At 59.7% G+C, this 53,633-nt stretch carries 62 protein-coding genes, 1 tRNA gene and 1 riboswitch (1 of these 64 only partly in view); of the genes, 46 read left to right on the top strand and 17 right to left on the bottom strand.

Annotated features, from left to right (window positions below; all coding sequences use genetic code 11):
• Positions 1-62 precede the first annotated feature (62 nt).
• Together ACIQY3_RS05405 and ACIQY3_RS05400 are read right to left on the bottom strand one after the other, a co-directional pair.
• A complete protein-coding gene (locus ACIQY3_RS05405) occupies positions 63-1,133 on the bottom strand; it encodes an AI-2E family transporter (RefSeq protein WP_163908934.1) in 1,071 nt (356 codons plus the stop codon).
• 31 nt (positions 1,134-1,164) lie between these two features.
• The gene (locus tag ACIQY3_RS05400; protein WP_403017880.1) at positions 1,165-1,404 is read right to left on the bottom strand and encodes a sulfurtransferase TusA family protein; all 240 of its coding nucleotides are present in this window, start codon (positions 1,402-1,404) and stop codon (positions 1,165-1,167) included.
• Between the two features lie 98 nt (positions 1,405-1,502).
• On the opposite strand from ACIQY3_RS05400, the gene ACIQY3_RS05395 reads away from it, so the two are divergent.
• Positions 1,503-2,936, top strand: coding sequence for a M48 family metalloprotease (locus tag ACIQY3_RS05395; RefSeq protein WP_403017879.1), 1,434 nt, complete (start codon positions 1,503-1,505; stop codon positions 2,934-2,936).
• Between the two features lie 72 nt (positions 2,937-3,008).
• On the opposite strand, the gene ACIQY3_RS05390 is transcribed toward ACIQY3_RS05395, so the two are convergent.
• The 4 genes from ACIQY3_RS05390 to rpoE all read right to left on the bottom strand — a co-directional run bounded on the left by ACIQY3_RS05390 (position 3,009) and on the right by rpoE (position 6,847).
• Positions 3,009-4,433 (bottom strand): DegQ family serine endoprotease, encoded by a 1,425-nt coding sequence (locus ACIQY3_RS05390; protein WP_403017878.1) that lies wholly within the window; start codon positions 4,431-4,433, stop codon positions 3,009-3,011.
• A gap of 246 nt (positions 4,434-4,679) precedes the next feature.
• Positions 4,680-5,639, bottom strand: coding sequence for a MucB/RseB C-terminal domain-containing protein (locus tag ACIQY3_RS05385; RefSeq protein WP_403017877.1), 960 nt, complete (start codon positions 5,637-5,639; stop codon positions 4,680-4,682).
• Between the two features lie 8 nt (positions 5,640-5,647).
• Positions 5,648-6,235, bottom strand: coding sequence for a sigma-E factor negative regulatory protein (locus tag ACIQY3_RS05380; protein ID WP_123507596.1), 588 nt, complete (start codon positions 6,233-6,235; stop codon positions 5,648-5,650).
• A gap of 30 nt (positions 6,236-6,265) precedes the next feature.
• The gene (rpoE, locus tag ACIQY3_RS05375; protein ID WP_007944079.1) at positions 6,266-6,847 is read right to left on the bottom strand and encodes an RNA polymerase sigma factor RpoE; all 582 of its coding nucleotides are present in this window, start codon (positions 6,845-6,847) and stop codon (positions 6,266-6,268) included.
• 559 nt (positions 6,848-7,406) lie between these two features.
• Between rpoE and nadB the strand changes: the two genes are divergently transcribed.
• Complete coding sequence (gene nadB / locus ACIQY3_RS05370) at positions 7,407-9,023, top strand: L-aspartate oxidase (protein ID WP_403017876.1); 1,617 nt, start codon at positions 7,407-7,409, stop codon at positions 9,021-9,023.
• On the opposite strand, the gene ACIQY3_RS05365 is transcribed toward nadB, so the two are convergent.
• Together ACIQY3_RS05365 and ACIQY3_RS05360 are read right to left on the bottom strand one after the other, a co-directional pair.
• Complete coding sequence (locus ACIQY3_RS05365) at positions 8,992-9,444, bottom strand: protein YgfX (RefSeq protein ID WP_403017875.1); 453 nt, start codon at positions 9,442-9,444, stop codon at positions 8,992-8,994. The genes nadB and ACIQY3_RS05365 overlap by 32 nt on opposite strands.
• Positions 9,428-9,682 (bottom strand): succinate dehydrogenase assembly factor 2, encoded by a 255-nt coding sequence (locus tag ACIQY3_RS05360; protein WP_007944081.1) that lies wholly within the window; start codon positions 9,680-9,682, stop codon positions 9,428-9,430. Before ACIQY3_RS05360 ends, ACIQY3_RS05365 begins: the two co-directional genes overlap by 17 nt.
• A gap of 148 nt (positions 9,683-9,830) precedes the next feature.
• Between ACIQY3_RS05360 and ACIQY3_RS05355 the strand changes: the two genes are divergently transcribed.
• Both ACIQY3_RS05355 and ACIQY3_RS05350 read left to right on the top strand, forming a co-directional pair.
• Positions 9,831-10,772 (top strand): YgfZ/GcvT domain-containing protein, encoded by a 942-nt coding sequence (locus ACIQY3_RS05355; protein ID WP_403017874.1) that lies wholly within the window; start codon positions 9,831-9,833, stop codon positions 10,770-10,772.
• A 36-nt stretch (positions 10,773-10,808) separates the two neighbouring features.
• The gene (locus ACIQY3_RS05350) at positions 10,809-11,630 is read left to right on the top strand and encodes an HDOD domain-containing protein (RefSeq protein ID WP_403017873.1); all 822 of its coding nucleotides are present in this window, start codon (positions 10,809-10,811) and stop codon (positions 11,628-11,630) included.
• A 131-nt stretch (positions 11,631-11,761) separates the two neighbouring features.
• On the opposite strand, the gene ACIQY3_RS05345 is transcribed toward ACIQY3_RS05350, so the two are convergent.
• On the bottom strand, positions 11,762-13,150 hold the full coding sequence (locus ACIQY3_RS05345) for a sensor histidine kinase (RefSeq protein ID WP_403017872.1): 1,389 nt from the start codon (positions 13,148-13,150) through the stop codon (positions 11,762-11,764).
• Entirely contained in the window at positions 13,143-13,814 is a 672-nt protein-coding gene (locus ACIQY3_RS05340) for a response regulator (protein ID WP_123406211.1), read from the bottom strand. Before ACIQY3_RS05340 ends, ACIQY3_RS05345 begins: the two co-directional genes overlap by 8 nt.
• Before the next feature lie 235 nt (positions 13,815-14,049).
• Between ACIQY3_RS05340 and ACIQY3_RS05335 the strand changes: the two genes are divergently transcribed.
• From ACIQY3_RS05335 to ACIQY3_RS05315, 5 genes are all read left to right on the top strand, one after another.
• Positions 14,050-15,342 carry an OprD family porin gene (locus ACIQY3_RS05335; protein WP_403017871.1) on the top strand — a complete coding sequence of 431 codons (1,293 nt, stop codon included), beginning with the start codon at positions 14,050-14,052 and terminating at the stop codon, positions 15,340-15,342.
• Between the two features lie 76 nt (positions 15,343-15,418).
• The gene (locus ACIQY3_RS05330; protein ID WP_403017870.1) at positions 15,419-16,396 is read left to right on the top strand and encodes a Bug family tripartite tricarboxylate transporter substrate binding protein; all 978 of its coding nucleotides are present in this window, start codon (positions 15,419-15,421) and stop codon (positions 16,394-16,396) included.
• A gap of 59 nt (positions 16,397-16,455) precedes the next feature.
• Positions 16,456-16,914: a tripartite tricarboxylate transporter TctB family protein gene (locus ACIQY3_RS05325; protein WP_403017869.1), complete on the top strand. Its 459-nt coding sequence runs from the start codon at positions 16,456-16,458 to the stop codon at positions 16,912-16,914.
• Between the two features lies 1 nt (position 16,915).
• Complete coding sequence (locus ACIQY3_RS05320) at positions 16,916-18,430, top strand: tripartite tricarboxylate transporter permease (protein WP_403017868.1); 1,515 nt, start codon at positions 16,916-16,918, stop codon at positions 18,428-18,430.
• The gene (locus ACIQY3_RS05315) at positions 18,423-19,454 is read left to right on the top strand and encodes an AbrB family transcriptional regulator (RefSeq protein ID WP_403017867.1); all 1,032 of its coding nucleotides are present in this window, start codon (positions 18,423-18,425) and stop codon (positions 19,452-19,454) included. Before ACIQY3_RS05320 ends, ACIQY3_RS05315 begins: the two co-directional genes overlap by 8 nt.
• Before the next feature lie 111 nt (positions 19,455-19,565).
• Here the strand turns inward: ACIQY3_RS05315 and ung are convergent, their stop codons facing one another.
• Positions 19,566-20,258 (bottom strand): uracil-DNA glycosylase, encoded by a 693-nt coding sequence (ung, locus tag ACIQY3_RS05310; protein ID WP_403017866.1) that lies wholly within the window; start codon positions 20,256-20,258, stop codon positions 19,566-19,568.
• 132 nt (positions 20,259-20,390) lie between these two features.
• On the opposite strand from ung, the gene ACIQY3_RS05305 reads away from it, so the two are divergent.
• Positions 20,391-21,503, top strand: coding sequence for an enoyl-CoA hydratase/isomerase family protein (locus tag ACIQY3_RS05305; RefSeq protein ID WP_403017865.1), 1,113 nt, complete (start codon positions 20,391-20,393; stop codon positions 21,501-21,503).
• A gap of 63 nt (positions 21,504-21,566) precedes the next feature.
• Here ACIQY3_RS05305 and ACIQY3_RS05300 read toward each other — a convergent pair whose 3' ends face one another.
• Positions 21,567-21,983 (bottom strand): hypothetical protein, encoded by a 417-nt coding sequence (locus tag ACIQY3_RS05300; RefSeq protein ID WP_403017864.1) that lies wholly within the window; start codon positions 21,981-21,983, stop codon positions 21,567-21,569.
• A 200-nt stretch (positions 21,984-22,183) separates the two neighbouring features.
• The gene (locus ACIQY3_RS05295; RefSeq protein ID WP_403017863.1) at positions 22,184-22,450 is read right to left on the bottom strand and encodes a hypothetical protein; all 267 of its coding nucleotides are present in this window, start codon (positions 22,448-22,450) and stop codon (positions 22,184-22,186) included.
• Positions 22,451-22,723: 273 nt separating this feature from the next.
• A riboswitch (guanidine-I (ykkC/yxkD leader) is annotated at positions 22,724-22,824 on the top strand.
• 63 nt (positions 22,825-22,887) lie between these two features.
• On the opposite strand from ACIQY3_RS05295, the gene ACIQY3_RS05290 reads away from it, so the two are divergent.
• From ACIQY3_RS05290 to ACIQY3_RS05205, 18 genes are all read left to right on the top strand, one after another.
• The gene (locus ACIQY3_RS05290) at positions 22,888-23,955 is read left to right on the top strand and encodes a putative urea ABC transporter substrate-binding protein (RefSeq protein WP_403017862.1); all 1,068 of its coding nucleotides are present in this window, start codon (positions 22,888-22,890) and stop codon (positions 23,953-23,955) included.
• A 16-nt stretch (positions 23,956-23,971) separates the two neighbouring features.
• On the top strand, positions 23,972-24,787 hold the full coding sequence (locus ACIQY3_RS05285) for an ABC transporter permease (protein WP_403017861.1): 816 nt from the start codon (positions 23,972-23,974) through the stop codon (positions 24,785-24,787).
• Positions 24,784-25,572, top strand: coding sequence for an ABC transporter ATP-binding protein (locus tag ACIQY3_RS05280; protein WP_403017860.1), 789 nt, complete (start codon positions 24,784-24,786; stop codon positions 25,570-25,572). Before ACIQY3_RS05285 ends, ACIQY3_RS05280 begins: the two co-directional genes overlap by 4 nt.
• 13 nt (positions 25,573-25,585) lie before the next feature.
• Positions 25,586-26,311, top strand: a complete 726-nt coding sequence (locus ACIQY3_RS05275) for an urea amidolyase associated protein UAAP1 (protein ID WP_403017859.1) — start codon at positions 25,586-25,588, stop codon at positions 26,309-26,311.
• An 11-nt stretch (positions 26,312-26,322) separates the two neighbouring features.
• Positions 26,323-26,964, top strand: coding sequence for an urea amidolyase associated protein UAAP2 (locus tag ACIQY3_RS05270; RefSeq protein ID WP_054046753.1), 642 nt, complete (start codon positions 26,323-26,325; stop codon positions 26,962-26,964).
• Between the two features lie 307 nt (positions 26,965-27,271).
• Positions 27,272-30,913 carry an urea carboxylase gene (gene uca / locus ACIQY3_RS05265; RefSeq protein ID WP_403017858.1) on the top strand — a complete coding sequence of 1,214 codons (3,642 nt, stop codon included), beginning with the start codon at positions 27,272-27,274 and terminating at the stop codon, positions 30,911-30,913.
• Positions 30,914-30,937: 24 nt separating this feature from the next.
• The gene (gene atzF, locus ACIQY3_RS05260; protein WP_403017856.1) at positions 30,938-32,716 is read left to right on the top strand and encodes an allophanate hydrolase; all 1,779 of its coding nucleotides are present in this window, start codon (positions 30,938-30,940) and stop codon (positions 32,714-32,716) included.
• 187 nt (positions 32,717-32,903) lie between these two features.
• On the top strand, positions 32,904-34,391 hold the full coding sequence (locus ACIQY3_RS05255) for a diguanylate cyclase domain-containing protein (protein ID WP_403017855.1): 1,488 nt from the start codon (positions 32,904-32,906) through the stop codon (positions 34,389-34,391).
• Complete coding sequence (locus ACIQY3_RS05250) at positions 34,384-34,602, top strand: cysteine-rich CWC family protein (protein WP_169371209.1); 219 nt, start codon at positions 34,384-34,386, stop codon at positions 34,600-34,602. The genes ACIQY3_RS05255 and ACIQY3_RS05250 overlap by 8 nt, the downstream gene beginning before the upstream one ends.
• A 34-nt stretch (positions 34,603-34,636) precedes the next feature.
• Positions 34,637-35,329: a pseudouridine synthase gene (locus ACIQY3_RS05245; protein ID WP_403017854.1), complete on the top strand. Its 693-nt coding sequence runs from the start codon at positions 34,637-34,639 to the stop codon at positions 35,327-35,329.
• A gap of 312 nt (positions 35,330-35,641) precedes the next feature.
• Positions 35,642-36,526, top strand: coding sequence for an alpha/beta fold hydrolase (locus tag ACIQY3_RS05240; RefSeq protein ID WP_403017853.1), 885 nt, complete (start codon positions 35,642-35,644; stop codon positions 36,524-36,526).
• A 180-nt stretch (positions 36,527-36,706) separates the two neighbouring features.
• Positions 36,707-36,780, top strand: a tRNA-Gly gene (locus ACIQY3_RS05235).
• A gap of 1,110 nt (positions 36,781-37,890) precedes the next feature.
• Positions 37,891-38,049, top strand: a complete 159-nt coding sequence (locus tag ACIQY3_RS05230; protein ID WP_403017852.1) for a hypothetical protein — start codon at positions 37,891-37,893, stop codon at positions 38,047-38,049.
• Positions 38,046-38,252: a hypothetical protein gene (locus ACIQY3_RS05225; RefSeq protein ID WP_403017851.1), complete on the top strand. Its 207-nt coding sequence runs from the start codon at positions 38,046-38,048 to the stop codon at positions 38,250-38,252. The genes ACIQY3_RS05230 and ACIQY3_RS05225 overlap by 4 nt, the downstream gene beginning before the upstream one ends.
• A 104-nt stretch (positions 38,253-38,356) precedes the next feature.
• The gene (locus ACIQY3_RS05220) at positions 38,357-39,190 is read left to right on the top strand and encodes a phage antirepressor N-terminal domain-containing protein (RefSeq protein ID WP_403017850.1); all 834 of its coding nucleotides are present in this window, start codon (positions 38,357-38,359) and stop codon (positions 39,188-39,190) included.
• 126 nt (positions 39,191-39,316) lie between these two features.
• Complete coding sequence (locus ACIQY3_RS05215) at positions 39,317-39,514, top strand: hypothetical protein (protein ID WP_403017849.1); 198 nt, start codon at positions 39,317-39,319, stop codon at positions 39,512-39,514.
• Between the two features lie 173 nt (positions 39,515-39,687).
• Positions 39,688-39,966, top strand: a complete 279-nt coding sequence (locus ACIQY3_RS05210) for a hypothetical protein (protein WP_403017848.1) — start codon at positions 39,688-39,690, stop codon at positions 39,964-39,966.
• A 183-nt stretch (positions 39,967-40,149) separates the two neighbouring features.
• The gene (locus ACIQY3_RS05205; RefSeq protein WP_403017847.1) at positions 40,150-40,389 is read left to right on the top strand and encodes a hypothetical protein; all 240 of its coding nucleotides are present in this window, start codon (positions 40,150-40,152) and stop codon (positions 40,387-40,389) included.
• A 60-nt stretch (positions 40,390-40,449) separates the two neighbouring features.
• Here ACIQY3_RS05205 and ACIQY3_RS05200 read toward each other — a convergent pair whose 3' ends face one another.
• On the bottom strand, positions 40,450-40,713 hold the full coding sequence (locus ACIQY3_RS05200; RefSeq protein WP_403017846.1) for a hypothetical protein: 264 nt from the start codon (positions 40,711-40,713) through the stop codon (positions 40,450-40,452).
• Between the two features lie 478 nt (positions 40,714-41,191).
• Between ACIQY3_RS05200 and ACIQY3_RS05195 the strand changes: the two genes are divergently transcribed.
• From ACIQY3_RS05195 to ACIQY3_RS05185, 3 genes are read left to right on the top strand one after another with little or no spacing between them, the layout of a single operon-like run.
• A complete protein-coding gene (locus tag ACIQY3_RS05195; protein ID WP_403017845.1) occupies positions 41,192-41,368 on the top strand; it encodes a hypothetical protein in 177 nt (58 codons plus the stop codon).
• A 14-nt stretch (positions 41,369-41,382) separates the two neighbouring features.
• Positions 41,383-42,006 (top strand): GNAT family N-acetyltransferase, encoded by a 624-nt coding sequence (locus tag ACIQY3_RS05190; RefSeq protein ID WP_403017844.1) that lies wholly within the window; start codon positions 41,383-41,385, stop codon positions 42,004-42,006.
• A 13-nt stretch (positions 42,007-42,019) separates the two neighbouring features.
• On the top strand, positions 42,020-42,475 hold the full coding sequence (locus ACIQY3_RS05185) for a hypothetical protein (protein WP_403017843.1): 456 nt from the start codon (positions 42,020-42,022) through the stop codon (positions 42,473-42,475).
• A 44-nt stretch (positions 42,476-42,519) separates the two neighbouring features.
• Here ACIQY3_RS05185 and ACIQY3_RS05180 read toward each other — a convergent pair whose 3' ends face one another.
• The 3 genes from ACIQY3_RS05180 to ACIQY3_RS05170 form a co-directional block, all read right to left on the bottom strand.
• Positions 42,520-43,281 carry a DNA adenine methylase gene (locus ACIQY3_RS05180; RefSeq protein ID WP_403017842.1) on the bottom strand — a complete coding sequence of 254 codons (762 nt, stop codon included), beginning with the start codon at positions 43,279-43,281 and terminating at the stop codon, positions 42,520-42,522.
• A gap of 62 nt (positions 43,282-43,343) precedes the next feature.
• On the bottom strand, positions 43,344-44,399 hold the full coding sequence (locus tag ACIQY3_RS05175; protein WP_403017841.1) for a phage portal protein: 1,056 nt from the start codon (positions 44,397-44,399) through the stop codon (positions 43,344-43,346).
• On the bottom strand, positions 44,399-46,159 hold the full coding sequence (locus ACIQY3_RS05170; protein ID WP_403017840.1) for a terminase ATPase subunit family protein: 1,761 nt from the start codon (positions 46,157-46,159) through the stop codon (positions 44,399-44,401). Before ACIQY3_RS05170 ends, ACIQY3_RS05175 begins: the two co-directional genes overlap by 1 nt.
• 157 nt (positions 46,160-46,316) lie before the next feature.
• Here ACIQY3_RS05170 and ACIQY3_RS05165 point away from each other — a divergent pair, with 157 nt between their 5' ends.
• The 15 genes from ACIQY3_RS05165 to ACIQY3_RS05095 all read left to right on the top strand — a co-directional run.
• On the top strand, positions 46,317-47,147 hold the full coding sequence (locus ACIQY3_RS05165; RefSeq protein ID WP_403017839.1) for a GPO family capsid scaffolding protein: 831 nt from the start codon (positions 46,317-46,319) through the stop codon (positions 47,145-47,147).
• 37 nt (positions 47,148-47,184) lie between these two features.
• Positions 47,185-48,189, top strand: a complete 1,005-nt coding sequence (locus tag ACIQY3_RS05160; RefSeq protein ID WP_403017838.1) for a phage major capsid protein, P2 family — start codon at positions 47,185-47,187, stop codon at positions 48,187-48,189.
• 2 nt (positions 48,190-48,191) lie between these two features.
• Positions 48,192-48,896 (top strand): terminase endonuclease subunit, encoded by a 705-nt coding sequence (locus ACIQY3_RS05155; protein WP_403017837.1) that lies wholly within the window; start codon positions 48,192-48,194, stop codon positions 48,894-48,896.
• A 100-nt stretch (positions 48,897-48,996) separates the two neighbouring features.
• Positions 48,997-49,461, top strand: a complete 465-nt coding sequence (locus ACIQY3_RS05150) for a head completion/stabilization protein (protein ID WP_403017835.1) — start codon at positions 48,997-48,999, stop codon at positions 49,459-49,461.
• Complete coding sequence (locus tag ACIQY3_RS05145) at positions 49,461-49,673, top strand: tail protein X (protein WP_403017834.1); 213 nt, start codon at positions 49,461-49,463, stop codon at positions 49,671-49,673. Before ACIQY3_RS05150 ends, ACIQY3_RS05145 begins: the two co-directional genes overlap by 1 nt.
• Before the next feature lie 62 nt (positions 49,674-49,735).
• The gene (locus ACIQY3_RS05140) at positions 49,736-50,050 is read left to right on the top strand and encodes a phage holin, lambda family (protein ID WP_282481162.1); all 315 of its coding nucleotides are present in this window, start codon (positions 49,736-49,738) and stop codon (positions 50,048-50,050) included.
• Complete coding sequence (locus ACIQY3_RS05135) at positions 50,047-50,886, top strand: N-acetylmuramidase domain-containing protein (RefSeq protein ID WP_403017833.1); 840 nt, start codon at positions 50,047-50,049, stop codon at positions 50,884-50,886. The genes ACIQY3_RS05140 and ACIQY3_RS05135 overlap by 4 nt, the downstream gene beginning before the upstream one ends.
• A complete protein-coding gene (locus tag ACIQY3_RS05130) occupies positions 50,883-51,089 on the top strand; it encodes a hypothetical protein (RefSeq protein ID WP_403017832.1) in 207 nt (68 codons plus the stop codon). The genes ACIQY3_RS05135 and ACIQY3_RS05130 overlap by 4 nt, the downstream gene beginning before the upstream one ends.
• Complete coding sequence (lysB, locus tag ACIQY3_RS05125; protein WP_403017831.1) at positions 51,086-51,517, top strand: Rz-like lysis system protein LysB; 432 nt, start codon at positions 51,086-51,088, stop codon at positions 51,515-51,517. Before ACIQY3_RS05130 ends, lysB begins: the two co-directional genes overlap by 4 nt.
• A complete protein-coding gene (lysC, locus tag ACIQY3_RS05120) occupies positions 51,402-51,638 on the top strand; it encodes an Rz1-like lysis system protein LysC (protein ID WP_403018133.1) in 237 nt (78 codons plus the stop codon). Before lysB ends, lysC begins: the two co-directional genes overlap by 116 nt.
• The gene (locus ACIQY3_RS05115) at positions 51,635-52,117 is read left to right on the top strand and encodes a phage tail protein (RefSeq protein WP_403017830.1); all 483 of its coding nucleotides are present in this window, start codon (positions 51,635-51,637) and stop codon (positions 52,115-52,117) included. The genes lysC and ACIQY3_RS05115 overlap by 4 nt, the downstream gene beginning before the upstream one ends.
• Positions 52,114-52,566, top strand: a complete 453-nt coding sequence (locus ACIQY3_RS05110; RefSeq protein WP_403017829.1) for a phage virion morphogenesis protein — start codon at positions 52,114-52,116, stop codon at positions 52,564-52,566. The genes ACIQY3_RS05115 and ACIQY3_RS05110 overlap by 4 nt, the downstream gene beginning before the upstream one ends.
• A gap of 74 nt (positions 52,567-52,640) precedes the next feature.
• Positions 52,641-53,186 carry a phage baseplate assembly protein V gene (locus ACIQY3_RS05105; protein WP_403017828.1) on the top strand — a complete coding sequence of 182 codons (546 nt, stop codon included), beginning with the start codon at positions 52,641-52,643 and terminating at the stop codon, positions 53,184-53,186.
• Positions 53,183-53,536 carry a GPW/gp25 family protein gene (locus ACIQY3_RS05100; protein WP_403017827.1) on the top strand — a complete coding sequence of 118 codons (354 nt, stop codon included), beginning with the start codon at positions 53,183-53,185 and terminating at the stop codon, positions 53,534-53,536. The genes ACIQY3_RS05105 and ACIQY3_RS05100 overlap by 4 nt, the downstream gene beginning before the upstream one ends.
• Positions 53,533-53,633 carry the 5' portion of a baseplate J/gp47 family protein gene (locus ACIQY3_RS05095; protein WP_403017826.1) on the top strand. It continues 814 nt past the right edge of the window, so 101 of the gene's 915 nt are visible here — the first part of the coding sequence; its start codon is at positions 53,533-53,535; the stop codon falls past the right edge of the window. The genes ACIQY3_RS05100 and ACIQY3_RS05095 overlap by 4 nt, the downstream gene beginning before the upstream one ends.

Raw genomic sequence — 53,633 nt, 5'->3', positions numbered from 1 at the left:
ATGTGGGAGCGGGCTTGTTCGCGCAGAGGCCCTTGAGCTCACTGAAAAACCAGAGCTGACAGTTAAAGCAGCGGCGCCACCACCGGCTCCTTGCGCGGCCACGCATCCAGCACAGCCTTGAACAGCGTCGCCAGGGGAATCGCAAAGAACACCCCCCAGAAGCCCCACAACCCGCCAAACAACAACACCGCACAGATGATCGCCACCGGGTGCAGGTTGACCGCTTCCGAGAACAGCAGCGGCACCAGCACGTTGCCGTCCAGTGTTTGAATGATCCCGTAGACCGCCATCAGGTAGATGAACTGATCACTCCAGCCCCACTGGAACAATGCAATCAGCATCACCGGTACGGTCACCACCACGGCGCCGACGTAAGGCACCACCACCGACACGCCCACCAGCAACGCCAACAGTGCCGCGTAGTTGAGCCCCAGCACCACGAAACCGATGTAGGTCACGCCACCGCAGATGAAAATCTCGATGACCTTGCCGCGAATGTAGTTGGCGATCTGCCGGTTCATTTCATGGGCGACGCGAGTAATCAGCGCCCGTTCACGGGGCAGATAGCCGCGCACCCACTGCCCGATCATTTCCCGGTCCTTCAGGAAGAAGAACACCAGGATCGGCACCAATACCAGGTAGATCATGATGTTGACCAGCAGCGGCAGGCTCGACAACGAGAACGTCAGCGCCCACTGACCGAACTTGCCGATCTCGCCCCGGGCCACTTCGATGGCTTGCAGCACCTGCTCGTCGGACACCAGATGCGGGTAGCGCTCGGGCAACAGCAAGAGCAGCGACTGCCATTTAGCGAGCATGCCGGGCAACTCGTTGAACAACGTGATCAATTGATGCCAGAGCAACGGCACCACGACCACGATGAACACTAGCAACACGCCCATGAACAGCGCAAACACCAGCCCCACGGCCACGCCACCGGGCACGCGCAGGCGTTCGAGGGTGACGACCAGCCCCTGCATCAGATACGCCAGCACCATCCCAGCCAGCACCGGCGCGAGCATGCCGCCCAAGGTGAGCACCGCGGTAAACCCCAGGAACAGCAGCACCGCCAGCACCACGGCTTCTTCATCGGAGAAGTAGCGCTGAATCCAGTCGCGTAACACTTTGAACATCAATAATCCTTAGTAACGAACGCAGCCGGTTTCAGGCTTTTTTCAACCAATAGCGGTAGACACCCGCCTCGTCTTCTTCAAGCAGCAGCGTATGACCGGCCAATCGGGCAAAGGTGCGAAAGTCGCGCTGGGAGCCCGCATCCGTGGCGATCACCTTGAGCACCGCGCCGCTGGTCATCCGGTTGAGCTCCAGCTTGGCCTTGAGCAATGGCAACGGACAATTCAGGCCACTGGCGTCCAGTTCAACGTCATGGGCTACAGCATCGGTCATTGCATCACTCCGGATCAGGTGGTTGAGCGGCCTAGAATATCTGGTCCGAAGCCCACTGTCCGGCTACAGTAAGGTCTTTGTCGACTAAGGCTTTGTGCATGACTTTTTTGCGCCCTACCCTGCTGACGCTCGCTTGCCTGCTCGCCTCACCAGGCTTCGCCGACGACCTGCCGTCACTCGGTGATGCCAGTTCTGCCATCGTCTCCCCGCAACAGGAATACCAGTTGGGCCGCGCGTGGCTGGCGATGTTGCGCAGCCAGGTCCAGCAGTTGAGCGACCCTCAGCTCAAGGATTATGTCGAATCCAGCGTCTACAAACTGGTCGAGACCAGCCAGGTGACGGACCGGCGCCTGGAATTCATCCTGATCAACAGCCCCGAGCTGAACGCCTTTGCCGCGCCGGGCGGGATCGTCGGGGTCAACGGCGGTTTGTTCCTCAATGCGCAGACCGAGGGCGAATACGCTTCGGTACTCGCTCACGAATTGGCTCACTTGTCGCAACGCCACTTCGCCCGTGGCGTTGAAGCCTCGCAACGCATGCAGGTGCCGATGATGGCAGCCCTGCTCGCCGGGATCGTGATTGCCGCCGCCGGTGCCGGCGATGCCGGGATCGCCACCATTGCCGGTACGCAGGCCGCCGCGATTCAGGAACAACGGCGCTTCTCGCGCCAGAACGAACAGGAAGCCGACCGGATCGGCATCATCAATCTGGAAAAGGCCGGTTACGATCCGCGCTCGATGCCGAACATGTTCGAGCGCCTGATGCGCCAGTACCGCTTCGACGCCAAGCCGCCGGAATTCCTGCTGACTCACCCGGTCACCGAATCGCGGATCGCCGACACCCGCAACCGCGCCGAACAAGCCAAACAGGGTGGCATCGAAGACAGCATGCGTTATCAGCTGATTCGTGCGCGGGTGCAGCTGATTTATGAAGAAACCCCAGGACTGGGCGCCAAACGCTTCCGTGCCCAGCTCGATGAAAACCCGAAAAACGATGTCGCCCGTTACGGCTTGGCCATCGCCCAGATCAAGGGTGGTCAACTGAACGAAGCCCGGGAAAATCTCAAGCAACTGCTGGCCACGGCGCCGAACGAGATTATCTACAACCTGGCCCAGGTCGATCTGGACATCACCAATAATCGCTTGCCGGATGCCCAGACTCGGGTCGATCGACTGCTTACCCAGTATCCGGGCAACTACCCCCTGAACCAGGTGCGCGTCGATTTATTGCTGAAGCAGAACCGCACGGCCGACGCGGAAAAAGCCCTGGAAAACCTGCTCAAGTCGCGTCCAGACGATCCGGACGTCTGGTACATGGTGGCGGAAACTCGCGGGCTGTCGGGCAACATCATCGGTTTGCATCAGGCGCGCGCCGAATACTTCGCGCTGGTGGGCGACTACCGCCAGGCCATCCAGCAGCTGGACTTCGCCAAGCGCAAGGCTGGCGGCAACTTCCCATTGTCTTCGCGGATCGATGCGCGGCAACGGGAGCTGATGGAACAGGAACGGATGATCAAAGACATGATGGGCTGATTCTTCTTACAAAATCCGGACATAAAAAAACCGCCTCTTTCGAGGCGGTTTTTTATTCAGCCAACAACCGGTTTATTCAGCCAGTTTGAAGGTGATGAAGCTGGCGCGATTTTGACGCAGAACCCGCATCGACACCGAACGATTCTTCGGCAGCGCCTTGGCGATTTCGGTGAACTCCTTGGTGGAGCCGATCGCCTGGTTGTTCAAGTGCGTAATCACATCGCCGGGCTGCAAGCCTATCAACGAAGCAGGACCGTCCTGAACATCCTTGATCACCACACCGCCCTTGAGGTCGTAGGTTTTTTTCTGTTCATCGGTCAACTCGGTGACAGAAACGCCCAAGCGGTTGCTGCTGCCCTCGACACCGGCTTTCGGCGCGGCGTCCAGCTCCTTGCCTTCTTCCGGGATAGCGCCGACGGTCAGCTCGACATTCTTGCGCTTGCCCTCGCGGATCACTTCAAGATTGGCCTTGGAGCCTGCCTTGAGCGCGCCGACCAGATGCGGCAGATCAGCAGACATGACGATCGGTTGACCATTCATGCTCAGGATCACGTCACCCACCTGCAGGCCACCCTTGGCTGCCGGGCCGTCATCCTGGATCTGAGCCACCAGCGCACCGGCCGGTTTCTCTAGGCCGAACGATTCGGCCAGATCCTTGTTCACTTCCTGGATCACCACGCCCAACCAGCCACGGCTGACTTTGCCACCGCTTTTCAGCTGATTGGATACGTCCATCGCGACATCGATAGGGATCGCGAACGACACGCCCATGAAGCCGCCGGAACGGGTGTAGATCTGCGAGTTGATCCCGACCACTTCACCGTTCAGGTTGAACAGCGGACCACCGGAGTTACCCGGGTTGATCGGCACGTCGGTCTGGATGAAGGGAACATAGTTTTCGTTCGGCAGGCTGCGACCAATGGCGCTGACAATGCCTTGGGTCACGGTGTGGTCAAAGCCGAACGGCGAACCGATGGCAACGACCCATTGGCCGGCCTTCAGGTCCTGGGATTTGCCGAGTTTCAGAACCGGCAGGTCCTTGCCTTCGATTTTCAGCAGCGCCACGTCAGAACGCGGGTCGGTGCCGATCAGCTTGGCTTTCAACTCACTGCGGTCGGCCAGGCGGACGAGAATTTCGTCGGCGTCGGCAATGACGTGGTTGTTGGTCAGGATGTAGCCATCAGGCGAGATGATGAAGCCCGACCCCAGGGACTGGGCTTCGCGCTGACGATCGCCACGGGGCGAACGCGGTTGCGGCATGCCGCGCTCGAAGAACTCGCGCAGCGCTGGCGGCAAGCCTTCAAGATCCGGCATTTGGCCCGATACTTTGCGATCCGGCAGTTTTTGCGTGGTACTGATGTTCACCACCGCTGGCGAGGCCTGTTCGACCAATTGCGTGAAGTCAGGCAATTCGGCCGCTTGAGCAGGGACCGCCTGACCAAGCACTAGCACGGTGGCAAAAATGGAAAGATAAGTCTTCAAGCGTGGTATCGACATACGGCTCCCGTTACGACGAGCATGGTTAAGCGATATGGAGCAAGGAACACCGGGAACGATACGCCGGTATTTTTGTTCCGGGAACAACAAACAAGGCCAGAGCCGAGAGGCTCTGACCTATAGAAAAATTCAGGGGTATTTGCAAATGAAAATGCTCACCAAACATTTCGACATCTCAATGGCGGGATAGGCATTGCTGACCTCTCGCACAATCAAATCGCCGATCCATGAGCATCACGTTTCAGCTCACTGTTTGGCCGTAGCAGCATTGGTGCGCATGGACAGCGCAATCCGTTCAGCGGTACCGATCGGGATTTCACCGACCACGGTGACCATCATCTCGCCTTGAGGCGTGGTCAAGCGCCGGGAAACGGCAACGGTTGGGCCCAGCTGGGTACGCGTATCGGTGACGGTAGCGCCATTCAACGGCTCGAGAAATACCGAGAAGCGGGCCAGGCCATCGTCGTACATGAGGCTGCTGACTTGGGTTTTGGTCTCAGGGTCTTTGCGCGAGGAGCTGCTACTGAGTTCGAAACCTGGCGGCAGCCAGTCCGAATGCCAGGCCTCAGCGGTTTTGATAGCAGTAGCCTTGTCAGTGTTTACGGTGAGCGCCTTGCAGTCAGGACCTGCCTGCAAATCACTGTCCGACGGGACTTCAGCGGTATCCAGCTGCGTGAACTGGAAGCGCTCGAGCAACTGGCCTTTGTCATTGAGCAACAATGACTTCAAGGGCAAACCGGTTTCCTTGTCCAGATGTAGCTCGAAACCGTAACGATGCTGATCTCGTGGCGTCAGTGACACAATCACTGCCGCACGCCCAGCCACACGCGACTTGCCGATGACGGCAAGGTCGTACCAATTCTTGAGCTTTTGTGGATCGAGTGCACGAGCAGCAGAGTTGGGAGAGTCCCCCAGCCCTGCGATCAGGGTGCCGCTGACGCATTGAGTATGTCCATCAATGCGCACGACTTCCTGTGCCGAGCCGTCGAGCTGGAGTAAACGCTCGCGGACTTTGCCATCCTGGACGCGGTGCCAGATGTTATGGGTAGAAAAACTACCGTTTCGCTCGTAAACAAAAGTACCGTGAAAGCTTTGCTGTTGCTCGGCCTGACCCAGACGTGTCAACCAGTCCTGGGCTTCGTCGGCGTGGGCTGGAACAACGAACCAGCCACCGAGCAGAAGCGTAAGTAGAGGTATGGCGCGCATGATCCTCCTTAGCGGTTTTCCAGGCTTGCTGCACGAGCGTAAGGCAGAGCGCTTTCAGTGCCTTTCAATGCAGCCTGTTGAGCATGTTGGCGCAAGTAGCTTGGCAGACGCTGATCGTGCCAGCCCGGCTGACCTTGCAAAACGCCGTTGGCCATAGGGCCAGTGGCTTCCGAACTCTCACTATAGCCTGCCAATACAGCCGGACCCTTGACCTGAGGAACGGCCAGAGTGGACTGCGTGGATTGCTGAGCCAGTTCGACGCCAGCAATTTCGTCCTGGTTGTACAGACGAACACCCGCCAGTACAGCGACGGTTACCGAAGCAGCGACGGCCAGACGACCCAGGCTGCGCCATGGACCGCGAGATGCCTTGGCCGGGACGGCTTCATCTTCCAGCGCAGCAGAGACTGCCGCAGCGATGTCCAGACGTGGAAGCAGAAGATCCTTATGCATGACTGCCCGAGCGATCTGGTAACGAGCCCAGGTTTCGCGGGTTTCAACATCGTCAAAGGCATTCAGTACCCGACGCAATTCCAGCTCGTCCGCTTCGTTATCCATCACTGCGGACAGCGATTCCTGCAGGGCTTCACGACTCATGGCGTTCCTCTCTTGGCTGTCGCCGCTGTCTCAGTTTTCCTGCAACAACGGCTGCAGGGCTTTATCGATGGCTTCCCGAGCCCGGAAAATCCGGGAGCGCACGGTACCCACCGGGCATTGCATGACGGCTGCAATGTCCTCGTAACTCAGACCATCGAATTCACGTAAAGTTAAGGCCGTACGCAAATCTTCTGGAAGTTGCTGGATGGTTCGATGGACGGTGCCTTCGATCTCATCCCGCAGCAATGCGCGTTCTGGCGACTCGAGATCCTTGAGGCCATGATCGCCGTCGTAGAACTCTGCGTCTTCGGAACTGACATCACTATCCGGCGGCCGACGGCCGCGTGAAACCAGATAGTTTTTCGCCGTGTTAATGGCGATGCGGTAAAGCCACGTGTAAAACGCGCTGTCTCCGCGGAAATTACCAAGTGCACGGTACGCCTTGATAAAGGCTTCCTGTGCGACATCCTGGGCTTCATGGGTGTCGTGCACGAAACGCACGATCAACCCGAGAATTTTGTGCTGATATTTCAGCACTAGCAGATCGAAAGCTCGCTTGTCGCCGCGTTGAACGCGCTCGACCAGCTGCTGATCCTCTTCCTGGGTTAGCATGAACACTCCTCGATAAGCTCGAAGGAGGCTTGCATAACTAAACGACCAGACTTGCAAACATAGACTCGGGCTTTTCGCAAAAGTTCTCCCCCTCCAAGCAAGTTTCCTGCGGGCTCTGATTTGGCACGCACGAAAAGCGCAGCTCGGGTTAACCCGGCTGCGCGAATAATCTTGTCATCGGATTCGCCGGCAAGGACCCCAACCACAGATCCCGCTCCGAAGCCGACACTGTCCCTTGATTCAGGCAACCAGCTATTGATCTTGGGCCTTTGGCAAAAGTTCCAAATATTTATAGCCGGGTGCAACCGACATTGTGCAACCGTGGAGCGAAAAAGACTGTTAAATCCACGATACAGTCGTCTTGTCGCCGAAGCGGCGAAAAAAACATCCGACGAAGCGTTCGGTCTTTTTCGTCACAGTAGTCTCACAATGCCATGTAGGCCCGGCTATTGTGCCGCTCCCCCCCTCTATATACTAGTGGGCTGTGTGGCTGCCTGACTCGCCGATCCAGGTGTCTTGCGCCAACCCCGACCCGGGTCGCTTTGAGCGGAATCCTGAAATGAGCCAACAGTTTCAACATGATGTCCTGGTGATTGGCAGCGGTGCTGCCGGTTTGAGCCTTGCGTTGACCTTGCCCGGTCACCTGCGCATCGCTGTATTGAGCAAAGGCGACCTCGCCAATGGCTCGACGTTCTGGGCCCAGGGTGGTGTCGCCGCCGTGCTGGATGACACCGATACCGTTGAGTCCCACGTCGATGACACCCTCAATGCTGGCGGTGGCCTGTGCCATGAAGACGCCGTGCGATTCACCGTCGAGCACAGTAAAGAAGCCATCCAGTGGCTGATCGACCAAGGCGTCCCGTTCACGCGAGATGAACAGTCCGGCACCGAAGACGGTGGTTTCGAGTTCCACCTGACCCGCGAAGGCGGCCACAGCCATCGGCGCATCATCCATGCCGCCGATGCCACCGGCGCAGCGATCTTCAGGACTTTGCTCGATCAGGCCAAGAAGCGCCCGAACATCGAACTGCTGGAACAACGGGTAGCGGTTGATCTGATCACCGAAAAGCGTCTCGGCCTGGAAGGCGATCGCTGCCTCGGCGCCTACGTGCTCAATCGCGCCAGCGGCGAAGTCGACACCTATGGCGCACGCTTCGTGATCCTAGCGTCCGGCGGTGCCGCCAAGGTCTACCTCTATACCAGCAACCCCGACGGCGCCTGCGGTGATGGCATTGCCATGGCCTGGCGTTCGGGCTGCCGGGTGGCGAACCTGGAATTCAACCAGTTTCACCCCACTTGCCTGTATCACCCGCAGGCCAAGAGTTTCCTGATTACCGAAGCCCTGCGCGGCGAAGGTGCGCACCTGAAGCTGCCCAACGGCGAGCGCTTCATGCAACGTTTCGACCCGCGAGCCGAACTGGCGCCACGGGACATCGTCGCCCGGGCCATCGACCACGAGATGAAGCGCCTGGGTGTCGACTGCGTCTACCTGGACATCAGTCACAAGCCCGAAGCGTTCATCAAGACTCACTTCCCGACGGTGTACGAACGCTGCCTGGAATTCTCCATCGACATCACCAAGCAACCAATCCCGGTGGTTCCGGCGGCGCACTACACCTGCGGCGGCGTGATGGTCGATCAACAGGGCCGCACCGATGTGCCGGGCCTGTACGCCATTGGCGAAACCAGTTTCACCGGCCTGCACGGCGCCAACCGCATGGCCAGTAACTCGCTATTGGAATGCTTTGTCTACGCACGTTCGGCGGCAGCGGACATTCTCCAGCAGTTGCCCCAGGTGTCGATCCCCATCGCCCTGCCCGTCTGGGATGCGAGCCAGGTGACCGACTCCGACGAAGACGTGATCATTGCGCACAACTGGGATGAACTGCGGCGATTCATGTGGGACTACGTCGGCATCGTGCGCACCAACAAGCGCCTGCAACGGGCCCAGCATCGGGTTCGCCTGTTGCTGGACGAAATCGATGAGTTCTACAGCAACTATAAAGTCAGCCGGGACTTGATCGAGTTGCGCAACCTGGCCCAAGTAGCCGAACTGATGATCCAGTCCGCGATGGAGCGCAAGGAAAGTCGCGGCCTGCATTACACCCTCGACTACCCGAATATGTTGCCAGAAGCCCTGGACACTATTCTGGTGCCGCCCACCTACGTCGACTGAACTTCAGCCGTACCCGCAGGCGTCGGTGCAGATCCGCCGCTTGCGAATCCCGGGGCACGCAGATTGTGCTGACCCGCCGCTCGCCTCGCCGACGAAACCGCAGCATCACGACCAACGGTAGCACCAGGCTGTCCGGTCGCAGTTGCACTGGTTGCCAACCCTGGGCCTGATTCCACAACTGCCAGCCATCGGCATCGCGGCGCAAACCGCGAATTGCCTGGGGATGCGTCAACAAAATCTGCCGCGGAATCACCCAAAAGCCATGAACCGCGCACAGCAAAACGCCGAGCAGACTGGCCCAGGCCGGTAGAGAAAGAAGAAACAACGAACCCAGCGCGAACAGCTGGGCCAGACCGTATGCCGCCAGCAGCAGCCGTGAGGCCTGCCAGCGGCATTCGAACGCATTACTTGGGCTGGACACGATCCAGGATCATGCGAACCATGCGCTGAAGCTCCGGATCTTCCGATTCGGCGCGCTCCATGAACCAGCCAAACATGTCCTGATCTTCGCATTCGAGCAGTTTGCGGTAGCAGTCGCGGTCGACATCATTGAGGTGCGGATAGACCTCTTTCACGAACGGCACCAGCAACACGTCAAGCTCAAGCATGCCGCGGCGGCTGTGCCAGTAGAGGCGATTCAGTTCAACATCTTCGACCATGGAGCGCTCCTCAAATAGGCGGCAAGTATACAGCCCAAAGCTTGAGCGAACAGTCGGCTTTGGTCGGGCCTCCTGTCCTTTTGTGAACTACCCATTTCATGGGCGCCCCCTTATGATGTCCTCCAGACTCTTTACCCTGCGATGACCCATGGCCGATTCTGCTTTTTTCTGCACCCTGTCACACGAAGGCGTTCTCGCGGTTCGCGGCGCGGATGCCGGCAAATTCCTGCAAGGCCAACTGACCTGCAACCTCAATTACCTGAGCGACACCCAGGCCAGCCTCGGCGCCCGCTGCACCCAGAAGGGCCGGATGCAGTCGAGTTTCCGCATTCTGCTGCAAGGCGACGGCGTGCTCCTGGCCATGGCCAGCGAACTGCTGGAGCCGCAACTGGCGGACCTGAAAAAGTACGCAGTATTCTCGAAATCCAAACTGACCGATGAAAGCGCCGCCTGGGTTCGCTTCGGCCTCGACCATGGCGATGCGGCACTGAGCAGCCTCGGTCTGGAGTTGCCGACCGATACCGACAGCGTTGCGCGCAACGAAGGCTTGATCGCCATTCGCGTTTCACCTGAGCGCGCCGAACTGTGGGTCGCCGTTGAACAGGCCGACGCCATCAAGGGCAAGCTCTCCGCCCTGCTGGCCGAAGGCGAGCTGAATCAATGGCTGCTGGGCCAGGTCCGCGCAGGGATCGGCCAGGTCATGCCGAGCACCCGCGAGCTGTTCATCCCGCAGATGCTCAACCTGCAAGCCGTCGGTGGCGTGAGTTTCAAGAAGGGCTGCTACACCGGCCAGGAAATCGTCGCGCGGATGCAATACCTGGGCAAACTCAAGCGTCGTTTGTATCGCTTGAAGCTGGACGGCAGTGAATTGCCGGAGCCCGGCACCCAGCTGTTTGCCCCAAGCCACAACAGTTCGATCGGCGAAGTGGTGATCGCCGCGCGCGACGCGCAAAACATTGAACTCCTGGCCGTGCTGCAAGCCGAAGCAGCAGAGACCGGTGACATCCACCTGGCGGCGCTCGAAGGCCCTGCCCTGCACTTGCTCGACCTGCCTTACGCCCTGGATCGCGATAAAGAAATCCAGCGCTGACCGCAGTATTTTTATGCAAGACCCTAGAGAACAGAAATGAGTGAGCTGGCGGATAAGGTCCAACAGGATTTGGTTGAGGCCATCGATAACGATGACCTGGTTCTGCCAACATTACCGGAAGTGGCCCTGCAGATTCGCAAGGCCGCTGAAGATCCGGAAATCAGCGTTAGCACCCTGAGCAAAGTGATCGGTCGCGACACCGCGTTGTCGGCGCGCCTGATCAAAGTGGTCAACAGCCCGTTGCTGCGGGCGACCCAGGAAGTCACCGACCTGCACACCGCCATCACCCGGTTGGGCGTGAACTACAGCAGTAACCTGGCCATTGGTCTCGTGATGGAGCAGATTTTCCACGCCCGCTCCGAGGTGGTGGAACACAAAATGCGCGACGTATGGCGCAAAAGCCTGGAAATCGCCGGCATCAGCTACGCGCTGTGCCGCAGCTACACCCAACTCAAACCCGATCAGGCGGCGCTGGGCGGACTGGTGCATCAGATTGGTGTGTTGCCGATCCTGACCTACGCCGAAGATCACTATGAGCTGCTCTCGGACCCGGTCAGCCTCAACCATGTGATCGACCGCATTCATCCGCTGCTGGGCGACAAACTGCTCAGCGTCTGGGAGTTTCCGGAAATGCTGGTGAAGTTGCCGGGGCTGTACCTGGATTTCAAGCGTGATTCCGAACGGGTCGATTATGTCGACGTGGTGCAGGTCGCGAGCCTGTATTGCCACAAGGACACCGACCATCCGCTGGCGCGTATCGATGCGTTCAATGTGCCGGCGTTCAAGAAGTTGGGGATTGATCCCGAGAACGAAGCGATGTGCAGGGATCTGGAAGAGTCGCGGTCGATGTTTTATTGATTGAGACCGAGCTGCCCCACTCGCGAGCAAGCCCGCTCTAACATTGGATTTCCAGCGATCACAGACTTTGTGTACGACAGAGATAACCTGTGGGAGCGGGCTTGCTCGCGAAGAGGCCATCACAAACACCCTCACTCCCCCGCAATAAAACTCACCCGCACCTTCAACCCCGCCCGCTCCCCGTCATGCAAACTGATCTGCGCCAGGTGCGCACGGCAAATCTCCCCGACAATCGCCAACCCCAAGCCTGACCCCGCCACCTGCTGATTGCGTCGATAAAAACGCTCGAACACCCGATCGCGCTCTTCCAGGGGAATCCCCGGCCCATCGTCCTCGACCTCCAGAACGGCAGGCGCTGTTACTCGCAGGATCACATTGCCTCCCGGCGGCGTGTGGGCCAGGGCGTTGTCCACCAGATTGCTCAGCAATTCGTTCAACAGCGTCGGCTCGCCGCGCAGCCACACCGGCTCCTCTGCCTCCAGCGCCAGCGCCACGCCGCGCGCGTGGGCCAACGGCGCCATGGCCATGCCCAATTCACGGGCCAACTGGCTCAGGTCCAGCAATTGCGCGCCGCCCTCGGCAATTGCCCGGGCGCCGTTTTCGACCCGGGCCAGGGACAGCAACTGATTGGCCAGGTGCGTCAGGCGATCCGTGCCCTGGGCGGCAGTTTCCAGGGTGCTGCGCCAGGTTTGCGGCTCGCTGGCGCGCAGGCCCAATTCCAGCCGCGCCTTGAGCGCCGCCAGCGGTGTGCGTAATTCATGAGCGGCATCGGCGATGAACTGCGCCTGACGCTCAAACTGTCCGCGCAGTCGCTCGGTAAAGTGATTGAGCGCCCGCACCAACGGCCACAACTCCCGCTGCACCTCCACCAGCGGCAAAGGACGCAAGTCATCCGATTGCCGTTCCTCCACCGCCGTGCGCAAACGCTCCAGCGGCCGCAGCGCCGCACTCACCGCAAACCAGACCAACAGCAACGCGCCAATCGCCAACATGCCCAGTCGCAGCAACGTATCCGCCGCCAGGCTGCGCGCCATGCTGACCCGCGCCTCATCGGTTTCCGCGACACGGATTTCCGCCATGCCATTCATGTTCGGCTCGCTCACTGGCTTGAGCAGGCTCACCACGCGCACGTTCTGCCCGCGATAAACGGCGTTGTAGAAACGCGCCAGCGCCGGATAGTCATCGGTGCGCGGCGTCCCCGGTGGCGGTGGCGGCAGGTTTTCGTAACCGGAGATCAGGTTCTGGTGGATGTCGTTGACCAGATAAAAGATGCGCCCGGCGCTGTCGTAGGCAAAGGTGTCGAGCGCCACGTAAGGCACGTCGGCGCTGAGGGTGCCGTCGCGCTGGGACACCCCGGCAGCGATGGTCCGCGCCGAGGCCAGCAAGGTGCGGTCATAAGCGGTGTCGGCAGCTTCTCGACCGTTCCAGTACGCGCTCAAACCACTGGCCAACATCAACACCACCAGCAACAACGCCAGGTTCCACAGCAACCGCCAACGCAGGCTGCTGGGCTTATGCATCACGGCTTTCCAGCAAATAGCCGAGGCCGCGGAAGGTCACGATCGCCACCGGTTGGCCGTCGAGTTTCTTGCGCAAGCGGTGGACGTAGATTTCGATGGCGTCGGGGCTGGCCTCTTCATCCAGGCCAAACACTTGGGAAGCGAGTTGCTCCTTGCTCATCACCCGACCGGGACGGGCGATCAACGCCTCAAGTACGGCCTGCTCGCGAGACGTCAGGGTCAGCAATTCTTCGCCGAGGGTGAAGCGCCGGGTGTCCAGGTCATAGGCCAGCACACCGCAGGTCTGCTGACGTTCACCGCCCAACACACTGCGGCGCAGCAAGGCTTTGACCCGGGCTTCGAGTTCAGTCAGTTCAAACGGTTTGGCCAGGTAATCGTCGGCGCCCAGATTGAGGCCGTGGACCCGGTCCTTGACGTCGCTGCGGGCGGTCAGCATCAACACCGGCAGGTTCTTGCCTCGGGCCCGCAGGCGCGCCAGCACTTCGAAACCATCCATGCGCGGCAGGCCGACGTCGAGGATCGCCATGGCGTATTCCTCACTGCTCAAGGCCAGGTCGGCCGCCACGCCGTCGTGCAAAACATCCACGGTCAACCCGGTGCTCTTGAGCGCCTGGGCGACACTTTCGGCGAGCTGCAGATGGTCTTCGACGAGCAGGACACGCATGGATACTTACCTCGTTCAGGGATGGTCGACGCCATTCTTTGGCGCGGAGTTTACAGCCGCATCCGCCGCTGTGAAGCCTGAAAACCGTGAAAGTCAGCTGAAAGGTTAGCGAAAGGTTGGCCCGTTAGAGTCCAGCCACGGACTGTTTCGACTGCCCGTCGCTGATGCCACACAGCGATACGAAAAACGCCACGAAGCGTTTTCGCCAATAAGAACAATAACGGAGTACTTCACGATGCTGTCCATGCAGCTTCAGGCTCGCCCGCCTGTTCGTTTTTCCCGCCTCAGCCAGACCGCCCTTGCCAGTGCCGCCGCCTTCGCCGGCTTTTCGCCGTTGAGCCAGGCTGCCTTCTTCGAAGACAGTACGGCAACCCTCGAAACCCGCAACATGTATTTCAACCGCGACTTTCGCGACGGCACCAATGCCCAGCAGTCCAAGCGTGACGAGTGGGCCCAGGGTTTCCTGCTCAATCTGCAATCGGGCTACACCGACGGCACCGTGGGGTTCGGTGTCGATGCGCTGGGCATGCTGGGGGTCAAGCTCGATTCGAGTCCCGACCGCACCGGCACCGGCCTGTTGCCGACCCACGATGACGGCCGCGCCGCTGACGAGTACTCCAAGCTCGGTCTGACCGGCAAAGTGAAAATCTCCGCCACAGAACTGAAAATCGGCAGCCTGATTCCGGAACTGCCGATCCTCAAGCCCAACGACGGGCGCATCCTGCCGCAGACGTTCGAAGGTGGCTTGCTGACCTCCAAAGAGATCAAGAACCTGACCTTCACCGGTGGCCGACTGGAGAAAGCCAAGGACCGCGACAGCACGGATTTCGAGGACATTGCCCTCAACAACAAGAACAGCCGTTTTTCCGGTACGGCCGCCGGCAAGCATTTCGACTTTGGCGGCGTGGACTACAAGTTCACTGACAAAATCACCGGCAGCTACCACTTCGCGCAACTCGATGAAGTCTATAACCAGCACTTCCTCGGCGTGGTCGCCTCGCAACCGTTCGGCCCGGGCACCTTCGGCACCGACTTGCGACTGGCCATCAGTGATGACCAGGGCGCGGCCCGTGGCGGCGAGATCGACAACAAATCCCTCAACGGCCTGGTGAGCTACGCCTTGAGCGGGCACAAATTCAGCGCCGGTTATCAGCACATGTCCGGCGACAGTGCGTTCCCGTATGTCGATGGCGCCGACCCGTACCTGGTCAACTTTGTGCAGATCAACGACTTTGCCGGCGCCGAGGAACATTCCTGGCAGGCACGCTACGACTTCGACTTCGCCAAACTCGGCATCCCCGGCCTGAGTTTCATGAGCCGTTACTTGAGCGGCGACAACATCAAGCTCAAGAACGGCGACGAAGGCAAAGAGTGGGAACGCAATACCGAGATCAAATATGTAGTACAAAGCGGCGCGCTCAAGGATGTCGCCGTGCGTCTGCGTAATGCCACCTACCGTTCCAACTACTCCGCTCGCGATGCCGATGAAGTGCGTCTGCTGGTGAGCTATAGCGTTGCACTTTGGTAATTGATTGAAATGCCGAAACCCAAAACCTTCGGCAGCTCCTACACATCCATACAACAAAAAATCTGTGGAGAACCCAATGAATTTGTCACTGCGTAAGTTTGCTCTCACCGCTAGCGCCCTGCTGTTCGCCGGCCAATTGATGGCCGAGCCCAAGCGCCCGGAATGCATCGCCCCGGCCTCCCCCGGCGGCGGTTTCGACCTGACCTGCAAACTGGCGCAAAGCGCGCTGGTGAACGAAAAGCTGCTGACCAAACCGATGCGCGTGACCTACATGCCCGGCGGTGTCGGCGCGGTGGCGTACAACGCGGTAGTCGCCCAGCGCCCGGCCGATGCCGGCACGTTGGTCGCTTGGTCCAGCGGCTCGCTGCTGAACCTGGCCCAAGGCAAGTTCGGGCGTTTCGATGAAACCAACGTGCGGTGGCTGGCAGCGGTCGGCACCAGTTACGGCGCCATCGCAGTGAAAAGCGATTCGCCCTACAAGACCCTCGACGATCTCGTTCAAGCGCTGAAGAAAGATCCGAGCAAAGTGGTGATCGGTTCCGGCGGCACCGTCGGCAGCCAGGACTGGATGCAAACCGCGCTGATCGCCAAGGCTGCCGGGATCAACCCGCGTGACCTGCGTTACGTGGCCCTCGAAGGCGGCGGTGAAATCGCCACCGCTCTGCTCGGCGGCCACATCCAGGTCGGCAGCACGGATATTTCCGACTCCATGCCGCACATCCAGAGTGGCGACATGCGCCTGTTGGCGGTGTTCTCCGAGAAGCGTCTGGACGAGCCGGAAATGAAGGACATCCCGACCGCCAAGGAGCAAGGCTACGACATCGTCTGGCCGGTGGTTCGCGGCTTTTACCTCGGGCCAAAAGTCAGCGACGAAGACTACGCCTGGTGGAAAGACGCCTTCGACAAACTGTTGGCCTCCGACGAGTTCGCCAAGCTGCGCGATCAGCGTGAACTGTTCCCGTTCGCCATGACCGGCCCGGAGCTGGACACCTACGTGAAGAAGCAAGTCGCGGACTACAAAGTGCTGGCCAAAGAGTTCGGCCTGATCCAGTGATCGTCTCTGTCTAGCGGCTGCGGTCTCGCTTGCGCGGGGTCGCGGCCCAGGAGTTCCTCATGCTCTTACAACGCATTTTTGCTTCGGTGCTGCTGGCGGTCTGTATCGGCCTGGCGCTGATGGCGTGGCCGTACCAAGCGGCTTTTTCCTACGAACCCGTGGGGCCTCGGGCCTTTCCGCTGTTGATGCTCGGGCTGATGGGCCTGGGTTTGCTGTATATGCTGTTTCGCCCGACACCGATCGTGCACAGCGATGACGACCCGAAACTCGACCGCGAAACCCTGAACAAAATTGGCATCTGCGTCGTCTTGCTGCTGATCTTCGCCGGGTTGTTCGAACCGTTGGGCTTCATTCTCAGCAGCATCCTGATCGGCATTCCGATGGCGCGCCTGTACGGCGGTCGCTGGCTGCCGAGCATCGTCGTCACCACGCTGATGAGCATTGGTCTCTACCTGCTGTTCGACAAGTTGATGGACGTGCCGCTGCCCCTGGGCCTGCTCGACGTTCTGGAGAACTGATATGGATACTTTTGGCTATTTGGGCCAGGGTTTCGGCGTCGCGCTGAGCCCGTACAACCTGGTGACCGCGCTCTGCGGCACGCTGATCGGCACCGTCGTCGGCCTGCTGCCGGGCCTGGGTCCGATCAACGGCGTGGCGCTATTGATTCCCATCGCCTTCGCCCTGGGCCTGCCACCGGAATCGGCGCTGATCCTGCTGGCGGCGGTGTACCTGGGTTGCGAATACGGCGGGCGGATCAGCTCGATCCTGCTGAACATCCCCGGCGAAGCCTCCACCGTCATGACCACCCTCGACGGTTACCCGATGGCCCGCAAAGGCCTGGCCGGTGTGGCGTTGTCGCTGTCGGCGTGGAGTTCGTTCATCGGCGCGTTCATCGCCACGTGCGGCATGGTGCTGTTCGCCCCGCTGCTGGCGAAATGGGCGATTGCCTTCGGTCCGGCGGAATATTTCGTGTTGATGGTGTTCGCGATTGTCTGCCTCGGTGGCATGGCCGGTGATCGTCCGTTGAAAACGTTTATTGCGGCGCTGATCGGCCTGTTCCTGTCGAGCGTCGGGATCGATGCCAACAGCGGTGTGTACCGCTTCACCGGGGACAACATCCATTTGACCGACGGCATTCAATTCGTGGTGTTGGTGCTGGGCCTGTTCTCCATCAGCGAAATCCTCCTGCTGCTGGAAAAAACCCATCGCGGCCAGGAAGCGGTGAAAGCCACCGGGCGGATGATGTTCAACTTCAAGGAAGCGTCTTCGGTGTTCGTGGTGAACATCCGTTGCGGCCTGTTGGGCTTCATCATGGGCGTGTTGCCGGGTGCCGGCGCGACCCTCGCCAGCGCCGTGGCCTACATGACCGAGAAACGCATCGCGGGTGCCAAAGGCACCTTCGGCCAAGGCGACATGCGCGGCCTCGCGGCACCGGAAACCGCGATCGGCGCGTCGGCCTGTGGCGCACTGGTGCCGATGCTGACCCTCGGCGTGCCGGGTTCCGGCACCACGGCGGTGATGATCGGCGCCCTGTCGTTGTACAACATCACACCGGGCCCGCTGTTGTTCCAGCAGCAACCGGACATTGTCTGGGGCCTGATCGCCTCGTTGTTCATCGCCAACATCATGCTGGTGATCCTCAACATCCCGATGATCCGCATCTTCACCCGCATCCTCGCCGTGCCGAACTGGGCGCTGGTGCCGGTGATCGCGATCATTACCGGGATCGGCGTCTACGCGGTGCACGCGACTACGTTCGACCTGTTCCTGATGGTGGGCATCGGTATCTTCGGTTACATCCTGCGCAAACTGGACTTCCCGCTGTCGCCGGTGCTGTTGGGCTTCATCCTCGGCGGTTTGATGGAACAGAACCTGCGGCGTGCCCTGTCGATTTCCAACGGTGCACTGGAAATCCTCTGGTCGAGCCCGATCACGTTTGGTGTCTGGGTGCTGACTGCGCTTATGCTGCTGATGCCGATCCTGCGGATCTGGCGTAAACGTTCGGTTGCGAGGCGCGCCATTGCCGATGTCTGATCGTCCCTTCAAAACCTGGTGGGGAACACCGCTGGTCGGCCTGCTCGGTGGTTACCTCGCCAGCCAGGTCGGCTGGCCGCTGCCGTGGATGGTCGGCTCGTTGCTGGCGATCATCCTGGTGCGCTGCCTCACCCCTTGGCAACTCGCGGAAATCCCTGGCGGGCGCAAGTGCGGCCAGTGGATCGTCGGCATCGGTATCGGCCTGCACTTCACCCCGGTGGTGATGGAGCAGGTGTTGAGCCATTTCGGTTTGATCTTCTTCGGTGCACTGGTCACCAGCCTGTCCAGTGTGGTCGGGGTCTGGTTGATGCGGCGTACCGGTGAGGACCGCGCCACGGCGTTCTTCTCCAGCATGCCGGGCGGTTCCGGGGAGATGGTCAACCTCGGCGCCCGCAATGGCGCGGTGCTCAGCCGGGTCGCGGCGGGGCAAAGTCTGCGGGTGCTGGTGGTGGTGCTGTGTGTGCCGGCGGCGTTCAAGTATTTGCTGGGGGACGGCACGCCGATTTCCCATGCCACAGCTGTTGATTGGCGTTTGCTGGCCATTCTATTCCCGGCGGGCGCCCTGCTCGCCTGGGGTTGGCAGCGGTTGCGCCAGCCCAATCCGTGGCTGTTCGGGCCGTTGCTGGTGAGTGCGGCGGTGAGTATCAGTTGGGATTTGCACATCGGTTTGCCCAACGGCGGCAGCCAGATCGGCCAATGGCTGATTGGCAGCGGCTTGGGTTGTCATTTCAATCGACAGTTCTTCCGGCGTGCACCGTCGTTTATGGGACGGACGCTGATCGGCACGGTGCTGACCATGTTGATCGCCACGGCGGCGGCGCTGGGGTTGAGTGCGTTGACTCATCTGGATTTGCGTTCGCTGACATTGGGCATGATGCCCGGCGGGATTGCGGAGATGAGCTTGACGGCGGAGACCCTGCAATTGTCGGTGCCGCTGGTGACCGCGATGCAGGTGATGCGGTTGTTGTTTGTGTTGTTTCTGGCGGAGCCGTTGTTCAAGTATTGGAATCGGGTACCGGAATAAGGCCGAGGCGCCTGCTTCGCGAGCAAGCCCGCTCCCACATTGGATCTTCGGTGTCCATAAGATCAATGTGGGAGCGGGCTTGCTCGCGAAGGGGCCCTGACGGTCAGCGCATCAAACCGGCGGCAACCGCCACTCGATCGGCGTCTCGCCATGCTGTTCCAGAAACTTGTTGGTCCGGCTGAAGTGCCCGCAACCGAGGAAGCCGCGATAAGCGGACAACGGCGACGGGTGCACCGAAGTCAGCACCAGGTGCTTGGTGGCGTCGATGAGTTTCTGTTTGCTCTGGGCATGCGCGCCCCACAGCATGAACACCAGATGCGGCTGATGCGCGCTGACCACCTCGATGATCCGATCAGTAAAGAACTGCCAGCCCTTGTCCTTGTGCGCATTGGCGTTAGCGCGCTCGACGGTCATGGTGGTGTTGATCATCAGCACGCCCTGGTCGGCCCAGCTTTGCAGGTAGCCGTGGCTCGGGATGTCGATGTTCAGATCGCGTTTCAACTCTTTATAGATGTTCACCAGCGACGGCGGCGCCGGCACACCCGGTTGCACCGAGAAGCACAAGCCATGGGCCTGGCCCGGGCCGTGATACGGGTCCTGGCCAAGAATCACGACCTTGACCTTATCCAGCGGCGTCGAGTTGAGCGCGTTGAAAATCATCGGGCCTGGCGGATAGATTTCCTTGCCGGCCGCACGTTCCTGTTGCAGGAATGAACGCAACTCTGCCATGTAGGGCTGGTCGAATTCTGCACGCAGCGCCTCCTTCCAGCTCGGTTCGAGTTTGATACGGTCGTCAGCAGTCATGGTCATACCCGGCAAAAACAATGGGGCGAACCCTAGGAAAGCTGGCTTGACTTGTCAATTGATCTGACGCAGAACCGGCACTTTCCTGCAATGCGATCATACTAAACGCTCAAATTCCCGATCGAGGTCACGATGAATCTGCACTTCGAAGAACTGACCGGCACCGACGGCGCCCGCATCGGCATCGCCAGCCTGGATGCCGAAAAGTCGCTGAATGCCCTCTCCTTGCCGATGATCAACGCCCTGCGCGATCAGATGGACGCCTGGGCCAAGGATCCGCAAATCGTCTGCGTTTTGCTGCGCGGCAACGGCGCCAAGGCCTTTTGCGCCGGTGGCGAAGTGCGCAGCCTGGTGGAAGCCTGTCGCCAACATCCCGGGGAAGTGCCGCCCCTGGCCGCGCAGTTCTTCGCGGCGGAATATCGTCTCGACTTCAAGTTGCACACCTACCCCAAACCGCTGATCTGCTGGGGTCACGGTTACGTACTCGGCGGCGGCATGGGCCTGCTGCAAGGCGCGAGCATCCGCATTGTCACGCCGAGCAGCCGCCTGGCGATGCCGGAGATCAGCATCGGTTTGTACCCGGACGTCGGCGCCAGTTGGTTCCTGTCGCGGCTGCCCGGCAAGCTCGGGTTGTTCCTCGGCCTGACCGGCGCGCACATGAATGCCCGGGATGCGATCGATCTGGATCTGGCCGATCGCTTCCTGCTCGAAGAACAGCAGGAAGAGTTGGTCGAAGGCCTGCTGCAATTGAACTGGCAGGAACAGACCTCAATGCAGCTCAACAGCCTGCTCAAGGCCTTGCAGCAGGAAGCCGTCGCGCAGATGCCCGAAGCGCAATGGCTGCCGCGCCGCCAACAGATCGATGAATTGCTGGATGTCAGCGACGTGCGCTGCGCCTGGAAGGCCATCAGCCATTTGCGCGATTCCACTGATCCGCTGCTCAGCCGCGCCGCAAAGACCATGACCGAAGGCTCGCCCGTGACCGCTCATCTGGTCTGGGAGCAAATCGCCCGGGCCCGGCATCTTTCATTGGCTGAGGTTTTTCAGATGGAGTACACCCTGAGCCTCAACTGCTGCCGCCATCCGGAATTCAGCGAAGGCGTGCGGGCGCGGTTGATCGACAAGGATCAGAAGCCACACTGGCACTGGCCGGACATCAATAACGTGCCAGATGCGGTGGTGGAGGCGCATTTTCATAAGGTGTGGGAAGGTCGGCATCCGTTGGCGGATTTGTCGGATTACTAAAATCCGGGCACAAAAAAAGCGGCGCTTAATGCGCCGCTTTTCTGTAACTGGCTGTTGGAAATATCAGCGGTGACCACCCCGGCCTCCGCGACCGTCGCGACCATCGTGATCGCCACGTCCACCACCCCGGTGATCCCGTCCATCGTGACCACGGGAATTGTCCCAGTTGCCCCGATTGCGGCCATCCCAACCGCCTCGGTCATGTCCTTGCCAGCCACGGTTATGGGACTGGTAGTAGCGCGGTTGCGCCTGGTAATAACGCGGCGCCGAGTAATAACGGGGAGCCGGCTGATAGTAACGCGGTGCTGGTTGGTAATAGCGTGGAGCCGAGTAGTAGCTGCCACCGCCCGAGTAGTAAGCCGGCGCGGGGGACGAGTAGACCTCAGAACTGTAGTAGCTGCCTCCATCTCCGTAGGAATAGGGAACGCATGCACCAAGGGAAAAACTCAACACGACCAGCAGAAGCATTCGGCGATACATGGCGGCCTCCTGGACCGCGAGTAGCCACACCAGCGACGCTGGCAGGCGACAGTCAATTGTTGGCGACTGTCGAAAGATCAGACATCGATTTCGGAATCTGGTGCGTTCTTGAAACACATTGAAACAAGTCGCCGATGAAAGGTTTTTCATCTTCGCCCTAAAAAAAACGGCGCTTCCTTTCAGGGGAAGCGCCGTCATGATTAATGGCGACCGTAACGGCCACCCCAGTGGTAATAACCCGGCCCGTGACCGCCGTAATACCCGTGGCCGCCGTAGTAATAGTAGCGATAGCGCCCGTAATACCGGGGGTAGGAATAGCCGTAGTAATAAGGCGAGTAGTAATAACCGGGGTAGTAATACGGCGTTGCGTAAATGTCTGCGGTGCCAGCGTAGTAGTAGCAACCCGACAGACCCAAGCCCAGCACCCCGCCCAGCAATAATCGACGAAGCCATTTTTGATAAACCATGGCGGCCTCCTGAAAGACCCGCGACAGCAGCCGGCACAGGCCGACTCACACCTGTTTTGACTGTGAAACCGGCATCCAGTGCGCGAAGGCTAAAACCTTCGGATAAGCGGCCCATTGCGGTGCGCGGATGCACCATGACAAGGCAATCACGCGCCCTCTTCCATTGGCCCATCGGCGTCATCCCCCAGCCCAGAGGCCTCGCAGCGACTTGGCACGGCTCTCGCTTTAGTAAAGGTGTGCAGGAGTCATCACAGGTTCGCGGCACCACAATTTGCAATGGCTGACTAGGGTTCCGGCTCGCTTAGGCGAGTGACTGGTCCGAGAGTTGGCGACCTCCAGTTGAGGTTACACGGCGGGACAAAAGCCCGGGAGACAAGCCACCGTTCGCGGTGCCGCGTTGACTCCTGCCCGCCCTTGATCAACTGGAGAACCATCCCATGACCCGACTTCGTTTACCCGCCCTGCTCGCCGCCGCATTCGCCGCCCTCATCAGCGTCTCGTCCCAGGCCGCCCAGAAAGATCACTTCAGCGTCTGCTGGACCATCTACGCCGGCTGGATGCCCTGGGAATACGCCGGCAGCCAAGGCATCGTCGACAAATGGGCGAAGAAGTACGGCATCAAGATCGATGTGGTGCAGCTCAACGACTACGTCGAATCCATCAATCAATACACCGCTGGCCAGTTCGACGGCTGCACCATGACCAACATGGATGCGCTGACCATTCCGGCGGCCGGTGGCGTCGACAGCACCGCGCTGATCGTCAGCGATTTCTCCAACGGCAACGACGGCATCGTACTGAAAGGCGAAGGCAAGAAAGTCGCCGACCTCAAGGGCATGGACGTCAATCTCGTCGAACTTTCGGTTTCCCACTACCTGCTGGCCCGCGCCCTCGATTCTGTCGATCTCACCGAGAAAGACCTGAAAGTCGTCAACACTTCCGACGCTGACATATCGGCCGCCTTCAACACCGATCAGGTCAACGCCGTCACCACCTGGAACCCGATGCTCTCGGACATCAAGGCCAAGCCCGGCGTGACTGAAGTCTTCAACTCCAGCCAAGTGCCTGGCGAAATCATGGACATGATGGTGGTCAACAGCGCCACCCTCAAAGACAACCCGGCCCTCGGCAAAGCGCTGACCGGTGCCTGGTTTGAAGTGGTCGAGTTGATGAACGCCAAGAATGCCGCCAGCAAAGCCGCCCTCGAACACATGGCCAAAGCCTCCGGCACCGACCTGGCCGGGTTCCAGTCGCAACTCGACACCACCAAGCTATTTGCTACTCCGCAGGAGGCGCTGGCGTTTTCCACTAGCAAGCAATTGCCGGAAACCATGCGCAAGGTCGCCGAGTTCTCCTTCCAGCACGGCTTGCTCGGTGAAGGCGCCAAGGACACCAGCGCCGTCGGCATGGCCTTCGCCAACGGTGTGACCAGTGGTGACAAAGGCAACCTCAAGCTGCGCTTCGACCCGAGCTACGTGCAGATGGCCGCCGACGCCAAGCTGTAAACAGGAGGACCTGGCCATGCGCCTGATCAATCGCCACCCGGATCGCCCGAATCGCTTGCTGTTGGTGATCCTGCCGTTCGCCCTGGTGCTGCTCGCCTACTTCCTGGGCTCGGCCGAGCGGCTGACGGACAACCCCAACGATAAGCTGCTGCCCAGCGCCGTGCAGATGACCGACGCGGTGAAACGCCTGGCCTTCGTCGCCGACAGCCGCACCGGTGAATACCTGCTCTGGCAAGACAGCGCCTCCAGCCTGCGACGGCTGGCCATCGGCCTCGGCATCAGCGCGTTGGCCGGGCTGTGCCTGGGCATGGCGGCCGGCACGTTGCCGTTGTTCGGCGCACCGTTGTCGCCGCTGCTGACGGTGTTGTCGATGGTGCCGCCGCTGGCGATCCTGCCGATTCTGTTCATCGTCTTCGGCCTGGGGGAGTTGTCGAAAGTGATGCTGATCGTGATCGGCATCACCCCGGCGCTGGCCCGAGACCTGGAACAACGCGCCCGGGAAATTCCCGTCGAGTTGCTGATCAAGGCCCAGACGTTGGGCGCCTCGACCTGGACCTTGATGCTGCGGGTGGTGTTGCCGCAATTGCTGCCACGGCTGTTGATCTCGTTGCGGCTGATGCTCGGCTCGGCGTGGTTGTTCCTGATCGCTGCCGAAGCCATCGCGTCCACTGACGGACTCGGCTACCGGATTTTCCTGGTGCGGCGCTACCTGGCGATGGATGTGATTTTGCCCTACGTGGTGTGGATCACCCTGCTCGCCTGGCTGATGGATTGGGGGCTCAAGCGCCTGACTCAGCGTGCGTTTCCCTGGTACGAAGGAGCACGGGCATGAGCTTCATCACCGTGAAAAACGTCTGGCAGCAGTACGCCGATCAAGTGGTGCTCGAAGGGCTGAACCTGAACGTCAACGAAGGTGAGTTCTGCACCCTCGTCGGCGCATCCGGTTGTGGCAAATCGACCTTCCTGCGCCTGTTGCTGGGTCAGGAAAAAGCCAGTCGCGGCAAGATCTTGTTGGACGGCCAGGCCCTGGCCGGCGAACCGGATTCCAGCCGTGGCGTGGTGTTCCAGCGCTACTCGGTGTTCCCGCACCTGACCGTGCTGGACAACGTCGCCCTCGGCCTCGAACTGCCGCGCTCGTCACTGCTCGGACGCCTGTTCGGCAACGCGAAAAAAGACGCTCGCGAACAGGCCTCGGTGCTGCTGCACAAAGTCGGCCTCGGCCACTCGTTGGACAAGTACCCGGCGCAACTCTCCGGCGGCATGCAACAACGATTGGCCATCGCCCAGGCGCTGATCATGAAGCCGCGGGTGTTGCTGCTCGACGAACCGTTTGGCGCTCTCGATCCAGGTATCCGCAAAGACATGCACGTCCTGTTGCTGGAACTGTGGTGCGAAACACAACTGACGGTGTTCATGGTCACCCATGACCTGTCCGAAGGTTTCAGCCTCGGCACCCGTTTGCTGGTGTTCGACAAGGTCCGCGTCGACCCGCACGCCCCCGGCGCCTATGGCGCACGCATCACCTACGACATCCCTTTGAACAGCGACCGCCGCGCCACACGCGCCGCCGTCGATGCCTTGCCGGCTGAGCTGGCAGGCACGCTTCGCACCGCTTAAGAGGATTTTGCACATGACTGATTCGACCCAACTGTTCCCGCCCTTCGCCGAAGAAATGCTCCCCGGCGGCGGTCATCGTTCCTTCGTGTTGAAACGCGGCCAATTGCTGCGCCTGACCGACCTGCGCGGCGGCGCCAACGTCAGCCTGACGCTGCTCAACGCCAACGAAAAAACCGAACGCCTGAACCTGCCCGACAGCCTTAAATGCCAACACACCGCCAAGCTCACCGCCGGCCATTGTTTGTACTCGGACATGGGCCGCGTATTGGCCGCGATCACCGCCGACACCTGCGGCTGGAGCGACAGCCTCGGCGGTGTGCTGTGCGCTGAAGAAGTCGCGGAAAAATACGGCGCCGGCCGCTACCAGGAACTGCGCAACGGCTTCTTCCGAAACGGCACCGACAACCTGTTAGTGGAACTCGGCAAATGGGGTCTGGGACTTTCGGATTTGTTGATGACCCTCAATCTGTTCAGCCGCGTGAATGTCGACGAGGCCGGGAGTTTCCACTTCGTCGAGGGCAATTCCAGGGCGGGCGACTACATCGAACTCTATGCGCCGATGGACACGCTGGTGGTGCTCACCGCGCTGCAACATCCAATGGATCCGTCGCCGGAGTACGCACCGAAACCGCTGAAGCTGAGCTGGATGAATGCCGACGCCAGCGTCGCCGAACACTGCCGCACTTCGCGCCCGGAAAACGAGCGCGGCTTTATCAACACCGACCGTTTGTTCGCCTGAGGATCGCTGCCATGTCACTCGCCATCGCTACCGCAACCCAGCAGCCAGAAACCGCGATCTACCGCGCCACCATCCCTGCCGGCGAACCCTGGCTGATGGAGGTCAAGGCCGGCCAGACCCTGCGCATCCTCGACCTGGAAGGCAATCAAGCGGTCGACACCTTGTTCTACAGCGTCGCCAACCCGAAGGAGCGCTATGACGTGCAACGCACGTTGCGCCGGCAGAACAGCGTCTACCTGAGCACCGGCAGCGTGCTGTATTCCAACCTCGGCAAACCGATGCTGACCATCGTCGCTGACACCTGTGGTCGCCACGACACCCTCGGCGGCGCCTGCGCCCAGGAGAGCAACACCGTGCGTTATGCATTGGAAAAACGCTACATGCACAGCTGCCGCGACAACTATCTGCGGGCCTGTGTTCACGACGGGCGACTGGGCAAAGGTGACATCGGGCCGAACATCAATTTCTTCATGAACGTGCCGGTTACCGCCGATGGTGGATTGACCTTTGAAGACGGGATTTCGGCGCCGGGGAAGTACGTGGATCTGCGGGCGGAGATGGACGTGATCGTGTTGATTTCCAACTGCCCGCAATTGAACAACCCGTGCAATGCCTACAACCCTACGCCTGCGGAGTTGCTGGTATGGAACTGACAATTCTGCGGTTGCGGCGGTGGTTGTTTGCCCTTTGCCAGGCGCGTTCCGGCCAGTGCCTAAAACCTCCAAAACACCCCTGACCCCAATGTGGGAGCGGGCTTGCTCGCGAAAGCGGTGTGTCAGACACATTGATAGCGACTGACAAGCCCTCTTCGCGAGCAAGCCCGCTCCCACAGGGGTTCAGCGGTGTTTTCAAGCTGGGTGATTTTGCCGTCGGGGACGACCCCGGCGCCTATCGAAAAACTGCGGGACGGCCCGCATCCCAGGTCGAGGCTGATGCGTTATCGCCTCCGGGGGTTTTGCCATGTTCGAAAAAGTCCTGATTGCCAACCGTGGCGCGATTACCTGCCGCATCCTGCGCACCTTGGGTGAATTGCAGGTCAAGGGTGTCGCCGTTTACTCCGAATCCGATGCCGCGAGCCTGCACATTCTGCAAGCCGATGAAGCCCACAGCCTCGGTGAAGGTGCCGCCGCCGGCACTTATCTGGCGGTGGATAAAATCCTCGCCATCGCCCAAGCAACCGGCGCCACGGCCATCCATCCCGGCTACGGTTTTCTATCGGAAAACGCCGGGTTCGCCGAAGCCTGCGAAGCGGCCAACATTGCCTTTATCGGCCCGACGCCCGAGCAGTTGCGGGTGTTCGGCCTCAAGCACACCGCCCGCGCCTTGGCCAGGCAACACGGCGTGCCGATGCTCGAAGGCACCGAGTTGCTCGACAGCCTCGACGCGGCACTGATTGCCGGTGAACAGGTCGGCTATCCGGTGATGCTCAAAAGCACCGCGGGCGGTGGCGGTATCGGCATGCGCGTTTGCCGCAGCGCCGCCGAGTTGAGCGAATCCTTTGAAGCGGTCAAACGCCTGGGCCAGAACAATTTCAGCGACGCCGGGGTGTTCATCGAGAAGTACATCCAGCGCGCCCGGCATCTGGAGGTGCAGGTGTTTGGCGACGGTCGCGGCGAGGTAATTGCCCTCGGTGTGCGTGACTGTTCAGTGCAGCGACGCAACCAGAAAGTCCTCGAAGAAACCCCGGCGCCAAACCTGCCCGAGGGCATGGCCGACGAGCTGTGTTTTGCTGCAATCAAACTCGCCAAAGCGGTGAATTACCGCAGCGCCGGCACGGTGGAGTTTGTTTTCGACAGTGAGGATCAGCGCTTCTATTTTCTGGAAGTGAACACGCGATTGCAGGTTGAGCACGGCGTCACCGAACAGGTGTGGGGCGTGGATCTGGTGCGCTGGATGGTCGAACTGGCGGCGGGTGATTTGCCGTCGCTCAGTGAGTTGGGTCGCGGCTTGAAAGCGGAGGGTCATGCGATTCAGGCGCGGTTGTATGCGGAAGATCCGGGCCGGGATTTCCAGCCAAGTCCGGGCCTGCTGACGGCGGTGAACTTCCCTGCTGCTGATGGCAAACATCTGCGTATCGATACGTGGGTCGAGGCCGGTTGCGAGATCCCGCCGTACTTCGATCCGATGATTGCCAAGGTTATCAGTTGGGCGCCAACCCGCGATGAAGCGGCTGCCGATCTGCATCACGCCTTGGGCGACAGCCTGCTCTACGGGGTGGAAACCAATCGCGATTATCTGCGGCAGATTTTGCTTGATGTGCCCTTCGCCAGTGGTCAGCCGTGGACGCGCTGCCTGGAAGGTCTGGTGTACCAAGCCAATACGTTTGAAGTGCTCAGCGCTGGTACACAAACCAGCGTTCAGGATTATCCGGGACGCCTCGGCTACTGGGCGGTCGGCGTGCCTCCGTCGGGGCCGATGGACAGTCGGGCGTTGCGTCTGGGCAATCGCCTGCTCGGTAATGACGAAGGTGCGGCGGCGCTGGAAATTACCATGAGCGGGCCTTTGCTGCGCTTCAATTGCGAAGCCGTTGTGGCGGTTACCGGTGCGCTGATTCCCCTGGCGTTGAATGGCGAAGTCGTGCCGATGAACACCACATTGCTGATTCCGGCAGGTTCGACCTTAAGCCTCGGCACCATCGCTGGCGCCGGGGCCCGGAGTTATTTGTGCCTGCGCGGCGGGCTACAAGTGCCGGACTATCTGGGCAGCAAAAGCACCTTCACCCTAGGCCAGTTTGGCGGGCATGGCGGTCGGGCGCTGAGAGCTGGGGATGTGTTGCATGTGCCGGGCTTGAGTGATCGCAGCGCCGGGGCGCAATTGGCTGAAGTCGCTGAGTTGCCTGCTGTGCGGCAGATTCGGGTGATCTACGGCCCGCATGGCGCGCCGGAATACTTCACCGAAAACTACATCGGCACTTTCTTTGCGACGCAGTGGGAAGTGCATTTCAACTCCAGCCGCACCGGTGTGCGGTTGATCGGGCCGAAGCCGGAATGGGTGCGGGCGGATGGTGGTGAGGCGGGACTGCATCCGTCGAATATTCATGACAATCCGTATGCCATCGGGGCGGTAGATTTCACCGGGGACATGCCGGTGATTCTTGGGCCGGATGGTCCGAGCCTGGGTGGGTTCGTGTGCCCGGTGACGGTGATCGAGGCGGATCTTTGGCAGTTGGGGCAGCTTAAGGCTGGGGACAAAGTGCAGTTCCTTCCGGTCGATCTCAAGACCGCCCGAAATCTCGCCCTGGAATGGGATACCCCCTGTGGGAGCGGGCTTGCTCGCGAAAGCGGTGTATCAGACACATTAATACCGACTGACAGGACGCCTTCGCGAGCAAGCCCGCTCCCACAGGGGGTTGAGTCGCCTGTCGTGTTGGATATTGGGCAGGACGATACGCGGCTGGTCGCGAGGCTGTCGGGTGATACACATTTGCTGCTGGAAATCGGCGCCCCCGAACTCGACCTGGTCCTGCGCTTCCGCGCCCACGCCCTGATGCAGGCCCTGGAATCCAAACACCTGCACGGCGTGATTGACCTGACGCCCGGCATCCGCTCCCTGCAAGTCCACTACCAACCCGAACAACTCCCCCTCACCGACCTGCTCGGCATCATCGCCGGTGAATGGGACGCCGTATGCGCCGCCAAGGATTTGCAGGTGCCGTCGCGCATCGTGCATCTGCCGCTGTCCTGGGACGATCCGGCCTGCCAATTGGCGATCGAAAAATACATGACCACCGTGCGCAAGGACGCGCCGTGGTGCCCGAGTAACCTGGAGTTCATCCGCCGCATCAACGACCTGCCGAACCTCGATGAAGTACAGCGCACGGTGTTCGATGCCAGTTATCTGGTGATGGGCTTGGGCGACGTTTACCTCGGCGCACCGGTCGCCACCCCGCTCGACCCGCGCCATCGCCTGGTGACCACCAAGTACAACCCGGCGCGCACCTGGACTGCCGAGAACTCGGTGGGCATCGGTGGCGCGTACATGTGCGTGTACGGCATGGAAGGCCCCGGCGGTTATCAGTTCGTTGGCCGCACGTTGCAGATGTGGAATCGCTATCGCGAGGTCGCCGCATTCGACGGCAAACCGTGGCTGCTAAGGTTCTTTGACCAGATTCGCTTCTACCCGGTGAGCGCCGATGAGTTGTTGCGCATTCGCCGGGATTTTCCCCTTGGGCGCTTCGAGCTGAACATCGAGCACAGTCAGTTGAACCTGGCGGATTACCAGGGGTTTCTGGCGCAAGAAGCCGAGAGCATTGCAGCGTTTCGGGATCAGCAGAAAGGCGCGTTCAACGCCGAGCGCGAACGCTGGATCGCCAGTGGCCAGGCGCATTTCGACAGCGAGGAACTGATCCCCGAAGCCACCGAAGACGCACCGTTGGCCAGCGGTCAGCAAAGCGTCGACAGCCACATCGCCGGCAACCTCTGGCAGGTGCAGGTTGAAACCGGGGCGCGGGTCGAGGCCGGGGATGTATTGGTGATTCTGGAGTCGATGAAGATGGAAATCCCGCTGCTCGCGCCGATGGCCGGAGTGGTGCGGGAGATTCGCGTGCAACCGGGTTCGGCGGTGCGCGCCGGGCAGCGGGTCGTGGTGCTGGACCTCGACTGAACTCATTTTGAAAAGGATCGAATCATGAATTTCAATCTGCAACTCGACGCCCTGCGCAACGCTTATCGCGACGGCCAAATCACGCCTCGGCAATTGCTGCTGAGCCTGCGGGACAAAGCCGCGGCGCTGAACCCGGATTATCACTTGTTCATTCATTTGCTCAGTGTCGAGGAACTGGAGCCGTACCTTGCCGCGCTCGATGGCCGCAATATCGATAGCTTGCCGCTGTATGGCGTGCCGTTTGCGATCAAGGACAACATCGATCTCGCGGGCATTCCCACCACTGTCGCGTGTCCTGCGTTTGCTTATGTGCCGGAGCGTTCGGCGACCATCGTCGAGCAGTTGCTGGCGCTGGGGGCGATTCCGCTGGGCAAGACCAATCTCGACCAGTTCGCGACCGGGTTGAATGGCAGTCGCTCGCCATATGGCGCGTGCCCGAACAGCGTGTTGCCGGAGTATCCATCGGGCGGTTCCAGCGCCGGGTCTTCGTTGGCGGTGGCGTTGGGCGTGGCGAGTTTTTCTCTTGGGACGGACACGGCGGGCTCCGGTCGGGTGCCGGCGGCGTTGAATAATCTGGTGGGGTTGAAAGCCACCAAAGGGCTGATCTCTACTGGAGGTGTGGTGCCGGCCTGTCGCACGCTGGATTGCGTTACGACCTTCACTGCGACTGCACGCGAAGCCAGTCAATTGTTGGCGCTGACCGCGCGTCTTGACCCACGGGATTCGTACAGCCGCAGCAATCCGCTGTGGAATGACGGCTCGGCATTCGGTGCGCCTCGGCCCTTCCGCTTCGGTGTGCCCCGTGCGCAAGACCTGGAATTTTTCGGCTGCCCCGAAGGCCCGTTGTTGTTCGGCGATGCCATCGATCAGCTCAAAGCCATGGGCGGTGAAGCGGTGGAGCTGGATCTGTCGCCGTTCCTCGAAGCCGCACAGTTGCTTTATGAAGGCCCATGGGTGGCCGAGCGCTACAGCGTGGCTGGCGAGTTGATGGAGCAAAACCCCGAAGCAGTGCTGCCGGTGATTCGCGCGGTACTGGCCAAGGCCCCGGCAGTGACCGGCATACAAACCTTCCGCGCGCAATATCGACTGCAAACCTTGAAAGCCCTGTGCGACCAGGCCCTGGAAGGTCTGGATTGCGTGCTCACACCAACCATCGGCCGTCCGGTTACCTTGGCGGAATTGGCAGAGGAACCGGTGCTGCGCAATTCGGAACTGGGCTATTACACCAACTTCATGAACCTGCTCGACTACGCCGCCGTCGCCGTGCCCAGCGGGTTCATGGGCAACGGCTTGCCGTGGGGCGTGACGTTGTTTGGGCGGGCGTTTACCGATCAATATTTGTTGAGCGTGGCGGATGGTTTGCAACGTCAGCAAGGTTTTGGGTTGCCAACGCCGACGACAGTGGCACGCCATGATTACGCGCGGCTGGTGGTGTGTGGTGCGCATCTGGAGGGGTTGGCGTTGAACTGGCAACTCAAGCAGCGTGGGGCGCGGCTGGTCGAATCGACCTTGAGTTCGCCGGACTATCAGCTGTATGCATTGGCCGGCGGCCCGCCGTTCCGTCCGGGGATGGTGCGGGTGAAGGACGGTGGCGTGGCGATTGCGGTGGAGGTTTGGGAGTTGCCGAGCAGTGAACTGGGCTCGTTCCTGACCGGGATTCCGGCGCCGCTGGGGTTGGGCAAGGTGCAACTGGCGGATGGGCGGTGGGAGAGCGGGTTTATTTGTGAGGCTTACGGGCTGGAGGGCGCGGTGGATATCAGTCATCTCGGCGGGTGGCGGGCTTATCTGACAGAGCGGCGTTGATCTTTCGATTCGCGAGCAAGCCCGCTCCCACAGGAGACCGCGCATAACCTGTGGGAGCGGGCTTGCTCGCGAAGAGGCCATACCTGACGAAAGAGATTTCACGGCTGCCACCCGCGTAAATGCAGCGGTTATTTAGCCACAGTCCCACTAGAATGCATGCCATCGGGTCACTGCCAACGGAACCACCATGCCGCTTCGCTCGCCGCTGTATTCCCAACGTTCGTTGGTCCTCACGCTGATCGCGTTGTTGGGCGCCGGTTTCCTCGCCACCTCGTTTCTCAGCTACTACGCCTCGCGAGCGTCGATCCGCGACAACATCGTCAACACCGAACTGCCGCTGACGTCCGACACGGTCTACTCGGAAATCCAGAAAGACCTTGTCAGACCGATCCTGATTTCCTCGATGATGTCCCGCGACACCTTTATGCGCGACTGGGTGGTCAACGGCGAGCACGACCCCGACCAGATGACCCGCTACCTCAACGAGGTCATGACCCATTACGGCGCCTACACCGCGTTTTTCATTTCCAACAGCAGCCTGACCTACTACCACGCCAAAGGTGTGCTCAAGCAGGTCAAGATCGACGAACCCCGGGACGCCTGGTATTTCCGCGTCCGCGACATGAAAGAACCCTACGAGATCAACGTCGACCCGGACCTGGCCAACAAGGACAACCTGACGTTCTTCATCAATTACAAAGTCTACGACTACGACAAACGCTTCATCGGCGCGGCCGGCGTTGGCCTGACGGTGGATGCGGTGATCAAGTTGATCGACAAGTATCAACAGCGCTATCAACGCAGCGTGTACTTCGTCGACACCTTCGGCCGGCTGGTGCTCACCGGCGCCGAGGGTGGCCCCGAAGGTGCGCGGGCCGGCCGGAGCCTGGGCGATCTCAACAGCATGAAAGACCTGGTCAGCCAGTTGCCCAAGCCCCACAGCGGCAGCTACGAATATTCCGCCCACGGCCAGGGACATTTCCTCAACGTGCGGTTCATTCCGGAGCTGAACTGGTACCTGTTCGTCGATAAACGCGAAGACGGCGCCCTCAGTGAAATCCGTCAGTCGCTGTACCTCAACCTGCTGATCTGCCTGCTCGTCACCTCGATTGTGCTGGCGCTGCTCAACCGCGTGATCAAACGCTACCAGGGCAAGATCCAGGCCCAGGCCACCCTCGACAGCCTGACCGAACTGCCCAACCGCCGGGGTTTCGACCTGTTGGCGGCGCAAGCCATGCACGAAGCCGAGCGCGAACCGAAACCGCTGACGGCGCTATTGCTGGACCTCGACCATTTCAAAGTGTTGAACGACACCTATGGCCACCTCGCCGGTGATCAGGTGCTGATCGGTTTCGCCCGGGACCTGGAAAGCTGCCTGCGGCATTCCGACATTGTCTGCCGTTGGGGCGGTGAGGAATTTATCGTGCTGCTCAAGGACACCGACGGTGAGACCGGTCAGAAAATTGCTGAGAAAATTCGTCAGCATGTGGAAAAACAGCGTTATGCCTACAACGGCAAGGAGCTGCGTCTGACCGTCAGCATCGGCCTGACCACCCTGCAACCGGATGAAACCTTGCATACGCTGCTGTCCCGGGCCGATCATGCGATGTACCGGGCCAAACAAGCCGGCCGCAACCGCACCTGCGTGGAAATGCCTCACTCTGTTTATGAATAAGCCACAACTATGCCCGGCCTGCGGCGCCCCCAACGACTGCAGCCTGGCCGACCCACGAACCGCCGACCGTGCCTGCTGGTGCTACGGCGTCAGCATCGACCCGGCGGTTCTTGAAGCGCTGCCGGCGGAACTGCGCGACCTCTCCTGCCTGTGCCCGCGCTGCGCCCAGGTCGAAGCGCAGCTGCAAGCAGCCGCCCGGCCGATCACGTAAGATGCGCGCCCCTTCTCCGTCTGATTTTTAACCGATGCGTGTAGACCGTTTCCTCAGCAACCTGCCGCGCTTCAACCGTAAGCAGGTTCGTCTGTTGCTGGTGGAAAAACGCGTGCGCATCGACGGAAAAGTCGTCAGCGATCCTCACAGCGAAGTGCTGGAATTCAGCCGCGTCGAAGTCGATGACGAAGTGTTGCAAATCGGCAAACCGGCGCGCTACTTCATGCTGAACAAGCCGCCCGGCTGTGTCAGCGCCACCCGCGATCCACAACACTCGACGGTGCTCGACCTGATCCACGAACCGGACAAGGATGACCTGCACATCGCCGGGCGCCTGGACTTCAACACCACCGGCCTGATGATCATCACCAATGATGGCAGCTGGTCGCGACGCCTGACCCAACCGCAAACCAAACTGCCGAAGGTGTATTACGTCGAGACCGAACAGGACATCGGCCCGGAGTATGCAGTCACCTTCAACGAAGGGCTGTACTTCGCCTTCGAGGACCTCACCACTCAGCCTGCCGAGCTGGTATTGCTCGGGGCGAAGTCGGCGCGGTTGAGCATTGTCGAAGGTCGTTACCACCAAGTGAAGCGCATGTTCGGCCATTTCGACAACAAGGTGCTGCGCCTGCACCGCGAAAGCATGGGTCCGCTGGTACTCGATAACGCGCTAAAACCGGGCGAGTACCGTCCCTTGCGCACCGAAGAGATTCAATTGATCTAAGCAGGCGACCGCTCAGCAGAAGTTGTCGAACAATTTACGAATGACACTTGCGCGATGCCGTCGCCCCTGCTTGAATCAGGACGTCGGCCAGATTGTGACCGATGAGTCACAACATACTTCTAAGAAACTTTTTGCCGGCCGGGAGCCCTCAGGTTCCGCTGTCCACCGGCAGACTGCCCGCCAATAACAATACCCGTCGACCTGCTTTACCGGATCGACATGGGCCTCCAAATTCCAGGCGTATGCCTACCTGTCACAAAGCTCGTGCAATCTCATTTGCGCGCATACCCGCTTGCCCAGGAGTCTTATGACATGAGGCCAGAAATCGCTGTGCTGGATATACAGGGTCAGTATCGGGTTTACACGGAGTTCTATCGCGCAGACGCCGCAGAGAAGACCATTATTCTGGTCAACGGCTCGATGGCCACGACTGCGTCGTTTGCTCAGACCGTGAAAAACCTCCATCCGCAGTTCAATGTGGTGTGCTATGACCAGCCCTACGCGGGCAAGTCAAAAGCCCACAACCTGCACGAGAAATTGCTGACAAAGGAAGTCGAGGGACAGATCCTGTTGGAGCTGATCGACCACTTCGCCGCCGAACACGTACTGTCGTTTTCCTGGGGTGGCGCCGCGACCCTGGTCGCCCTCGCCCAACGGCCACGGCGCATCGAAAAAGCCGTGATCAGCTCGTTCTCCCCGGAGATCAACGAGCACATGCGCGACTACCTGGAACGTGGCGTCGACTACCTCGGCAGCCGCGACGGCGACCGGGTCGGCAACCTGGTGAACAGCACCATCGGCAAACACCTGCCGTCGCTGTTCAAACGCTTCAACTATCGCCACGTCAGCAACCTGGCCGAGCACGAATACGGGCAGATGCACTTCCACATCAGCGACCTGCTGCACAGCGATCGCCAGTGCTTCCTCAAGGCTGCCGAGAAAATCGACGTGCCGGTGCTGTTCATGAACGGCGAATGGGACGAATACACCGCCGCCGACGGCGCCCGGCTCTTCGCCAACCACGTGCAACACGCCACCTTCAGCACCCTGCAAGCCACCGGGCACTTTCTCGACATGGAACACAAAGCCGCCTGCCGAGACAGCCAAAACGCACTGCTGGGCTTCCTGAAACCGGCGCAACACACCAGCCGACCGCGTTACCAATTCGTCCAGGACCACCATGCACTGGCAATCTGAAACTGAGTCATCGCGAGCAAGCCCACGCCTGCACTGCTAACGCAATCCTGTAGGAGCGAGGCTTGCCCGCGAATGGCCATCACCCGGTCCATTCCTTGTGTCACCCCGTGCTAAATGCAGCGCGCATAAAGAAAAACTTCAAATCCACGCGCACATCTGGTACAAAGTCAGCCGCTCTGAGCGGGTGTCGTATAATGGCATTACTCCAGCTTCCCAAGCTGATAACGAGGGTTCGATTCCCTTCACCCGCTCCACTATTTTCAAGGGTTCCAGACGTGTCAGTTTGAGCCTTAGCGTGTTTGGTGACAGTTCCGGTGACAGTTTGCTTGTAAGCGAGCTGCTGCAGGAGCGAGAACCTGCCGCCCCCCTCCCCCTATAGCCAATCCCGTTTTTATGTTGACCCACGGGAAACCGGTATTTTTGGTAAGTTTTTCCTCCCCCTTCTGAAAGCTACGAATCACAAGGCTTGTAGACGATTTGATTAGGTAAGTTTTAAGTAATATCTAGACATAACATTACCTTTTACCAAGGTCAGAAACCGAAAATAAAATATCTATATAAATCATATAGTTAGATAAAAATTACTCCCCACCTTACTCAGAAAAGCCAGTGCAAAGTAAGTGCTCAAAACCGCATCGCGTGCGGGCTGCAGCTGGTTTCTCACCTTCACATACTTAAATTACTTGTTTCCCGTGGGTCACCTGAAAAAAGGCCATCGGAAAATCGCTCCAGGACGCTCTGAAAAGAGGGGGCGCGTGTAGGGATCTGTAGGGTTTTATCAGCCCCAGTTCGCTCAGGAAAGGCCCGCCGGGCGCTGCGGCTGGTGGGTTGCAGGTGTGCAGAAATTAAGACCGATTTAGCCCGCAGGCGTGGCGGGGGGACGACGGCGCGCGCCAGGTGAAGACCCACCCGCCGGACCGGTGCCGCCCCAAAACGGTGCGCTCGCGACCGCCTCGTCCCCCTCACGCCGATAGTCCGCCGGCCAGCCGCTCTCGCCCGCCACATCGACTCGTGACAGCTATGGAGATGATCGCCACAACTGAACGGCCCTGCAGCGGTAGCGGCAACGTAGCGTGATATTAAATATTGTCCGGGGACACTTGATCCCCGGACCTTGACGGGCGTACAGTGCGGTCGTCGCTGCCAATTCAGCGAACGGGTTTGGCGACCCGGATAGAAAGGCGCACAAGCGCCCCATCACGACAGCAGGCGCTTTTTTTGTGCCCGCAGTTCCGTGTTATGGCGGCTGTGCGTGGGAGACCTTAGGGTCTGCCGGGTACCTTTCCCCGGTTCGCCAACCTGCGTACAGCTGCCACCCTCGTTTGGCGACGAGGCCGCAGCTCCAACTCAGAAAGGAATTGCATATGACCGCCCTCATTCCGTCCAGAATCCGCGCACTTGCTCATCGCCGCATGGCTCTCGCCGCGCTGCACGCTAACTCTTCCCTCTCCAATCGCCTCAAGCGCTACAACCATCACATGCACCAGGTGCGCGTTCTTGAAACGCACGGCGGTGCCCTATGAGAAAGCCCTACGGTCTCACCGATAACGATCTGTTTGATTTGGAACGGGTGCGGGATTCGCTCGCCCTGGTGCATGCGCTCGCCCAGCAGGCCGATCACCCCGGATTGTATCAGCCCCAGATGTTGGCCGGGTTCCTCGACGGGATCTGCGAAAGCCTCAACAGCATTATCGGCTCGGCAACGAGTCAGCAACGACCAACCTGATCTTCCGAAGGAGGGGGTGTATTGCACCCCCTCCATGGTAATTACCTCGAAAAGCTCAGGTGTTGGGGAAATCACAACACCTGATTCACCGAAGGATGCGATGAATGAACACGCAATTGATGCCTGTACCTTTCCATGGCGATACCGTGGTGCTGTTAAACGAAGACAATGAGCCTTATGTGGCAATGAAGCCTGTAGTTGAGAACATGGGGCTGGCCTGGCAGTCGCAGCATGCGAAACTTGCTGCCAACACGGCACGCTGGGGTATCACGAATATCGTTATACCTTCGCTGGGGGGGCCACAAGAAGCTGCATGCCTACCCTTACGCAAGCTTGCGTCTTGGTTGATGACTATTAGTCCGAATAAAGTAGCACCCGATCTGCGCGATAAGATCATTCAGTATCAGGAAGAGTGCGACGAAGTGCTCTGGAACTACTGGACCAAGGGCGCGGCCACTCGCACTGGAGCCGTCCCAGCCAGTCAGATGGCAATCATGTCCAGAAGCCGCTTGAGCTTGATGAAAGAACTGCAGCGAAGCCGGAACAAAGCAGTGCGCGATGCATTGGGTGAAGAGATTGCACGTCTTTCTGAATCCATGGGCCTTCGCGTTCCAGATCTGGACGCCATAGGCACTGTCGAGCCCCCGCAAGCGGATGTCGTTGCCGACTTTTGGGCCGCGCTTCTGCAACTGGACTCCAAGGGAATCGTTTACAACCACTCCAAGGATCCGCAGCTGATCGGCCTGAACATGCCGCACCTGGGCGAACTGTTCGCTGCCAATGGCATCCAGACCGTGATCAGCACCGAGGTCACTACCGCGTTGAAGCGCAGCAACGATCCACAGTTTTTGGGACTGAAGGCGGTGGACAGCACTATTCGCAAAACCACGACCAAGTGCTGGGTGTTCAAGAAGCCGGCCCAAACCCAGGCCCAATGACGAACGCAGCCTTACCGTCTGAGTAATCAGCCGGTAAGGCGCTCTATCTAATTGGCCGCGACGACTGAATGGAATACCGCCGGCCAGCTACACTGCCCGGGCCACCCCAGTACAGGAGTCACACCGATGCAGATGCACGAAGCCGGGCAAGTGTTAGAGGTTTTCAACCAAGACGAGGCCAATGAACGACTGGCCGAAGACTGGCGGCTGTTGGCCGTGCTGCCGGGAGCGCCGCGCGGCTCCAGTAACAGCACGTCGGTTATCTACGTGCTAGGCAAGCCCAAGGAAAAAACCGGTACCGGGCTGTACGGCCAACCGGTGTAAGCTCGACCCGGCGTTACGAGTAACGCCGTGTATGTTCGAGAGGCCCCCACACTTTGCCCTAGCGTGGGGGCCTTTTTATTTGCCGGCGGAAACCGCCCACCCTAGACTGGTGAGCCAGTCCCCCAACTTCTCGTTTACGCAGTGAGGGCCCCTCACTCGAAAGGATGCGACCCATGTATGAGCCATTGAACGACCCGGCTGCCATTGAAGCTGTGAACCAGTTTTTCAATGACCTAATCGCCGTGGCGGACTTTGAGGCACAGCTGCCGTTGCTGCGGCCCCAGGTAGAAGACTTTCGCTTCGAAGCGCTGACCCATGCCGGCATGCTGAGCACGCAAAACCAACTGCGCGGCTTTTTGTGGGGCCTTACGGTGGCCGGTACGCTGACGCCCGAGCAGGGCCACGAATTCAGTCAGCGCCTGGACCTGGGCCGCCAAGCCAGGTGGTTGTAATGAGCGTCCTCGACGTGTCCGATCCGTTGGCCGCGCGCATCGAGGCGATGTACCTGGCCTTTGAACACATGGCCACGGCGCGGCTGTTGGTGCTCGAGCAATGATCGGCAAAGGCATTACCGTATAGGTAAGTCTGCGGTAAGAGCGATAGCTTTCCCTTCTTCATACAAGGGAGCACCCAACATGACTGAGACACCAGGTAGCCGGGACCGAAATGCGCTAAGCCTCACCACTGCAGCCGGGACCACTGAACGCGAGTTTTTGACCGAAGCTGAAACCATGGCCCTGGCGCAATTCGCCAACCGGGTGGGCTGGTTCGAATTTACCAGCAATGCTTTAGGGGACGATGAGGCCCATTTGATGAAACAGGCTTTCGATAAACTGCAGGATGTCTTGGCGCGCTCCGGTTTTGCCCCGGGCTGATTTGCCGTCACATTCACCCGGCCCCCACCCTCTATCGGAGCGTGGGGGCTTTTTTTGGGTTCAATCCCTGTCAGCGACTACCGCAGGTAGCCGCTCGCGCTCCACGGTCATTACCTGCTGGAGCAGATGCAAGGCAGTCAAGTTGCCGCCTAAGTGATCGCGCCACGCCTGGTGCGTGGTTTTGTACAAGCCGTCGATTTCTTCGAACACACGACGGTAGCGCTCAATTTCGAGCACAAGACGCCGGCTTTCGGGATGATTACTCCAGAAGTAACGCAGTTCGGCCTGCGTCACAGGCCTGAATGGGGGCAGATCGCGAGGCATAAAAACCGACCAGTACTGTATAATTGAACAGTATTTTTGCATGAGGATTGCAGTGCGTATAGCGCCATTGAGCGCTTTGCGACAAGCTGGACTTGGGCTATGCGTCTGGGTATGCGCCGACCTGAAACGCGTGTGCCTAACCGTAGGGGTAAGCAGCGGTTAGCCAAGTTCGTGCATTATCTTCAAAAATAATTCATGCCGTAGAAGCAGCGAACTCTTCGCCGTTGAGAAAAAACCTTTGTACGTTGAAGGGGTTAGCGAAGTCGAAACTCGTTCAAGCGTTGCTTCCATCGCTGATTCGCACACATTTGTAAACCTGATTGGGTTGACATAGTTATTGATCGTGTTCAAATGTGTTTGTGCCACCACACAAAGCCGAATACTGAGCAGTACAGCGGAGCAAAACCGCGTTCGGCGGATGAATCGTTAATAACGATCCTTCAAGCGCAGTGCTTACCACTGCAAGGAAAGATTCAAAATGGCAATTAAAAGCGAAACCTTCAGCCGCGTTGAGCTGACTGATGAAGACGCTGCCCGCTTCGTGCAACACATGCGCGATGACAAACCCAATCCAAAAGCCCAGGCATCCTATGCCCGTGGCCGCGATATCCTGAGCCAGGTTTTCGGTCAGCAAGGTAGCGCGCGTCCTCGTTAGTCCAGCGAGCTCCGATGCAGGTAGGCGTCGATTACTTCATTGAAAAGCTGCACTCCGAACACCAAACCAGTCGATTCTCAATGGGCCCAGATGCAAGTCTGAGGCCCTTGAAGTCGTTCATCCAAAACAATGCTCTAGACTTCCAGACCAGCAATGTCGCCGTCACATACGCGGCCATCGTGCCCCCCGCTGAAAATGATCCGCAGGCTAGAAAGCGCATCATCGGCTATGTGACTCTCACTTGCAGCGAGATCGATCTCGACGGGGCATACCCGTTGGAGGACTGCGAGGCCGCGAATCGATACCAGTCGATATCGGCGCTGAAAGTAGCGCGCTTAGCCACTCACGCGGCCTACGTGGGTCATCAAATCGGGAAGACGCTGATGGAGTTCGCCATCGCCCTGGCGGTACATCAGGTCGCGCAATTCGTGGGCTGTAGATTTCTCGTTACCGATTCAAAAGCGAACTCCGTCGGGTTCTACCAAAACAAACTGGGATTCACGCTGTTGGATACCGAAGAAAATCGGAACCGCGAGCATCCTGTGATGTTTTTAGATCTGAACAAGCTCGATCTCAGCGCGCCGTCAGATGCCCTGGACGAACCTGCGGGAAGTACTCAAGAAGCTGAACCTGCATAGGTGGGGGAGCGATATGCCCGTTTTTGACTTAACCACTGCTGAATTGGCCTTGATCGTATCAACTGCAGCGGTTGGCCTTTCGGTCTACACCCTCGCTAAAGCCAGGAACTCCGTCAGTGTTGCCCTCGGTTGCGATTACGATGGTGATTATCTGTGCCTGACCAATAACAGTCCCCATGCAGTCACGGTCGTTGACATGGGTACCGTCAAGGCGAAGGGCGGTAGGCGTTCCGTCATGCGTGAGGATCTACTCAAACGAAGGATTGATCCAAGGGACGTCACTTACATTTATTTTCAGCGATTTGATAACTACGATTATCGCGACTTGCACCAGCTCAAAGGCGCTTACATTGAGCTGGCGACGGGCCAGAGATTTTACAGTCGTAGCCGAGTTGTTCGGGCATGGGCACATCTGAGGGCCTGGATGAATATCGGCGCTAAGCGATCATCCTCGCCATCCAAGCCTTGAAATCGAATCAGAGATTGCATCTGTCGCCCAGGCCCACCATCACCTCACCAATTGAAGTAGACCAGCTCGTTCACTTCAATGCCGCCGTTGCCGCCCACAGTATGCCGAAACGGCACCTCCTTTAGCCGCAGCCCGGCAAAGACCTCCCGAATTCTCGGATGGTCTCCCACCGATATCACCATCTTGCCTCGGATCGACTGCGCCAGATCCGCCATGGCTTCGAACTGATCAAAGCCAAAATCGCCTGCCTCGTACCCTGCTGTTTCCCAGTACGGCGGATCCAGATAAAACAGCGTGTGGTTTCGATCGTACCGACGGATGCACTCCTTCCAATCCAGATGCTCGACAGTAGTTCGGGCCAGGCGCAGATGAGCGTCGCTGAGCTTTTCTTCGATACGCAGCAAATTGAGCCTCGGAGCTGAGGTGGTCGCGGTCCCGAAAGACCGGCCCTTTGCCTTGCCGCCGAAACACAGGTTCTGCAGGTAGAAAAAGCGCGCTGCGCGCTGGATATCGGTCAGCGTGCGCGGCGCCTGCTCTTTGGCCCATTCGAACATGGTGCGGCTCACCAATGCCCATTTGAACTGGCGCACGAACTCCTCCAGGTGATTGGCGACGACCCGATAAAGATTCACCACCTCGCCGTCAAAGTCGTTGATCACCTCCACCCGGCTGGGCTCCTTCATGAAGAACAGAGCCGCCCCGCCACAGAACGGTTCGACGTAGCAATCATGGTCTGGAAACTCCGGCAGGATGTGTTTCGCCATGCGGCGCTTGCCGCCCATCCAAGGGAAAATCGGTGCAGGCATTGGTCGTCCTTACTTCGAATTGATAAAGGGCGGAACGCTGATAAGCGGCCGCCCGGGGCTGATCATTTGTCGGAAACTGGCTCCAGCGGCCTCCAGCGAATTACTTCTTCGCCCAGCCATTCGTTGACCTGCTGCATGCGTGCCTGAATGGGCTCGAGCTCGTTCATTGCCCAGATCTGCGCGGCCTCTTTGATTGAGCCGAAACCGCCTGCGTTTTGCGGCACGATGCCCATCAACTGAGGGGGGATACGTAGCGCCGCGAGCATGTCGTCGCGGCTGATGTTCTTGATCGAGCCGAATTCGTCTTTCGCCGCGACCTCACTGACGGGGATTAACTGAATGCCATCCTTCTTGCCGCCCGGGGCGTACATGAACAGGTTCCGAAAATTTCCTGGTCCTTTGGCCGACTTCAGCGCGCTGCGCAACGCGGCAACGTCCGTCTCGTTCTGCGCGGTGTCCGTCATGTACATGATGAAACCGGCGTGACTGCCGTTGTTGTAGTACTTACGCCGGAACAAGGTGGCGGACTCGTTGAGCAGCGCACTCTGCAGAGCTGGTAGCCACTCCGGCAGGCCGTAGATTTCTTGGTTAATGTCGGCCTCGCGCTGGTGGTAAACGGTCCCGCGCTTGAATTCGAACTCGTCTCGCCAGCCGCGCACCTGGTAATAGGTTTCGAGGTCCACACCGCGTCGCATGTACTTGCCCAGGGCGGGCTGCAGCCCCAACGTACCGCGCAGCATGTTCTCGCGCTTTTCCAGATAGCCGTTGCCGCACCAGAGGAAGTCCAGGGCGAATTGTTCGAAGGTCTGACGGGACAACAACTTGTGGGGGATAAAGGTGCGGGCCAGCATGTTGCGTTTGAAATTCAGGCCCGATTGCAGAAAAACGCTGGCCCGGGAGGACTTTGCCAACCCGTCCAAGGACATTGGCGGCTCATACCACCGGCCGTTCAGCCAGCACTCCAGGTAATCGAGAATCCCCCGTTCGTCGAGTACCGGCGTGGGATCGCCAAAGGTGAAGGCCTCCATCTTGCCGCCCATTGCCGGCAGCACCTGGTCCGCGATCGCAGCCTGGGCTGATGTGGACATCTGCGTGGATTCGCTGCGGCTATTGCTCATCAATAAATCTCCATGAAGCTGGTATTCGTTGAGGTTTGCCCCTCAAGCGGTTCGTTCTGTAGTGCGTGGAATAGCGCCCATGCGAGATCCGCGTGCCCTGTCTCGTCGGTACGGCCTGCTGTGTAGGTGAATTGCCGGCCGCTGGCCGTGATGGTTTTGCGGATCGCCATCAGTGATTGGGCCATGTCGATCCAACCGGCATCGAACTCCAGGCGCCCTTTGTGGATCACGTCGTAAGCCTTGAGCACCAGGCGTGTCTTGACCTCGGGGGAATAGCTGAAGGTCGTCACGTTTGGGAAGAATTGGCGCACCAGCTGGGCCACGCCCGAGCCCATGCCGGTGATGTCGATCCCGATGTAGGTCACCCAATAGCGCATCGTGACGAGACGGATCGCCTCGGCCTGCGCCGCGAAATCCATGCCCCGGAACTGATGACGCTCGAGCACGCGGAATTTGCCTCCTGGCACCAACGGCGGCGCCACGACCACCAGACCGGAGCTGTCGCCGGTTTCCGCCGGGTCGTAGCCGATCCACACCTGCCGATCGGCAAACGGCCGCGCGGCGAAAGGCTTGTAGTCCTCGGACCACTCGACCCAGCTGTCGACCATGCAAGGCTGCAGGACGTTGAGCGGGAAGATGCTCGCCCCGTCGTCGACGAATTGGCACATCAGCAGGTTCGCGAAGGCGTCCGCGTTGTACTCGAGTCGCAGCTCTTCCAGGTCGAACAGATCGCAGCCGCGCTGCTCGGCATCCAGGATGGTGACGATCTGGCGCCAGATGCGGTCCTCGCACAACCTGCCCTGCTGCAGCGCGTCGTGCGAAACATCGAGTTTCAGCCGCTGCGCGACAGGCTTGCCCTTGTTGAAGCGCTCCCCGGTCCAGAATGTGTAGGCCTCATGCGCCATGCTCGATGGTGTCGAGAAGTAGGTGCGGCGGTATTGCTTCTGCATCGCCATGCCGCTGGCGACCTTGTTCAGCTCGTTGAACTTGAACGTCCAGAAGAATTCGTCAAAGTAGAAATTACCGTGGTAACCCTGAGCGGTTCGGGCGTTGGTACCGAGGAAATGCAGCTCGGCGCCATTGGCCAGAATGATCGGGTCACCGGTGAGCTCTACGCCGCAAACCTCGCGGGCAAAGCCTTGAATGTATGCCTTGAAGATGTGTGCCTGGTTCTTCGACGCGGACAGGAATATCTGATTGCGTCCGGTGACCAGGGCATCAATGAACGCTTCCCGGGCAAAGTAATAGGTGGCGCCGATCTGCCGGCTTTTCAGGATTGCCCTGGTGCGTTGATTGCTCGCTCGGTACCAGTCCAACTGATAGCCGAAGCACCCGTCTTTGAACGCCTCGGTCAGCTGCTCGATCTGCTCTTCGCTGAACTCGTTGCGAGCCGCTTTCTTCTTCGGCCCTTCGTTGCGTTTGGCCAGGTTGGGGTTGAGGTCAGTGTCAGTGCCGCCGGCCTTGTATCGCTCGATCCGGGCTTGCCGTTCCAGCTGACGGTGCAGCAGGTCGATCTCTTTGAAGTCACCGCCGGTTTTGCCGTCCTTGAGGATCAGTTGCACCAGGCGTGCTTCCAGGGCACCACCGATGCGCTCGACGTTATCGGCCCGGTCCCATTCATCACGCGTTTTCCACGCATGAACGGTCTTTTCCTTTTCATCCAGCATTTCTGCGATCGCGCAGATCCGCAGGCCGGTCCAGTAGAGGAACTTGGCCTGACGGCGGTTATCGCGGATTGGAGTGGCGTCGGTTGTCGTCATGGCGGCGATGCTGACGCCTCGCGCGCGTGAAGGCGTAGCGATGTGCCATGTAGCCCACGGGCTTACAACTGGCGCTGATTGCTCGTAACGACGCTACTGCCGACGATGCACCTCAACGCAACTGCATTCAGCAGCATCGCTTTGAGGATTTCCCGACATGAAGAAATTTCGCAGCAACTGGTTCCGTGTCGCCGTTGAGGGCGCTACCTCGGACAAGCGCACCATCAAACGCAGCTGGCTGGAACAGGCTGCCAAAAACTTCAACCCGACGACCTACGGCGCCCGGATCTGGCTGGAGCATTTCCGCAGCTTGTTGCCTGACAGCCCTTTCAAAGCCTACGGCGACGTGACGGCAGTTAAGACCGAGGAAGTGGAGATCAACGGCCAGACCAAGCTGGCCCTCTTTGCCCAGATCGAACCAACCGCTGACCTGATCGCCATGAACAAGGCGAAACAGAAGATCTATACGTCCATCGAAATCGACGACAGCTTTTCCGACACCGGCGAGGCCTACATCGTCGGTCTCGCTGTGACCGATTCCCCCGCGAGTCTCGGTACCGATGTGCTCGCGTTTTCAGCGCAGAAACCTGAAGCCAGTCCGTTCAAAGACCGCCACTACTCCGCGACCTCGATGTTTACCGAGGCGGTGGAAACCGAACTCACCTTCGAAGAAATCGAAGATAAGCCCGGTCTCGGCGCCCAACTCTTCAGCAAGGTGCAAGCCCTGCTCTCTGGCAAACAGACCAAGGATGACGGCGAGTTCGCTCAGATCAGCCAGGCCGTTGAGGCCGTCGCCGAGCACGTCAAGGATCTGCCCGACCAGTTGGCCGCTGAGAAGAAATTCTCCGCAGATCTGAAAACCAGCCTGGACAAGCTCTGCACTGAGTTCAACGAACTGATCAAGCGCCTGGGTGACACCCAGGACCACAGCCAAACCAAACGGCCAGCCGCGACCGGCGGCGACGGCGCTGTGCTGACCACCTACTGATCACTTCGGCCCCCTACAAGCTCCCCAGGAGAACACCATGCGTAACGAAACACGACTTGCCTTCAACGGCTTCACCAAACAGGTTGCCGCGATCAACTCCGTCGGATCGGTGGCGGAAAAATTCACCGTCACCCCTTCTGTTCAGCAGAAGCTGGAAACGGCTATTCAGGAGTCCAGCGACTTTCTGAAAAAAATCAACGTGCTGGGCGTCGACGAGAAAGACGGTGAGGCCGTGATTCTCGGGGTCGGCTCGACCATTGCCGGCCGTACTGACACCAGCCAAGCCGCCCGAAACCCTCGCGACGTGAGTTCGCTCAAGAACGACACTTACAGCTGCAAGAAAACCGACTTCGACACCGCGATCCCTTACGCGCTGTTGGATGCTTGGGCGAAATTTCCGGACTTCCAGGCTCGCCTGTCCGGCGCCATCGTCGAGCGTCAGGCGCTCGACCGCATCATGATCGGCTTCAACGGCACCAGCGTTGCGGCGACAACCGATCGGACCGCCCACCCATTGCTGGAAGACGTAAACGTGGGCTGGTTGCAGAAGTACCGCACTAACGCGCCAGAGCGTGTGCTGAGCAGCGGCAAGGTTGCCGGCAAGGTCACCATCGGCCCGAATGGCGATTACAAGACCCTGGACGGTCTGGTCTACGACGCCATCCAGCTGCTGGACCCATGGCACCGCAAGCGTCCAGATCTGGTGGTCCTGGTCGATCGAGACCTGCTGCACGCGAAGTTCCTGGCCAACATCGAAGGCGCCGCCGACAACGAGAACGAACTGGCAGCCGCGCGAATCATCGCCAACGGCACGCTGGGCGGCTTGCCGATCGAAGACGCACCGTTCTTCATCGACGGCGGCATCATGATCACCACGCTGAAAAACCTGTCGATCTACTTCCAGATCAGCAGCCGTCGTCGCATGACAAAGGACGAGCCGGAGCGTGATCGCATCGCCGATTATCAATCGTCGAACGAAGGCTACGTGATCGAAGACTTCGGTCTCGGTGCCCTGGTCGAAAACATCGAAGAGGCCGCGTAACAATGGCCCTCTCCCTCGCTCAACGTCACCGGCTGCAGGCGCTTGCCTCGCAGGAGGCTGCTGCCGCTTCGCCCGCCGTTTCGATGGCGGGCGGGACGGCCTACGAAATGCAGCTGGCCCAGCTGCTGCAGGATCGTCTGCGCCTGAAACAGATCCAGTCGAACGAAGGTAAAGCCGCGCTCAAGTTGCAGCTTTTGCCGGCTTACGTGCCTTACGTCGACGGTGTTCTGGCAGCGGGCAACGGCGCCCAGGACGAAGTACTCACCACCATCATGATTTGGCGAGTGGATGCCTCCGATTACGACGGCGCGCTCGACATCGCAGCGTACGTGTTGCAGCACAACCTGCTGATGCCCGATCGCTTCGAACGTACCACCGGCTGCCTGGTCGCCGAAGAAGTCGCCGAATCGGCCTTGAGCTCTCAGAAAACCGGTGGCGGTTTCGACTTGGCCATCTTGCACCGGACGATGGAGTTGACCGCCGAACAGGACATGCCGGACGAAGCCAGGGCCAAGCTGTACCTGGCTACAGGACGCGCCACCGTGGCCGGCCTGAGTGCCGATAACCCGGGCCAACCCGGTCAGGTAATGGCCGGTATTGAACTGCTGAAACGCGCCATCGAGCTGAACAAAAGCTGCGGCGGCAAGAAGGATCTGGAAGGCGCCGAACGCCTCCTGAAAAGAATTGCTCCCGCACCAGGGAGCTGACCGAGCGTACCCCGCAACCCCGGCGGCCCGGGGCTGAACAGCAGGTTTATCTCCTTTCCTTGCTGTGACGCCCCGGCCACCGCCGACTTAGGGCTGAACCATGAGCGGATTTATTGCCACCGGCAGCACCGACGAACCCTTTGTCATCACCAATGACGGGTTCTGGCCTGACATCGATGTCGTACACCTACGCGGATCCATCCGTCTGGATGGCAGCATCACTGACGCACGCATTGAAGTCGTGACCGTCAATGCGCTGATCCAGGTGAACGGTGAACTGGCCCGGGTGAAGTCGAACCACGTGGCGAACGGATACACCACCATCGCGGCCGTGCCGGGGTTTGAAGTCAATGGCGAAAGTCACTTCGTCCACCTGTATCGCCGCTCAATTTACTGCAGCGTCGGTGCTGAGCTCGCTGAGCGCTATCGCAGCTACGACACCAGCGTCGAAGGCAACAAGAACGCCGATGAACTGACGCCTTCGGTCGATGAGTACCGCCGCGACGCCCGCTTCGCCATCCGCGATCTGTTGGGCGTCGGTCATTCCACCGTGGAGCTCATCTGATGACGACCTCCGTGTATGCCACCCAGGGCGACACCGTCGACGCCATTTGTTGGCGGATCTACGGCCGCACCGCCGGCATCACGGAGGCGGTACTTGAGGCAAACCCAGGACTCTCGGATTTAGGCACGATCATTCCGCACGGCACGCTGGTGGCCCTGCCGGATATCGCACCACAAGCCCCCGAGCTGCAAATGGTGAACCTATGGGATTGAGCCACCGAACAACCCAAACAGACGCTCCACCACCTTCAACTTTGGACAGCGGAATCACGCGCATGCCTGACAAACCGGATACATGGGCCTGGTTCGCTGCCTGGCTCGAACTGAACTGGCCTGCCTTCTACGCTGGCGGGCTCGCCTGTGTAATTGCCGCTCTGCGGATCATTTACGGCGGCGGCACTTGGCGGCGGGTTTTGCTTGAGGCTCCCCTGTGCGGCGCCCTTGCGCTGGCGGCCAGCCATGGGCTCTTTCTGCTGGGAATTCCAGCCACCACTGGCCCGTTCTTCGGCGGTGTGATTGGCCTGCTCGGTGTTGAGGGAACCCGCGCACTGGCCAAGCAGTTTTTTAACCGCAAGGTGGATCAGCTATGAGTATTTTGCGCCACGGCGATCGCGGGCAAGAGGTCCGCACACTGCAACAGCGCCTCAACATGCACGGAGCCGGCCTGGACCCCGATGGCGATTTCGGTGATGCCACCGAATCCGCCGTGCGTAATTACCAGCGTCAGGTTGGGTTGGTAATTGACGGTATTGCCGGCTCGAAAACCGCTCTGGCGCTGGCCGGCGCGGATTGTTCAAATCTGTTGCAGCACTCCAATTTGGTGAACGCTACGGTGCGCTTGGGCGTTGAGCTCGCCGCGATCATGGCGGTCAACGAAGTCGAAAGCCAAGGCAGCGGGTTCCTGGACAACGGCAAGCCGAAGATCCTGTTCGAACGACACATCATGTATCGCCAGCTCGGTACGCCACGCGCACCTGGTGATGATGCAACCGAATTGATGGCCCACGCCGACCATCTGGCCCTGGCCCAGCCCAACCTGGTTAATCCGAAAGCAGGTGGTTACGCCGGCGGAACGGCAGAGCACCAACGCTTGGCGAACGCCCGACTGATTGACGACCTTTGCGCGTTGGAGTCGGCCAGTTGGGGCGCCTTCCAGGTGATGGGGTATCACGCCGTGCGCCTTGGATACCCCAGCGTGACCGACTTCACCGATCGAATGGCCCGCGACGAGAACGAGCAATTCGAAGCGTTCGTGCGCTTTATCGAAGCTGACCCGGCGCTGCACAAGGCGCTGAAAGGCAAGAAATGGGCGGCGTTCGCTAAGGCCTACAACGGCCCCAACTACGCACGCAATCTTTACGACACCAAGCTGGAGCGCGCCTATCAGCGTCACGCTGCAGGCTGCCCCATTCCGGAGGCCGCATGATTGACCACGAACAGATCCGCAAACTCAGCCCCGCCGATGGCGACATTTTTCTACTGCCGGCGAACTCGTCTTATGACCTGGCCCGACAGCTCGGCGAGGCGATCGCCATCGCAAAACCGGGCGTGAAGGCGATTGTTATCAGCGGTGACGTGCGCAAACTCGATGTCGCCGCGATGAATGCCGCTGGCTGGTACCGCGCGTGAGCACGCTGCGCCAGGCGCTCTTCGGCATCGCTTTGCTCGGCTCGATCACGCTCCTGGTCTGGGCCCAGTCCCAGCGGATCGAGGTCGCTGATAAAAATGCAGAGCTGGCGAATCAAGTGGCAGATGCCGCTCGTGATAGGGCAACGCGCAGCGAGGCGACGGCCAACCAACTTCAGGCATCTCTAAAGGAAGAACGGACCGCCCAGAGCTCATTGCGCGGCGTGCAAGACCAGTTGCGCCAGGGGCTTGCCACCCGTCAACGAACGATCGAGGACTTGAAACGTGAGAATGCCGAACTCCGCTTATGGGCTGATCAGCCTATCCCTGACGCTGCTCGCCGGTTGCGCGAGCGCCCCGCCATCACCGGAGCCGCTGCTTATCGCGACTGGCTGTCCGGCCGTGGTGCCTTGCACCCTGTCGGCGACTAAACCGGACAAGAACGGCGCACTCCTCAAAGACCAGGACGTCACCGAGAGCGACTGGGCGCAATGCGCTGCGCAGGTCGATATGATCTACCAGCATCAGCAGACCCAGGCGGGCAAGCCATGAACAAACCTGAATCGCTACGCGCCCATCTGCTCGCCTCGATACCAGAGCTGAAGAAAAATCCTGACCGGCTGATGGTGTTCATCGACAACGGCACCATGCGCAGCACCGCTGCGTTTGGGCTGTCCTTCGAATACAGCTACACGCTGAACCTGATCTTCACCGATTACGCCGGCCATCCCGACACCATAGCCATTCCCCTGTTCGCCTGGATCCTGGTGAACCAGCGCGAGCTGATGGAGAACGTCGACCGCAGCAAAACTGCCGTCGCCTTCGAAGCCGATATCCTGGACAACAGCAAGGTCGACCTATCGATCAAGCTGCCGCTCACTGAACGTGTGATCGTCAAACGCCAAGACGACGGCAAACTGGTCGTCGATCATCCACCTGAGCCTGTGGTCGATGATGATCCGTTCACTATGCCCGGGCTTGAGCTATGGACTGCCGCCGGCGAGTTCATCGCACGGTGGGAAAAACCATGAGCAATGAGCTACAGGCACTGGAAAAATGGGTTTCAGTGTTACTGGCCAAACTGGACGAGGGCGAACGCCGCAAGCTACTTGGCGCCGTCGCCCGGGATCTACGTCGAAGCCAGTCGAAACGCATCACCGCTCAGCGTAATCCTGATGGCTCAGCCTTCGCACCACGTAAACCCAAGGACCTGCGTGGAAAAAAAGGCCGGATCAAGGGCAAGATGTTCAGCAAGCTGAAAACGGCCCGTTACCTGCGAACGGAAAGCACAACAAACGGCATGTCGGTCGGATTTGTTGGGCGTATAAGCCGCATTGCCCGGGTTCACCAGTACGGCCTCAAGGATCGGCCAGAACGCGGCCAGGCGGATGTTCAATACGAAACACGGCAGCTGCTGGGATTCAGCGGCGACGAGTTGGAGAACATCCGAAATCTGCTCATCGATCACCTTACCGGCTGACCGACTCCTGTACGCACTCGCGCTACAACCCACCGCCGATGCAGCTCGCACGCGCGACCTGCAACATCGGCGGCATGGACTCTCTTACTGAACTGACTCGACGCCTTGAAAACCTGATTCGTGCCGGCACCATCGCCGAACTCGATCCGGTCAAGCCGCGTTGCCGTGTGAAAACCGGTGGCCTGCTGACTGACTGGCTCCCGTTCTTCGCCATGCGTGCCGGCGAGGACAGCGACTGGGATCCGCCCAGTATCGATGAGCAGTGCCTGGTGCTTTCGCTTTCCGGTAACCCTGCCCATGGCTTCGTCATCTTCGGCCTGTACAGCGATCGCTTTCCTGCTCCAGACAACGTGCCAACCCGCCGCCGGCGCCGGTATCGCGATGGCGCGATTGTTGATTACGACACCGCGAGCCACACCCTGACCGCGACGCTGCCGGAAGGCGGTAAAGCCGTTCTGATTGCACCAGGTGGTACGCATATCACCGGCGATGTCGTGATAGACGGATTGGTGACCTCGACCAAGGACTTCATCGCAGGCCCGCAAGAGATCAGTCTGGTCAAGCACCGCACCTCCGGAGTTCAAGCAGGTAACGGGACATCTCAAGGGCCAATCCCATGATCGGCATGAACAGCAGCTCCGGCCGCAGCATCGTCGGCGACGATCACCTGGTGCAATCGATCGCCGACATCCTGACCACACCTATCGGAACCCGAGTGATGCGGCGCGAATACGGCAGCCAGCTCGCTGACCTGGTTGATTGGCCGCTCAACAGCGCAACCCGACTGCAGGCTTATGCGGCTACGGCCATCGCGTTGATGCGGTGGGAGCCGCGGATTCACCTGAGTCGAGTACAACTCACATTGGGTGATGTTGCCGGCCAGGCAATGCTCGACATCGAGGGCAGTCTGGTAGACACCAACGAGCCGTTGAGCCTGCGCGTTCCCCTCAGCTTGGGAGCAACAACATGAAAACATTCACTCCTATCGACCTGGCTCAGCTACCGGATCCTGAAGTTGTCGAACAGATTGACTACGAGCAGATCCTCGCCGAACGCAAGGCGTATGC

It is taken from the genome of Pseudomonas sp. NPDC096950 (assembly GCF_044762525.1).
Lineage (GTDB): Bacteria > Pseudomonadota > Gammaproteobacteria > Pseudomonadales > Pseudomonadaceae > Aquipseudomonas.
Note: the sequence above shows the minus strand (reverse complement) of the source record. Positions and strands in the feature narration are given on the sequence as shown.

What these genes read in the sequence shown, in the direction of transcription:
- ACIQY3_RS05405 (WP_163908934.1), bottom strand. Translation starts at nt 1,133, where the DNA reads ATGTTCAAAGTGTTACGCGACTGGATTCAGCGCTACTTCTCCGATGAA.
- ACIQY3_RS05400 (WP_403017880.1), bottom strand. Translation starts at nt 1,404, where the DNA reads ATGACCGATGCTGTAGCCCATGACGTTGAACTGGACGCCAGTGGCCTG.
- ACIQY3_RS05395 (WP_403017879.1), top strand. Translation starts at nt 1,503, where the DNA reads ATGACTTTTTTGCGCCCTACCCTGCTGACGCTCGCTTGCCTGCTCGCC.
- ACIQY3_RS05390 (WP_403017878.1), bottom strand. Translation starts at nt 4,433, where the DNA reads ATGTCGATACCACGCTTGAAGACTTATCTTTCCATTTTTGCCACCGTG.
- ACIQY3_RS05385 (WP_403017877.1), bottom strand. Translation starts at nt 5,639, where the DNA reads ATGCGCGCCATACCTCTACTTACGCTTCTGCTCGGTGGCTGGTTCGTT.
- ACIQY3_RS05380 (WP_123507596.1), bottom strand. Translation starts at nt 6,235, where the DNA reads ATGAGTCGTGAAGCCCTGCAGGAATCGCTGTCCGCAGTGATGGATAAC.
- rpoE (WP_007944079.1), bottom strand. Translation starts at nt 6,847, where the DNA reads ATGCTAACCCAGGAAGAGGATCAGCAGCTGGTCGAGCGCGTTCAACGC.
- nadB (WP_403017876.1), top strand. Translation starts at nt 7,407, where the DNA reads ATGAGCCAACAGTTTCAACATGATGTCCTGGTGATTGGCAGCGGTGCT.
- ACIQY3_RS05360 (WP_007944081.1), bottom strand. Translation starts at nt 9,682, where the DNA reads ATGGTCGAAGATGTTGAACTGAATCGCCTCTACTGGCACAGCCGCCGC.
- ACIQY3_RS05355 (WP_403017874.1), top strand. Translation starts at nt 9,831, where the DNA reads ATGGCCGATTCTGCTTTTTTCTGCACCCTGTCACACGAAGGCGTTCTC.
- ACIQY3_RS05350 (WP_403017873.1), top strand. Translation starts at nt 10,809, where the DNA reads ATGAGTGAGCTGGCGGATAAGGTCCAACAGGATTTGGTTGAGGCCATC.
- ACIQY3_RS05345 (WP_403017872.1), bottom strand. Translation starts at nt 13,150, where the DNA reads ATGCATAAGCCCAGCAGCCTGCGTTGGCGGTTGCTGTGGAACCTGGCG.
- ACIQY3_RS05340 (WP_123406211.1), bottom strand. Translation starts at nt 13,814, where the DNA reads ATGCGTGTCCTGCTCGTCGAAGACCATCTGCAGCTCGCCGAAAGTGTC.
- ACIQY3_RS05335 (WP_403017871.1), top strand. Translation starts at nt 14,050, where the DNA reads ATGCTGTCCATGCAGCTTCAGGCTCGCCCGCCTGTTCGTTTTTCCCGC.
- ACIQY3_RS05330 (WP_403017870.1), top strand. Translation starts at nt 15,419, where the DNA reads ATGAATTTGTCACTGCGTAAGTTTGCTCTCACCGCTAGCGCCCTGCTG.
- ACIQY3_RS05325 (WP_403017869.1), top strand. Translation starts at nt 16,456, where the DNA reads ATGCTCTTACAACGCATTTTTGCTTCGGTGCTGCTGGCGGTCTGTATC.
- ACIQY3_RS05320 (WP_403017868.1), top strand. Translation starts at nt 16,916, where the DNA reads ATGGATACTTTTGGCTATTTGGGCCAGGGTTTCGGCGTCGCGCTGAGC.
- ACIQY3_RS05315 (WP_403017867.1), top strand. Translation starts at nt 18,423, where the DNA reads ATGTCTGATCGTCCCTTCAAAACCTGGTGGGGAACACCGCTGGTCGGC.
- ung (WP_403017866.1), bottom strand. Translation starts at nt 20,258, where the DNA reads ATGACTGCTGACGACCGTATCAAACTCGAACCGAGCTGGAAGGAGGCG.
- ACIQY3_RS05305 (WP_403017865.1), top strand. Translation starts at nt 20,391, where the DNA reads ATGAATCTGCACTTCGAAGAACTGACCGGCACCGACGGCGCCCGCATC.
- ACIQY3_RS05300 (WP_403017864.1), bottom strand. Translation starts at nt 21,983, where the DNA reads ATGTATCGCCGAATGCTTCTGCTGGTCGTGTTGAGTTTTTCCCTTGGT.
- ACIQY3_RS05295 (WP_403017863.1), bottom strand. Translation starts at nt 22,450, where the DNA reads ATGGTTTATCAAAAATGGCTTCGTCGATTATTGCTGGGCGGGGTGCTG.
- ACIQY3_RS05290 (WP_403017862.1), top strand. Translation starts at nt 22,888, where the DNA reads ATGACCCGACTTCGTTTACCCGCCCTGCTCGCCGCCGCATTCGCCGCC.
- ACIQY3_RS05285 (WP_403017861.1), top strand. Translation starts at nt 23,972, where the DNA reads ATGCGCCTGATCAATCGCCACCCGGATCGCCCGAATCGCTTGCTGTTG.
- ACIQY3_RS05280 (WP_403017860.1), top strand. Translation starts at nt 24,784, where the DNA reads ATGAGCTTCATCACCGTGAAAAACGTCTGGCAGCAGTACGCCGATCAA.
- ACIQY3_RS05275 (WP_403017859.1), top strand. Translation starts at nt 25,586, where the DNA reads ATGACTGATTCGACCCAACTGTTCCCGCCCTTCGCCGAAGAAATGCTC.
- ACIQY3_RS05270 (WP_054046753.1), top strand. Translation starts at nt 26,323, where the DNA reads ATGTCACTCGCCATCGCTACCGCAACCCAGCAGCCAGAAACCGCGATC.
- uca (WP_403017858.1), top strand. Translation starts at nt 27,272, where the DNA reads ATGTTCGAAAAAGTCCTGATTGCCAACCGTGGCGCGATTACCTGCCGC.
- atzF (WP_403017856.1), top strand. Translation starts at nt 30,938, where the DNA reads ATGAATTTCAATCTGCAACTCGACGCCCTGCGCAACGCTTATCGCGAC.
- ACIQY3_RS05255 (WP_403017855.1), top strand. Translation starts at nt 32,904, where the DNA reads ATGCCGCTTCGCTCGCCGCTGTATTCCCAACGTTCGTTGGTCCTCACG.
- ACIQY3_RS05250 (WP_169371209.1), top strand. Translation starts at nt 34,384, where the DNA reads ATGAATAAGCCACAACTATGCCCGGCCTGCGGCGCCCCCAACGACTGC.
- ACIQY3_RS05245 (WP_403017854.1), top strand. Translation starts at nt 34,637, where the DNA reads ATGCGTGTAGACCGTTTCCTCAGCAACCTGCCGCGCTTCAACCGTAAG.
- ACIQY3_RS05240 (WP_403017853.1), top strand. Translation starts at nt 35,642, where the DNA reads ATGAGGCCAGAAATCGCTGTGCTGGATATACAGGGTCAGTATCGGGTT.
- ACIQY3_RS05230 (WP_403017852.1), top strand. Translation starts at nt 37,891, where the DNA reads ATGACCGCCCTCATTCCGTCCAGAATCCGCGCACTTGCTCATCGCCGC.
- ACIQY3_RS05225 (WP_403017851.1), top strand. Translation starts at nt 38,046, where the DNA reads ATGAGAAAGCCCTACGGTCTCACCGATAACGATCTGTTTGATTTGGAA.
- ACIQY3_RS05220 (WP_403017850.1), top strand. Translation starts at nt 38,357, where the DNA reads ATGAACACGCAATTGATGCCTGTACCTTTCCATGGCGATACCGTGGTG.
- ACIQY3_RS05215 (WP_403017849.1), top strand. Translation starts at nt 39,317, where the DNA reads ATGCAGATGCACGAAGCCGGGCAAGTGTTAGAGGTTTTCAACCAAGAC.
- ACIQY3_RS05210 (WP_403017848.1), top strand. Translation starts at nt 39,688, where the DNA reads ATGTATGAGCCATTGAACGACCCGGCTGCCATTGAAGCTGTGAACCAG.
- ACIQY3_RS05205 (WP_403017847.1), top strand. Translation starts at nt 40,150, where the DNA reads ATGACTGAGACACCAGGTAGCCGGGACCGAAATGCGCTAAGCCTCACC.
- ACIQY3_RS05200 (WP_403017846.1), bottom strand. Translation starts at nt 40,713, where the DNA reads ATGCCTCGCGATCTGCCCCCATTCAGGCCTGTGACGCAGGCCGAACTG.
- ACIQY3_RS05195 (WP_403017845.1), top strand. Translation starts at nt 41,192, where the DNA reads ATGGCAATTAAAAGCGAAACCTTCAGCCGCGTTGAGCTGACTGATGAA.
- ACIQY3_RS05190 (WP_403017844.1), top strand. Translation starts at nt 41,383, where the DNA reads ATGCAGGTAGGCGTCGATTACTTCATTGAAAAGCTGCACTCCGAACAC.
- ACIQY3_RS05185 (WP_403017843.1), top strand. Translation starts at nt 42,020, where the DNA reads ATGCCCGTTTTTGACTTAACCACTGCTGAATTGGCCTTGATCGTATCA.
- ACIQY3_RS05180 (WP_403017842.1), bottom strand. Translation starts at nt 43,281, where the DNA reads ATGCCTGCACCGATTTTCCCTTGGATGGGCGGCAAGCGCCGCATGGCG.
- ACIQY3_RS05175 (WP_403017841.1), bottom strand. Translation starts at nt 44,399, where the DNA reads ATGAGCAATAGCCGCAGCGAATCCACGCAGATGTCCACATCAGCCCAG.
- ACIQY3_RS05170 (WP_403017840.1), bottom strand. Translation starts at nt 46,159, where the DNA reads ATGACGACAACCGACGCCACTCCAATCCGCGATAACCGCCGTCAGGCC.
- ACIQY3_RS05165 (WP_403017839.1), top strand. Translation starts at nt 46,317, where the DNA reads ATGAAGAAATTTCGCAGCAACTGGTTCCGTGTCGCCGTTGAGGGCGCT.
- ACIQY3_RS05160 (WP_403017838.1), top strand. Translation starts at nt 47,185, where the DNA reads ATGCGTAACGAAACACGACTTGCCTTCAACGGCTTCACCAAACAGGTT.
- ACIQY3_RS05155 (WP_403017837.1), top strand. Translation starts at nt 48,192, where the DNA reads ATGGCCCTCTCCCTCGCTCAACGTCACCGGCTGCAGGCGCTTGCCTCG.
- ACIQY3_RS05150 (WP_403017835.1), top strand. Translation starts at nt 48,997, where the DNA reads ATGAGCGGATTTATTGCCACCGGCAGCACCGACGAACCCTTTGTCATC.
- ACIQY3_RS05145 (WP_403017834.1), top strand. Translation starts at nt 49,461, where the DNA reads ATGACGACCTCCGTGTATGCCACCCAGGGCGACACCGTCGACGCCATT.
- ACIQY3_RS05140 (WP_282481162.1), top strand. Translation starts at nt 49,736, where the DNA reads ATGCCTGACAAACCGGATACATGGGCCTGGTTCGCTGCCTGGCTCGAA.
- ACIQY3_RS05135 (WP_403017833.1), top strand. Translation starts at nt 50,047, where the DNA reads ATGAGTATTTTGCGCCACGGCGATCGCGGGCAAGAGGTCCGCACACTG.
- ACIQY3_RS05130 (WP_403017832.1), top strand. Translation starts at nt 50,883, where the DNA reads ATGATTGACCACGAACAGATCCGCAAACTCAGCCCCGCCGATGGCGAC.
- ACIQY3_RS05115 (WP_403017830.1), top strand. Translation starts at nt 51,635, where the DNA reads ATGAACAAACCTGAATCGCTACGCGCCCATCTGCTCGCCTCGATACCA.
- ACIQY3_RS05110 (WP_403017829.1), top strand. Translation starts at nt 52,114, where the DNA reads ATGAGCAATGAGCTACAGGCACTGGAAAAATGGGTTTCAGTGTTACTG.
- ACIQY3_RS05105 (WP_403017828.1), top strand. Translation starts at nt 52,641, where the DNA reads ATGGACTCTCTTACTGAACTGACTCGACGCCTTGAAAACCTGATTCGT.
- ACIQY3_RS05100 (WP_403017827.1), top strand. Translation starts at nt 53,183, where the DNA reads ATGATCGGCATGAACAGCAGCTCCGGCCGCAGCATCGTCGGCGACGAT.